Annotated in this window: 40 protein-coding genes, 2 rRNA genes and 3 pseudogenes; 16 read left to right on the top strand and 29 right to left on the bottom strand. The window is 43.7% G+C overall.

Going from position 1 to position 50657, the window contains the following annotated elements; genetic code table 11:
- The 3 genes and pseudogenes from L5M28_RS19645 to L5M28_RS19635 form a co-directional block, all read left to right on the top strand.
- Positions 1-227, top strand: a pseudogene (locus L5M28_RS19645) (ISAs1 family transposase); the annotation flags it as partial.
- A 21-nt stretch (positions 228-248) separates the two neighbouring features.
- A pseudogene (locus tag L5M28_RS19640) lies at positions 249-566 on the top strand (GspH/FimT family protein); the annotation flags it as partial.
- 143 nt (positions 567-709) lie between these two features.
- Entirely contained in the window at positions 710-1204 is a 495-nt protein-coding gene (locus tag L5M28_RS19635; protein WP_028760913.1) for a GspH/FimT family pseudopilin, read from the top strand.
- Between the two features lie 91 nt (positions 1205-1295).
- Here L5M28_RS19635 and L5M28_RS19630 read toward each other — a convergent pair whose 3' ends face one another.
- The 12 genes from L5M28_RS19630 to murJ all read right to left on the bottom strand — a co-directional run bounded on the left by L5M28_RS19630 (position 1296) and on the right by murJ (position 15053).
- Entirely contained in the window at positions 1296-1601 is a 306-nt protein-coding gene (locus L5M28_RS19630; protein WP_263196195.1) for a TapY2 family type IVa secretion system protein, read from the bottom strand.
- On the bottom strand, positions 1598-1990 hold the full coding sequence (locus L5M28_RS19625) for a type IV pilin protein (protein ID WP_263196197.1): 393 nt from the start codon (positions 1988-1990) through the stop codon (positions 1598-1600). The genes L5M28_RS19630 and L5M28_RS19625 overlap by 4 nt, the downstream gene beginning before the upstream one ends.
- A gap of 11 nt (positions 1991-2001) precedes the next feature.
- On the bottom strand, positions 2002-5508 hold the full coding sequence (locus L5M28_RS19620; protein WP_263196199.1) for a pilus assembly protein: 3507 nt from the start codon (positions 5506-5508) through the stop codon (positions 2002-2004).
- 2 nt (positions 5509-5510) lie between these two features.
- Positions 5511-5972 carry a PilX N-terminal domain-containing pilus assembly protein gene (locus tag L5M28_RS19615; protein ID WP_105249936.1) on the bottom strand — a complete coding sequence of 154 codons (462 nt, stop codon included), beginning with the start codon at positions 5970-5972 and terminating at the stop codon, positions 5511-5513.
- 12 nt (positions 5973-5984) lie between these two features.
- Positions 5985-6953, bottom strand: coding sequence for a PilW family protein (locus tag L5M28_RS19610; RefSeq protein ID WP_263196201.1), 969 nt, complete (start codon positions 6951-6953; stop codon positions 5985-5987).
- An 11-nt stretch (positions 6954-6964) separates the two neighbouring features.
- Positions 6965-7552, bottom strand: coding sequence for a type IV pilus modification protein PilV (gene pilV / locus L5M28_RS19605; protein ID WP_049821749.1), 588 nt, complete (start codon positions 7550-7552; stop codon positions 6965-6967).
- 183 nt (positions 7553-7735) lie between these two features.
- The gene (gene ispH, locus L5M28_RS19600) at positions 7736-8692 is read right to left on the bottom strand and encodes a 4-hydroxy-3-methylbut-2-enyl diphosphate reductase (protein WP_028760920.1); all 957 of its coding nucleotides are present in this window, start codon (positions 8690-8692) and stop codon (positions 7736-7738) included.
- A 1-nt stretch (position 8693) separates the two neighbouring features.
- Complete coding sequence (gene fkpB, locus L5M28_RS19595; protein ID WP_028760921.1) at positions 8694-9116, bottom strand: FKBP-type peptidyl-prolyl cis-trans isomerase; 423 nt, start codon at positions 9114-9116, stop codon at positions 8694-8696.
- Positions 9113-9628: a signal peptidase II gene (gene lspA / locus L5M28_RS19590; protein ID WP_131525273.1), complete on the bottom strand. Its 516-nt coding sequence runs from the start codon at positions 9626-9628 to the stop codon at positions 9113-9115. The genes fkpB and lspA overlap by 4 nt, the downstream gene beginning before the upstream one ends.
- Before the next feature lie 9 nt (positions 9629-9637).
- The gene (gene ileS, locus L5M28_RS19585; RefSeq protein ID WP_263196203.1) at positions 9638-12460 is read right to left on the bottom strand and encodes an isoleucine--tRNA ligase; all 2823 of its coding nucleotides are present in this window, start codon (positions 12458-12460) and stop codon (positions 9638-9640) included.
- Positions 12461-12492: 32 nt separating this feature from the next.
- Complete coding sequence (gene ribF, locus L5M28_RS19580) at positions 12493-13428, bottom strand: bifunctional riboflavin kinase/FAD synthetase (protein ID WP_105249940.1); 936 nt, start codon at positions 13426-13428, stop codon at positions 12493-12495.
- A 65-nt stretch (positions 13429-13493) separates the two neighbouring features.
- Positions 13494-15053 (bottom strand): murein biosynthesis integral membrane protein MurJ, encoded by a 1560-nt coding sequence (gene murJ, locus L5M28_RS19575; protein WP_105249941.1) that lies wholly within the window; start codon positions 15051-15053, stop codon positions 13494-13496.
- Between the two features lie 252 nt (positions 15054-15305).
- On the opposite strand from murJ, the gene rpsT reads away from it, so the two are divergent.
- Positions 15306-15572, top strand: coding sequence for a 30S ribosomal protein S20 (rpsT, locus tag L5M28_RS19570; protein WP_011790375.1), 267 nt, complete (start codon positions 15306-15308; stop codon positions 15570-15572).
- A 63-nt stretch (positions 15573-15635) separates the two neighbouring features.
- Here the strand turns inward: rpsT and L5M28_RS19565 are convergent, their stop codons facing one another.
- A complete protein-coding gene (locus tag L5M28_RS19565; RefSeq protein ID WP_006084975.1) occupies positions 15636-15932 on the bottom strand; it encodes an ArsR/SmtB family transcription factor in 297 nt (98 codons plus the stop codon).
- A 136-nt stretch (positions 15933-16068) separates the two neighbouring features.
- Between L5M28_RS19565 and L5M28_RS19560 the strand changes: the two genes are divergently transcribed.
- Positions 16069-17472, top strand: coding sequence for a M28 family metallopeptidase (locus L5M28_RS19560; protein WP_131525271.1), 1404 nt, complete (start codon positions 16069-16071; stop codon positions 17470-17472).
- 65 nt (positions 17473-17537) lie between these two features.
- Here the strand turns inward: L5M28_RS19560 and yaaA are convergent, their stop codons facing one another.
- A complete protein-coding gene (yaaA, locus tag L5M28_RS19555; protein WP_263204220.1) occupies positions 17538-18311 on the bottom strand; it encodes a peroxide stress protein YaaA in 774 nt (257 codons plus the stop codon).
- Positions 18312-18440: 129 nt separating this feature from the next.
- Positions 18441-19883: an alanine/glycine:cation symporter family protein gene (locus L5M28_RS19550; protein ID WP_113941318.1), complete on the bottom strand. Its 1443-nt coding sequence runs from the start codon at positions 19881-19883 to the stop codon at positions 18441-18443.
- Positions 19884-20311: 428 nt separating this feature from the next.
- On the opposite strand from L5M28_RS19550, the gene L5M28_RS19545 reads away from it, so the two are divergent.
- The 5 genes from L5M28_RS19545 to L5M28_RS19525 all read left to right on the top strand — a co-directional run bounded on the left by L5M28_RS19545 (position 20312) and on the right by L5M28_RS19525 (position 27292).
- A complete protein-coding gene (locus L5M28_RS19545; RefSeq protein ID WP_105249944.1) occupies positions 20312-22678 on the top strand; it encodes a phosphoketolase family protein in 2367 nt (788 codons plus the stop codon).
- A 238-nt stretch (positions 22679-22916) separates the two neighbouring features.
- On the top strand, positions 22917-24026 hold the full coding sequence (locus tag L5M28_RS19540; protein ID WP_028760930.1) for an OmpA family protein: 1110 nt from the start codon (positions 22917-22919) through the stop codon (positions 24024-24026).
- 250 nt (positions 24027-24276) lie between these two features.
- Complete coding sequence (gene tal / locus L5M28_RS19535) at positions 24277-25233, top strand: transaldolase (RefSeq protein ID WP_263204219.1); 957 nt, start codon at positions 24277-24279, stop codon at positions 25231-25233.
- A 19-nt stretch (positions 25234-25252) separates the two neighbouring features.
- Positions 25253-26890, top strand: a complete 1638-nt coding sequence (pgi, locus tag L5M28_RS19530; protein WP_219252934.1) for a glucose-6-phosphate isomerase — start codon at positions 25253-25255, stop codon at positions 26888-26890.
- Between the two features lie 216 nt (positions 26891-27106).
- The gene (locus tag L5M28_RS19525; RefSeq protein WP_006080618.1) at positions 27107-27292 is read left to right on the top strand and encodes a DUF3545 family protein; all 186 of its coding nucleotides are present in this window, start codon (positions 27107-27109) and stop codon (positions 27290-27292) included.
- A gap of 311 nt (positions 27293-27603) precedes the next feature.
- Here the strand turns inward: L5M28_RS19525 and L5M28_RS19520 are convergent, their stop codons facing one another.
- The 4 genes from L5M28_RS19520 to L5M28_RS19505 all read right to left on the bottom strand — a co-directional run bounded on the left by L5M28_RS19520 (position 27604) and on the right by L5M28_RS19505 (position 31617).
- Positions 27604-28140, bottom strand: coding sequence for a hemerythrin domain-containing protein (locus L5M28_RS19520; protein ID WP_105249947.1), 537 nt, complete (start codon positions 28138-28140; stop codon positions 27604-27606).
- Positions 28141-28376: 236 nt separating this feature from the next.
- Positions 28377-29108, bottom strand: coding sequence for a hypothetical protein (locus L5M28_RS19515; RefSeq protein WP_263204218.1), 732 nt, complete (start codon positions 29106-29108; stop codon positions 28377-28379).
- Positions 29101-29706, bottom strand: coding sequence for a sigma-70 family RNA polymerase sigma factor (locus tag L5M28_RS19510; RefSeq protein WP_263204217.1), 606 nt, complete (start codon positions 29704-29706; stop codon positions 29101-29103). Before L5M28_RS19510 ends, L5M28_RS19515 begins: the two co-directional genes overlap by 8 nt.
- Before the next feature lie 45 nt (positions 29707-29751).
- A complete protein-coding gene (locus L5M28_RS19505) occupies positions 29752-31617 on the bottom strand; it encodes a vWA domain-containing protein (RefSeq protein ID WP_263204216.1) in 1866 nt (621 codons plus the stop codon).
- 232 nt (positions 31618-31849) lie between these two features.
- Between L5M28_RS19505 and dauA the strand changes: the two genes are divergently transcribed.
- The 4 genes from dauA to L5M28_RS19485 all read left to right on the top strand — a co-directional run bounded on the left by dauA (position 31850) and on the right by L5M28_RS19485 (position 36893).
- Positions 31850-33613: a C4-dicarboxylic acid transporter DauA gene (dauA, locus tag L5M28_RS19500; RefSeq protein ID WP_173496303.1), complete on the top strand. Its 1764-nt coding sequence runs from the start codon at positions 31850-31852 to the stop codon at positions 33611-33613.
- 268 nt (positions 33614-33881) lie between these two features.
- Positions 33882-34373 carry a 5-(carboxyamino)imidazole ribonucleotide mutase gene (gene purE / locus L5M28_RS19495; protein WP_028760937.1) on the top strand — a complete coding sequence of 164 codons (492 nt, stop codon included), beginning with the start codon at positions 33882-33884 and terminating at the stop codon, positions 34371-34373.
- Positions 34373-35476 carry a 5-(carboxyamino)imidazole ribonucleotide synthase gene (purK, locus tag L5M28_RS19490; protein ID WP_263204215.1) on the top strand — a complete coding sequence of 368 codons (1104 nt, stop codon included), beginning with the start codon at positions 34373-34375 and terminating at the stop codon, positions 35474-35476. The genes purE and purK overlap by 1 nt, the downstream gene beginning before the upstream one ends.
- A gap of 163 nt (positions 35477-35639) precedes the next feature.
- Positions 35640-36893 carry a sensor domain-containing diguanylate cyclase gene (locus L5M28_RS19485; RefSeq protein WP_263196213.1) on the top strand — a complete coding sequence of 418 codons (1254 nt, stop codon included), beginning with the start codon at positions 35640-35642 and terminating at the stop codon, positions 36891-36893.
- 271 nt (positions 36894-37164) lie between these two features.
- Here L5M28_RS19485 and L5M28_RS19480 read toward each other — a convergent pair whose 3' ends face one another.
- The 5 genes from L5M28_RS19480 to L5M28_RS19460 all read right to left on the bottom strand — a co-directional run bounded on the left by L5M28_RS19480 (position 37165) and on the right by L5M28_RS19460 (position 43704).
- Positions 37165-37782, bottom strand: a complete 618-nt coding sequence (locus tag L5M28_RS19480; protein WP_306682922.1) for a hypothetical protein — start codon at positions 37780-37782, stop codon at positions 37165-37167.
- 166 nt (positions 37783-37948) lie between these two features.
- Positions 37949-38413, bottom strand: a complete 465-nt coding sequence (locus tag L5M28_RS19475) for a hypothetical protein (protein ID WP_263196217.1) — start codon at positions 38411-38413, stop codon at positions 37949-37951.
- On the bottom strand, positions 38410-40059 hold the full coding sequence (gene gshA / locus L5M28_RS19470; RefSeq protein WP_263185986.1) for a glutamate--cysteine ligase: 1650 nt from the start codon (positions 40057-40059) through the stop codon (positions 38410-38412). Before gshA ends, L5M28_RS19475 begins: the two co-directional genes overlap by 4 nt.
- A 185-nt stretch (positions 40060-40244) precedes the next feature.
- Complete coding sequence (locus L5M28_RS19465) at positions 40245-43097, bottom strand: M16 family metallopeptidase (protein ID WP_263196219.1); 2853 nt, start codon at positions 43095-43097, stop codon at positions 40245-40247.
- A 181-nt stretch (positions 43098-43278) separates the two neighbouring features.
- Positions 43279-43704 carry a YqaA family protein gene (locus L5M28_RS19460; protein WP_105249958.1) on the bottom strand — a complete coding sequence of 142 codons (426 nt, stop codon included), beginning with the start codon at positions 43702-43704 and terminating at the stop codon, positions 43279-43281.
- 291 nt (positions 43705-43995) lie between these two features.
- Between L5M28_RS19460 and L5M28_RS19455 the strand changes: the two genes are divergently transcribed.
- Both L5M28_RS19455 and L5M28_RS19450 read left to right on the top strand, forming a co-directional pair.
- Complete coding sequence (locus tag L5M28_RS19455) at positions 43996-45249, top strand: dicarboxylate/amino acid:cation symporter (protein WP_173246311.1); 1254 nt, start codon at positions 43996-43998, stop codon at positions 45247-45249.
- A 231-nt stretch (positions 45250-45480) separates the two neighbouring features.
- Positions 45481-45648, top strand: a complete 168-nt coding sequence (locus L5M28_RS19450; RefSeq protein WP_263204214.1) for a hypothetical protein — start codon at positions 45481-45483, stop codon at positions 45646-45648.
- A gap of 168 nt (positions 45649-45816) precedes the next feature.
- Here the strand turns inward: L5M28_RS19450 and L5M28_RS19445 are convergent, their stop codons facing one another.
- The 5 genes and pseudogenes from L5M28_RS19445 to L5M28_RS19425 all read right to left on the bottom strand — a co-directional run.
- Entirely contained in the window at positions 45817-46947 is a 1131-nt protein-coding gene (locus L5M28_RS19445; RefSeq protein ID WP_263196222.1) for a sodium ion-translocating decarboxylase subunit beta, read from the bottom strand.
- Between the two features lie 8 nt (positions 46948-46955).
- A pseudogene (gene oadA / locus L5M28_RS19440) lies at positions 46956-48782 on the bottom strand (sodium-extruding oxaloacetate decarboxylase subunit alpha).
- A gap of 11 nt (positions 48783-48793) precedes the next feature.
- Positions 48794-49060 carry an OadG family transporter subunit gene (locus L5M28_RS19435; RefSeq protein ID WP_263196226.1) on the bottom strand — a complete coding sequence of 89 codons (267 nt, stop codon included), beginning with the start codon at positions 49058-49060 and terminating at the stop codon, positions 48794-48796.
- Between the two features lie 1233 nt (positions 49061-50293).
- Positions 50294-50409: ribosomal RNA gene (gene rrf, locus L5M28_RS19430) — 5S ribosomal RNA — on the bottom strand.
- Between the two features lie 139 nt (positions 50410-50548).
- Positions 50549-50657, bottom strand: a 23S ribosomal RNA gene (locus L5M28_RS19425); the annotation flags it as partial.

Below are 50657 nucleotides of genomic sequence, written 5' to 3'. Positions count from 1 at the left end.
AAAACCAGTTGCACTGGGTGCTGGATGTGAGTTTAGGTGAGGATGCGTGCCAGATATACCGTGGTAATGCAGCGACTAATCTTGCCACGATGCGACACTTTGGTTTGAATATGTTACGCGCTGAGAAGCGAAAAATGAGTATCAGAAGAAAGCAGCGTCAGGCATTGATGAATGAGGCTTATTTGGATGCGGTGCTTGAAGCCGGCATGAGTGTGGTTATTAAATGACCACTCGTAATCTCACCCTGCACAGTATGCCCACTCGTAAATGGGAAATGTACTCAAGATTGGCAAAAGGGATTAACAATTTTCATTGATACAGGTGTAGTCGAAAGCTTCGATGCTAACGATAAAATTATTAGGGTCATTGATGAATTCGATTCGAAAGATTTTTTAACATACAATAAAAGTTCGATAAAGTTTCAACCTGATGGGTTAGCTTCTGGAAGTAATGGTACTTTCAAGTATTGCCCACGAACAATTGATAGCAAAAATTCCCGTGCAATCGTTGTTAATCAGGCGGGTAGAGTTCGCCTTTCTACCGCAAAGAATATCAATTGCGATTAAATTTAAATATATACTCCCTATTTAAATTTAATTATATAAAAGCAAGAAAATCAATTTATTGGGTATATTGAAAATATAGAATAGATACTGACCATTAGAGTCTCCTCGCATATACTTAGCTAAGTTTTAACGAGGATAGCTACATGTTAATTATTTCAAGAGGATTTACCTTAGTCGAACTGATGGTCACAATTGCCGTAGCAGCAATCCTACTAGCCATAGGGGTTCCATCACTTACGTCGCTATACGAAGGGACACGCAGCGCTAATGAAATACGAAAAATTAGTGATGTGTTTGCTTTTGCAAGAAACCAAGCTGTCAACTATGGCGCAACAGTAACAGTCTGCCCATACGCGGCATCACCATGCGGCACAGACTGGAATAAAGGATTCAGTGTATATATTGACAATGGAGGTGCCAAGAATGTATTGAAAGTGATCGATAGTTTCAATACACACGATGTAATTTCCCTATCAGGGCCCGCCGATAAAAAAATTGATTTTACACCCGATGGTTTAGTCTCAGTTGAAACATCAATTATCTATTGTTCAAATGGGCAAAGTGACAATTCTAAAAGCATAAACATTAGCACTTCAGGTTTAATAAAAGAGGGCGCAGATGGGAAAAGCTGCACATAAAATATGGGAGACTAAATCTATCGTTCACTACCCTAAAATAATATTATCCTTAAATCGTTCGTTGTTAACATTTAAAAATACATGCTGATGTTTATCTAGGTGTTAACTTATCCAAAACTTGTGCCTTAGTATTAGTAAATTCAGCGTTTAATGCGACACACTCCTCAACACTATAGATGTAATATTTCAATCCATCATTTGATTGGCGAGTAGTACCAACAAGGCTAGCCATTCTCACATTCATTTCACTACTCTTCCAATGATAGAAGGCAATCTCAGCACTTTTCTTTGATGTAATGTAGCATTTGAAGTCTTGTTCGCTGACTGTTGCTCCAGAGTCAGCCCAAACTAAGCTTGGTAAGAAAGCCACCGTTATAAAGAGGTTTATTAATTTCATTTCCAACACTCCGCACTCGGACCTTTTGCCCCAGTATCTGATATTGTTAAAGGAGAGCACGAGGCATCACGGCTAGCCTGACCCCCTTGAGCAACTGCCTTAATCGTAAAGCTTGATGCACCACTTGATGATACAGAGTAATGTTTGTGTTCAGTGATATAAGGGTTGGCCCCTACAAGTTTTGTTAAATCAGTAGCATATTTTTTATTATCGAGATAATACTGTTCCTGCAAGTTTGCTATACGCATCAAAGCAGCTAACCCTTCTGATCTTGCACTCTGAGCAATGTACTGCGTATAAGAAGGGTATGCAATCGATGCCAAAATACCAATGATCACGACGGCGATCATCACCTCTATCAGGGTAAAACCTTTAAGTTGAACCTTCATAAATTAATAACTCATTCATTTATATGATAATAAATTTTATTAACACCTAACCCAGAAGCAACGTTGATTGTACCTGTATAATCCCCATTTTCATTTTTCTCACCTTTACCAACTCCAATAATATAGATATAGGGATCTTTACCGGATTCAGGTGCAGGAATAACAATCTGCGGTGTATCCGGTACACGTTCACCCAGTTCATAATATAATTGAGAAAAGGATCTCGTTCCTTTGTGCAGATCGAACGGATATAATTTGCCAGAACCAGACACCAAACACACGTTATCGGCAACCGAGTCTGCAGGGGGAGAATAAGAAGTGAAATAAACTTTGCCTTGGACAATCAAGGCAGCTGTTAAACTCTTTTCACCTAGACCACTAAAATCATAGAACCAGCCGAGTTTTTTACCGAAACTTATGTTGTCGGCTTCAGACGCAGGTGCATTAGAAGTCACATCATAGAGATCATTGATTGTGATCGCCTCGGGAACATCACCGCCAGTAAAACTCTTAGTCACCACATTACGATCTTGCAATGTAAAAAACATATCATTGATATCAGTAGATGATGGGTGGGGTCGCGTTCCACTTCCAATCACCACCGCATCATAGGGAACATTTTGATAAGTTTTAGTCGTAGTAGTACCACTCTCTGTTGTCACCTTAACTTCGGATAAATTAGTAAACATCGTTTGTGCTACAACAGGTTCTGCATAAAAACGACGATTATTACTATCTGTACCACCTAAAGAAGCAAATTTAAATGCACTCCAACTCGACTTACTTGCACTTGGAAGATCAATGCGCCAGACATTTGCACCGACATCGGAGGCATAAATCCTATCTGTATACCCATCATTATTACTATCAAGTACGGCGACTGAGTTTGGAATGCTATCCTGAATACCAGAAAGTACTGTTGCACCCGATGCAGAGCCACCAAATGAATGAATCAAAGTTCCCTTCTCTGCATCGACAATATAAACCGCACGACCTACCGGAGAAGATGAAGGAGTTGCATCAAAACTAACATCGTAGCCACCACCAAAAATGAGTACAGGCTTTTCATAACCAACGATTTTCGTCACTATAGGCTCAGACCATGTTTGTCCAAGATCAGAAAAACCATCCGTTGATGGATTAATAGTCCACATTAGAGAAGGGCTATCAGGGTTTGTCACATTGAGGGCATAATAAGACGAGCCACCTCGACGCATCCCCATATAGACCCATGCTTTAATCACTTTACCCTCAGCATCAGTTTCTGTGTAAGCAACTGGAGATGAATCCATTCCGTATACTGTGTGTACACCTGAAGGATCATTACTTCTCAGTTCTGTTAAATTAGGCAATAACTCATAGGGAATAAAGCCCCAAGTCTCTGATACAGATTCGCCCGCATCTTTAAACATATGCACAACACCTTGATTAGTGCCAAGCATGATACGAATATCAGTCGCGCTTTTTGTGCCGAAATTGAGTGCAAGTGGCTTAGAATGAAGAGGATCACCCATAACATCATTACGTTTATCTGTCGTACTACCATCTTTATTATCGTCGTCGACATCTATCCCATTAAGCCAATTTAACGTATTAGCAAGCTCATCTACGCTAGTTCTCATATAGCTAGCTAGCGCAGCATCACCGCCTGCTGCAGTTTGTGCATTAGCAAGTGTTAAAGGCGTTAAACTGGAGGACCCATTTAAGTTACTTACAATATTCCTAACTTCTTGCTTTCTGATTTGTGCCGCGACTCCGCCGACTTCAACTTTATTCCCATCCTTTTGCGCAACACAATCCGACCATATAGTACAGGCACCATCTTTAATATTGCCGTTATCTGCTATAGCTGCATTCCCTTTACTATCAACCAATGTTCCATCTGCGGTTACTTTTAATTTTTTTAAATTACCGCTCCAACGAGGTCCTTTGCCTGGAAGAAACATAGCGTAATAAGCGGCATCAAATGTCTGAGTCCTATCAAAATTATTACTAGCAATACTTGGAGATGTAAAACTTGAATCAATATTCAAAATATTTGATAACGCATCATTAAGTGCATTCTGTAGTTCAAGACTGTTTTGAGCAGCAAAATATAAACCACCACCTCTTTTAGCCGTCTCAGCAAGTAAAGGTGCGGCATCTTCTGCACCTTTACTAAAACCAATAGTATAAGTACGAACATTCTGCATTTGTTCAGTATTTGAACTGTCCAACTTGTTAATTAAGTCGTTATTAAACATATAACTAGCTAATGCGGGCAAATAGCTTGCTGTATCTAGATTTTTAGAAAATGAAGAGTAATCCCCTTCTTTACTTCCTGTGGCAGTTAAACTAATAACGTCATTATTCGCATTTTTATCAACTGTTGGAGAGCCATCAGTGACATAGATAACATAAGCAATATCCGTACATACTTTAAATGGACTTGCGTAGTTACCACTCTTCTCCACTAAGCTGTCATACGGTGGTTTATTTCCAACATAAGAGCCATAATCTGTATCACTATGACCATATTTAACGCCCTTACCGGCAAAATAACGGTAAGCTTCATACATAGTCTCACATAGTGGTGTATTTGTTTTTGCCAGCAAATTATCAATAGTAGTTAATAAACTAGCACGCGTACTATCCGTCATCTGAGTAATGCCAGATACAATTCGACCACCGTCTCGATTACCTTCATTTGGATAATTATAATTAAATACAGCAAGTCCAAAATCCACTGTTGGAGTTGAACTAATAATATTAGAAATCGCTTTCTTCGCAATTTCTAGTCTTGAAACTTTTACCGTTGGTAATTTTCCCGCTTTAGATAATCCGTACCATCTTAGGTAATTATCAGTGTACAAGGTAATAGGTTGTCCAACACCAAAGTCAGTATTATTGGCTGCGGCTAAAGCATTGCTCCAAGTTGTTCCTGGTAGTGAGGAAGTAAAATATGGATACGCTTTCTTTTTACTACCTGACCCCGTTGTTACCCCGTTAGCAGGAAATCCATTAGGATATGATGATGAATTACTCGGATTTATTTGAGAAATATCTTCCCAACAATCAATTACTTTTATTGCTGTACCGTTTGTTTCAGGTAGTTCTTTCCAAACACCAGTAGTACCACTTGATGTGAACTCTCTTATATACCCAGTAAAACGACCAAACTCTGCTAATGCAGCTTTGCTTTGACTACATCCATTTAAACTAGCTTTAAAATTACGCTTATCAGAGCTAGTATCAGGGGTGGGTAATCCTCCACCGCCAACAGCATAATAAATAAGAGTATCACTATACCCAGAACCACTTACGGCTGGGTAGTCATAGTTAGGGTCATAATCTACAACCTGAGTAATTTCTTCAGTCGACATACTTCCTGAGTTATCAAATATAACGAGCACTTTAGGTCTTGCGCCCGTTCGAGTTGTTGATTCTTTTACATATAACTCAGTATCGTCACTAAAGGAGAAAGCCGACACAAAAGTCAGCGCAAGTAGTATAGAACAAGCCAGCTTTTTAATAATCATATCTAACTCCCAGTTAAAACTTCTTGCTCCACACCTGCGACAACAGTGAGTTGGCCCAGTTTATCTCTACCAAATTCTGCTGTACTACTAATCTCAACACGCCGACAGCTGATTAAATTACCACTATTTGGCCTTGTACTCCGCTGGCATCCAACATCTTTTGCACTAATGACAACATTACCTGCAGCATCAACTTCATAAGGAATTGGCGTTAACGTTTGGTTAGAACCAAATTCAACCACAGATGAAATCTCAGATAGTTTGGCTAAGCTAGCACCTTTATTGGCTTCGATTGCCGCCTCTAAGCCACCATCAGCAACAGACTTAGCCTCTATACGTTCTGATCCTGCTCCAGACATACGCATAGATTGGGTCGAATTAACAGCCAAAGCGACACCAATAATAGTCATAAGCAACAATATGATAAGTGCAAAAAATAATACAATTCCTTTTTGCTTTTTCATCTTACCAACCTTCTAATTTCTAATTAACACTGGATTTGCAAGCACCATAGTCGTCGAAACTATCTTGCGTCGATAATGATCATTCAAATTTTTAATTTCCTTATCGCCCAGAGTGTAAGTAGTTTCATTGGTGTAACTTTTATCTTCATCAATAGCGCGAACCAACAAGAAAACCCTTAAGGCAACAAGTCTTTGAAATAATTCGTTGTCCCACATTAATGTGGTTACATTTTCTGCTGGCATAAAACTATCGGCGGTATCGTCTCCATTACTATCAAAACCATAAAGAATACGCATATTCTCAATGCCTTCAACTAACTGCTCTTCGTTATTCATGCCATTATTCTTGGTTAATGTTTTTCGGCGTAGAACAGGTACAGAACCATCATTTTTAATAAAATAAATATGATGCTGATATTCCCAAAAACGAGCATTTTCGAGTACTGGATTGGGAGGATTACCGCCTTTAAACATCACAGCTTCACTCGAAGTTGCAGCCATATAAAAACGCTCGCCATTGGGATTAGTCACTGGTGGGCCAACTAATCTTTTAATTTGAATGATATCCGTATTCTGATTCACACCTGATAAGCAACTTAATGTATCCCCACTCTCGCCCTCTTCATATCCCCATAGACGCCTAAAGTGTGCAGGTTCAGCATTAGGTAAAGTACCGTTATTTACACCTGCACCAATACAATCATTTGCAACACCATCCCTCAAGGTCATATTGGTTCCAAGTACAAAATCAGTTCCCGTTATGTCCCCCATAAAACCTAACTGACTAATGTCTCTTTCCATGAGCGACAAAGCTATTCGTCCATTTTCTTGCAATTGGTTAAACTGGCTCGTTGTGATCACATTGGAAGAAGACATACTAAACATGCCAAAAAGCCCAAGAGTGAGAAATAAGCCAATGACCATAGAGACCATTAGCTCAACCAGCGACATCCCTTTCTCACAGTTTTTTAAATTATCCATACATAGTTAACCTAAATAATCATTGTCGAAAGAATAAAAAGCCGCCTACGCGTACCAATATCTTCTCCACATTCACTCCCAGAATAACTTGTACCCGCGCCCTCTCGGATCCCTCTCCACGCAATTGCGACCGTTACAGTTGAACCATCTACATTAATGCAAGCTGTTGGAGAGTCTAACCCACCAACATTCTGGCTATCCATAACTTCGGCAGCCCCCATAAAACTCTGTTCCCACTGGTAAAGATCCCAAGCTTCAGTCTCTTCAGGAGTACATATACTCACTGCGCCAACAGCAACGTCACAAACATTGCCTGGTTTATTAAGAGAGCCAGTATACTCACCAGCGTAATTACCCAGCTGCGCTCTATTCAGCTTCATTCGATTAATTATATCGTTTGCATAATAGGAGGCTTGAGTTTGCTGAAAGGATTCAAAGCTGCCACGCTTTGCAACAATATGCAGATTAAAAATACCAATTAAGCCAATGACTAAGATCACTAACGCAACAAGCACTTCAATTAATGAGAAGCCCCGTTGAAATTCCCTTTGTGTCAACCTTTCGATTTTAGTCATATTTTTGACAAGCTTTTCAGCTATTTACCTTTAAAAATCTTAGTATTACGATAAAAACTACCAACAGTTAATAATAGATGAGTAAAATGTAAGTAGCCAGTAACATTAGCACATAAGCATTGACATAATTATGCTTTGAATGAATTTGAGACAATAAAAAAGAGGCTTATAGCCTCTTTTTTATTGACGATTAAACAGTACACAGATTTAACGTAATTCGGCTGGCACAGCAAAAACAGTGTCTTCTTTACGCCCTTCAACTTCAGTCACAACACTAGGAGCAAGTTTAGCGATTGCTTGAACCACTTGTTGGACTAAAACCTCGGGGGCTGAAGCTCCAGCGGTGACGGCTACACGTGTAACATTATCAAACCAACTAGACTCAACATCATCTGCAGTATCCACTAGATAAGACTGGGTTCCTGTTTTCAATGCTAGCTCGCGTAAACGATTAGAGTTAGAGCTGTTCTTTGAGCCAACAACAATCAACAAATCAACGTCTGCAGATAAATTGCGTACCGCATCTTGACGATTCTGCGTTGCATAACAAATATCGTCTTTTCGCGGACCTTCAATAGAGGGAAACCTTTTTTGTAACGCAACAATAATGTCCAAAGTATCATCTACAGACAAAGTAGTTTGTGTCACGAAGCAAAGATTATTGGGATCGCGCACTTCCAAAGCTTCAACATCTGCAGGCGATTCAATCAGATAAACGCCACCATTAGGATTATCGTATTGACCCATAGTACCCTCGACTTCAGGGTGCCCTTCATGGCCAATCAGGATGCACTCAATACCTTTGCGGCTGGCACGCGTCACCTGAAGATGTACTTTAGTCACTAAAGGACACGTCGCATCAAAGACTCTCAGCCCTCGCGCCTTAGCCTCTTGTCTCACCGCTTGAGATACACCATGGGCACTGAAGATAACAATGTTGTTATCCGGCACTTGATCTAACTCTTCGACAAAAACCGCACCGCGATCCTTCAGATTCTGCACGACATAGCGGTTATGCACGACTTCATGGCGAACATAGATAGGCGGCGAAAATAATTCCAACGCCCGTTCAACAATACTGATAGCACGATCAACACCCGCACAAAAACCGCGCGGGTTAGCGAGCATAATATTTAAACTTGGGCTAGTAGGATCGAGTTTCATCTTAAAATACCTTTACTACGTCCAGTTCAAAAGTGATCTTGTGTCCTGCCAGAGGATGATTAAGATCGACTGTGATGGAATCACCCGCAACATCACGGACAATACCTGGGATCTCACTACCACCAGGGCCAGCAAAACTCACAATCACGCCAGCCTCTAAACTCATGTCAGCCGGAAAACGGCTTCGATCTAGATAATGGATAGCATCAGGATTGGATTCGCCAAAGGCATCAATCGCTTCAAGCGTGAAACTGTGCTTATCACCTTCAGCAAGCGTCACCAGCTGCGCCTCAAATGCAGGACTTAAAGTACCATCACCCACATTTAATCGAGCCGGTTTACCCGAAGCTTTAGTGCTATCGGCAGTTGAGCCATCAGCAAGCACAATGTTCATGTGGCATAATAATGAACGTGTCACAGTCACTTTTTAACCCCTTCAGCGCTATCAGCTTCAGACTTATCGCTTACAAATGCATCCCAAATAATCAGCACTGCACCGATACAAATAGCAGCGTCGGCAATATTGAATGCTGGATAATGGCTCTTATTCCAGAAAAAATCGATAAAATCAACCACGAAACCATGCATCAATCGATCGACTAAATTACCTAAAGCACCACCAATCACTAAGGTGTAAGCTAGATTCAGTTTCCACAAAGAAGACGATTGCTTACGCAACCACACAGTCAATAACGTACTGAATCCAATCGCAACAATCGTAAACAGCCAGCGCTGCCAACCTCCAGCTTCACTTAAAAAACTAAAAGCTGCACCATAGTTACGTACATAAGTGAAATTAAAGAAAGGCAATAATTTCACTGATTCATACAAATCAAAATTGGCTAAGACCCATTGCTTAGATAGCTGATCGGCTAAAAACACCAATACAGCTACCCAATACCAACGTAAGCCACTGTCTTTCCAAGTTAATGGCATACAGATCCTTTACGCAAACTGACGAACTTCGCCGTCACCTTCAATATTGGTTACGCAGCGAGTACAAAGTGTTGGGTGAGCCTCAATAGTGCCAACCTCTTCTCTGTGGTGCCAACAACGCTCACACTTCTCGGCAGTGCTTGAAGCAACCACTAATTTCAGTGATGCCAACTCAGTCTCAACCGCTTCCAATGTCGCATCGGCTAAAGGCAATACTTTGGCTTCAGAGGTCAATAACACAAATCTAAGCTCATCGCCGATATGGGTTAATTGCTCAGTCAAGGTAGCATCCGCAAACAAGGTCACTTCAGCTTCTAATGAGCCACCGATACGTTTGTCGCGGCGAGCTTGTTCAATCACTTTGTTGACTTCATTACGCACGGTTAGCAACTGCTGCCAATAGTCATCGCTCAAATCAGTCGCTAAGGTGACTGATTTCAAGCCTTGATACCATTCTTGGGTAAAGACATAAGCATCACGCTCGCCAGGCAGTAATTGCCATACTTCGTCAGCAGTGAAGCTTAGAATTGGCGCAATCCAACGCACCATGGCCTCAGAGATCAGATACAGCGCCGATTGACAACTACGGCGTGCATGGCCTTCTTGCTTAGCCGTATATTGGCGATCTTTAATGATGTCCAGATAGAAACTGCCTAACTCAACCGAGCAGAACTGCATCAGTTTTTGAGTCACTATATGGAAGTTATATTGATCATAGGCTTCGATGATTTCCTGTTGTAGCGCAGCGGCACGGCGAACAACCCAACGATCTAACGCCACCATATCTTCAACGGCCACTAAATCCTTAGCGGGCTCGAAACCGTTTAAGTTGGCTAATAAGAAACGCGCAGTGTTACGAATACGACGATAGGCATCGGCGCTGCGATTTAAGATTTCGTCAGAAACCGTCATCTCACCGCTGTAATCGGTTGCCGCAACCCATAAACGCAGAATGTCGGCGCCTAATTTGTTGGTTACCGTTTGTGGTGCAATCACGTTACCAATAGATTTTGACATCTTACGGCCTTTACCATCGACGGTAAAACCGTGGGTAAGCACTTGCTTATACGGTGCTTTGCCATTCATTGCGGTTGAAATCATCAAAGATGACATAAACCAACCGCGATGTTGATCGCTACCTTCAAGATACAAGTCAACACCGTGTCCGTGGAATTCAGGACGTGCGGCTACCACTGATGAGAAGGTTGAGCCAGAGTCATACCAAACGTCCAAAGTATCAGTGACTTTACGGTATTGTTCCGCTTCATCACCCAGCAATTCTGCGGCATCAAGGTCCCACCAAGCTTGAATACCCTGCTGTTCGATACGATTCGCCACGCGTTCCATTAACGACACGCTATCAGGGTGTAACTCTTCGGTTTCTCGGTTCACAAACAGCGTGATAGGCACACCCCAAGTACGTTGGCGTGAGATACACCAGTCAGGGCGGTTTTCAACCATTTTTTCGATACGACTTTGGCCCCAATCAGGGATCCATTGAGTCTGCTCGATTTCTTTCAATGCTTGCGTACGTAGACCGTGGTTATCCATAGAGATGAACCACTGCGGTGTCGCGCGGAATATAATTGGTGTTTTGTGGCGCCAGCAATGTGGGTAGCTGTGACGGTAAGCCACGTGATTCAGCAAGGCACCTTTTTCTCTCAGCAAAGCTACGACGTTATCGTTAGCTTTAAAAACATGTTGCCCAGCAAAATACTCAGTATCAGGCTTGTATACACCGTTGTCGCCAACAGGGTTTGCGACTTCTAAGCCGTACTTTTGACCAACAACAAAGTCGTCTTGACCGTGACCAGGGGCAGTATGAACGATACCGGTACCCGCATCAGTAGTGACGTGATCACCTAAAATTGCAGGCACATCAAAATCCAAGAACGGGTGATTAAAGCGGACAAGCTCAAGCGCGGCGCCTTTGGTTGTACCAAGCACAGTATGGCTTTCGATGTTATAGCGAGTCAGGCAAGATTCAACCAAGACTTCAGCTAAAATAAGCGCTTGCGTCACACCGTCTTTTTCGAATTCGACTAAGCTGTAATCCAGCTCAGGACTCAAAGACAAGGCGCGGTTCGCTGGTAGCGTCCATGGCGTGGTCGTCCAAATTACCATAGAGACAGGATGTGAGTAATCGCTTACCCCAAACTTAGCCGCAACGGCTTTACTGTCAGCGGCGACAAACACCACATCGATTGCGGGTGATGTCTTATCTTCATATTCGACTTCGGCTTCGGCTAACGCTGAACCACAGTCGGTACACCAATGCACAGGTTTGACGCCTTTATGCAAGTGACCACTCTCAATCACTTTCGATAAAGAACGAACGATATTAGCTTCCGTCGAAAAATCCATTGTTAAGTACGGATTTTGCCAATCACCCAACACACCTAAACGGATAAAGTCTTCACGTTGGCCGTTAACTTGCTCTGCAGCGTATTTACGGCATTCTTCACGGAATTCTGCTGCAGTGATTTTTTGACCTGGTTTACCCACTTTTTGCTCAACTTTCAGCTCAATAGGCAAACCATGGCAATCCCAACCTGGTACATAAGGTGCGTCAAAACCAGACATAGTTTTTGACTTAACAATAATGTCCTTGAGGATTTTATTAACTGAGTGACCAATATGAATACTGCCATTCGCATACGGTGGGCCGTCATGCAAAATGAAGGGAGTACGGCCAATTCGGCTATCACGGATCTGTTGATACAAACCGTCTTTTGTCCAGCGCTCTAACATCTCTGGCTCGCGATTTGCCAAATTACCACGCATCGGAAACTCTGTTTCCGGCAAATTCAAAGTAAATTTATAGTCGCTCATTGATCCTATACCGTTAATTAAACTGATAAATTTCAGCCTGCATCATTACCAAATAAAGCTCTGGCTTCATTTGCATCATTTAAAATCTGTTTTTTTAGCGCATCCAATGAGTCAAAAGGTTGCTCATCTCGGAGTTTAGCTACCAACTCGACTTCAACATGTTTGCCGTAAATGTCACCTTCAAAATCAAAAAGATGCACCTCAAGCTGACACACTTGACCGTTCACTGTCGGGCGAAACCCAATATTGGCGACGCCCTCATAAATATCGCTGTTATCCCAATAACATTTAACCGCAAACACACCGCGTACCGGCACAACATTGCGCTTTAAGGCGATATTCGCGGTGGGAAAACCAATTGTGCGGCCAATTTTTTGCCCATGCGCTACACGACCACTCAAGGTAAAAGGGTGTCCTAATAGGCGTCTAGCCTGTTCAAGATTGCCCTTCGCCAATTGTTCACGCACAGCAGTCGAGCTCACTCTTTGCGAGCCCAGCATAAAACTTTGAGTGCTGACCACAGTAAATCCATATTGGATACCCGCCTGCACTAGCATTTCAAAATTGCCTTTACGGCCTTGACCAAAACAAAAATCATCACCGACGACGAGGTATTTGACACCCAGTTTGCGGACCAACAATTCTTCAATAAAATGCTCTGCAGGTTGATTAGCAAAAGTGCGATTAAAGTTAACACACACTAACCGCTCAACCCCGAGTTCATCGAGTAAAATGACTTTATCACGTAATAAACTTAAACGAGCCGGCGCGTTGTCGCCGCTAAACAATTCTTGCGGCTGAGGCTCAAACGTCATTAATGTCGATGGCAGCGATAACTGCTTCGCCTTCTGCACTAAATTCGCAATCACTTGTGCATGACCACGATGGACGCCGTCAAAATTACCTATAGTCAATACACACCCGTGGTGGGATGACAAAATGTTATGTATACCGCGGATTAATTCCATAACGTTAGACAACTGCCAAGCGCAAATCGGCTGATTATATAACAGCTAGCGATGAGAATCAGCAATCAAGCTCCCCGTTTAATTGACCAAGGACGAATTCCGAGCAAAAGCAGACACAATAAATAACTGACTGCCCCAACTAAAATTAAGCCTATCAAGGCTTTCGCACGATCGAACAAATGCCAATCTAACCAAATTTGTTGTGAAGGCAAAAAGTAATACAAGACTACCACCATCAAGGCTGTAGAGACCACGGCTTTAGCAAAAAACACCATAGTCGGCCTAGAAACACGATAAACGCCAGCTAAATGCAAGCCTCTGTATAGTAATGTGGCGTTAAGCAAAGCTGACATCGAAGTCGCAATCGCCAGTCCAACATACCCAAAAGGAATAGCAAACAGTAAGTTAAAGCCCATGTTTGTGATCATGGCAATAATGCCATAACGCACAGGTGTTTTGGTATCTTGACGAGAGTAATAGCCAGGAGCAAGCACCTTAATCAGCATAAAGCTAAGCAAACCACTGCCATAAGCCATCAAACTATAGGAAGCCATTTCAACATCATGCAATGAAAAAGCACCGCGCATAAATAATACCATCAACATAGGCTTTGCGAGCACGATCAATCCCATCATAGCCGGTAGACCTAGCAGTAGAATCGCTTTAATCCCCCAATCCATCGTCTTGCCAAAGCCCGCACCTTCGTCATTCACATGGTTTCGTGACAGCGCAGGTAAAATCACAGTAGCAATCGCGATCCCAAACAATCCTAAGGGAAATTCGAGTAAACGGTCGGCATAATAGAGCCAACTTATTGAACCCGTCATCAAAAAACTGGCGATAAATGTATCAAATAGCAGGTTAATCTGTGAGACAGACACGCCAAACAATGCTGGGATCATCAAAGTTCTGATTTTCACCACGCCCGGGTGATGCCATCCCCAAGAAGGCTTGACGAGCGCATTTTCACGCAATAAAAAGGGAATTTGAAATAGGAACTGAATCAAACCACCACAAAAAACGCCCCAAGCCAAGGTAATCTCAGGCTGGGTCGATGTAGGCGCATAGAAAATAGCCGCCGCAATAATTGCCACATTGAGAAAAACGGGTGTAAAAGCCGATACCGCAAAACGGCCTCGGGTATTTAAAATTGAGCCCGCTAATGCCGTAAATGTGATAAACCACAGATAAGGAAAAGTAATTTTAAGCACAACGGTAGCGAGTTCAAATTTAGCACCATCTGGCTCGTTGTTAAGCCAAGCGATGAACCAACCACCACCGAATAAAGCTGACAACACAGGTGATGCAACCACCCCCAAAAGGGTCACTATTGTCACTAGTAAACCTAATGTGCCCGCAACTTTACTCAATAAATCACGAGTCTCTTCTGCGGTATGTTTCTCTTGGTACTCAGTTAAAACAGGTACAAACGCCTGTGCAAAAGCCCCTTCAGCAAACAAACGGCGTAAAAAATTAGGAATTTTATTTGCAAAGAAAAACACATCAGCACTTGTCCCTGCGCCCATCAAATTAGCAACAACCACATCCCTAACTAGACCTAAAACTCGGGATATCAATGTCATAGCACTAACAATCAGGCCAGATTTTAATAATTTTCTACTCAAACGTCCCCCAGACCCATATCGAATTGATTAGGTGATACATCTCAAAAAATCGATTCAGGCTCTGTCACACTGCGGTAATAGCTGCTAGAATTGCGCCACATATTACACGAGTTGGGTCGAAGATAGCCAAGGCAGGTTGGATTAATTTATCTTTATGATGAATATTCAATCATAGTCATTGACAAAGTGACTAAATGCAGGCATATTCCTCGGCCTTTAAAAGTATCAAATCCAGTTTTTAGGAGTTGCACCTTGGCTAATAGCAAGTCTGCAAAGAAGCGCGCGCTTCAATCTGAAAAGCGTCGTCAGCATAACGCCAGCCGTCGCTCAATGTTACGTACATACGTTAAAAAAGTAATCGCTGCAATTAAAGCAGGCGATCACAAAACAGCAACAGAAGCTTTTGCTGTTGCACAACCAATCGTTGACCGTATGGCGACTAAAGGTCTTATTCACAAGAATAAAGCCGCTCGTCAAAAGGCACGTTTGAACGCTAAGATCAAAGCAATCGCTGCTTAATCTATAACATAGCAAATGAAAAAAACCGGCAATTGCCGGTTTTTTTATATCTGAAAAACACTATTAATGACAATAAATGTTGTTCAATAAGTGAATCATCTCCCGTACTTCATCACTCTTGAGTGAATAAAATACCGTTTGCGCTTCTTTGCGTGTGGTTACTAAATTATCTTTGCGTAACCAAGCAAGATGTTGTGATAGTGCCGATTGACTTAAGCCTAATTTTTTATTCATTTCGCCAACGCACATTTCTCCTTCATTCAATAAATAACAAAGAATAAATAAACGGCGTTCGTTCGCGAGTGCCTTTAATAGCACTACGGCATGATCGGCTCGCTCCTGCATTAATTCAATATTCATTACGCACTTTCTCTCCTAAAACTAACCCCTGCGCTAATATAGCGTCGCCTTACGGATATAGTCGGGACATAAAGCACACTTTTTGCTAGATTGTTTTTAAAAATGGGACATGCTTAATAAAAATAAAGGAAATCTAATGAAGCCCTATCAAACTACACTTCTCTCGAGTCTTTTAATCGGGAGTTTAAGTGCGTGCCAAACTCAAGTAGAAACTGCCCCTAGTGAAGTCATTCAATTACAACAGGCAGCATTATCTTCGCAATTAAGCTATGACTTAGTCGAGTCACTCACGGTTGAAGTGGGTCCAAGACTTGCTGGAAGCCCAAAAGATATCCTCGCCGTTAACTGGGCGATAAATAAACTGACCAGCCTTGGTTTTGACCGTGTTTATAAAGAAGCCGTACAAGTGCCAATTTGGGAGCGCGGTGAAGCCAAAGCCAAAATCACCGTCCCTGTAGAACAGCCGTTGGTCATTACTGCGCTTGGTGGCAGTATTGCGACTCCTGCTGGAGGTATACAAGCTAAAATCGCGCGCTTTGATAGCCTAGAGGCATTACAACAAGCCAAGCCTGAAGAGGTGCAAGGTAAGATTGTTTTTATTGACCAAAAAACAGAGCGCCATATCACTGGTGAAGGTTATGGTAAAAGCGTTGGTGGCCGCTCGAAAGGGGCAGTCGCTGCAGCACAAAAAGGCGCAGTTGCTATCGTGATCCGCTCTATTGGCACAGATCATGACCGCATGGCCCATACTGGCATCATGCGCTACCAAGATGGCGTGCCTAAGATCCCCGCGGCTGCCATGTCAAATCCCGATGCAGATTTGGTTGGTGCATTGCTAAAACGCGATCCTAATGCCCTGCTCGAATTGCATATGTCGCCAAAAAACTTAGGTTTTAATACTTCCTACAATGTCATTGCCGAAGTAACGGGCAGTAGTAAGCCCAATGAAATAGTGCTCATTGGTGCTCATTTAGATTCCTGGGATGAGGGTACTGGCGCGATTGATGATGGCGCTGGTGTCGCCATTGTGACGGCTGCAGCCAAGCATATTCAAGATCTCCCCATAAAACCCGCTCGCACTGTTAGAGTCGTGCTATATGCCGCTGAAGAAGTTGGGCTCGTTGGTGGTAAAGCGTATGCAGAGGCTCATAAAGCTGAATTACCGCTGCACTACATAGCTGCAGAGTCTGATTTTGGGGCCGGTAGAATTTATCAAATCGATACTAAAGTGAATGAGAACATATTCACCGAAGTACAGCAGGCGCTCAGCCCTATGTCATTCAATGGCGTTGCACTGGGCAATAACCAAGCTTCTGGTGGGCCAGACGTATCTATGCTCCCCGCATTAGGTGTTCCAGTTGCATCTCTGAGGCAAGATGGCCACGATTATTTCGATTACCATCACACACCGAATGATACTTTAGATAAAATCGACCCTGCCGCATTGGCTCAAAACGTCGCCGCCTACGCACAATTTGCTTATATCATGGCAAATTCAACGGTGACATTAACGCCTTTAGTCACCCAATCTGAAAAATAGGCCATCAATGATATAGAGAACAGCATTAGCTGTTCTCTATCAATTAACATCTTATCGATATTTCGCTATTGCTCTTCACGTAAAAACGTTGGATTTGTTAGGGAACTCTGCTCTTCACTATAATAATAACCAGCAACATTAAATGCTTTTAATTCATCTAAAGTGTTAATTTGATGCGTAATGAGATATCTCGCCATCATGCCTCTAGCACGCTTAGCAAAAAAACTGATCACTTTATATTGGCCATTTTTACAATCTTTAAATATGGGTGAAATTAATTGCCCTTGAAGTTTTTTAGGCTTTATTGCTTTAAAATATTCATTAGATGCAAGATTGACAATAATATCACTACTCGTTTCAGCAAGCGTTTCATTTACCGCTTGAGTTAACGTCTCTCCCCAAAACTCATATAGGTTTTTACCTTTAGGATTAGAAAGTGCCGTGCCCATTTCTAAACGATAAGGCATAATTAAATCCAGCGGTCTGAGCAAACCGTAAAGTCCAGATAAAATACGTAGTTGTGACTGAGTTCGAGCAATTTCATCTTCAGACAATGTATCAGCATCAAAGCCAGTATACACATCGCCTCTAAAAGCAAAAATGGCCTGTTTTGCATTATCTAAACTAAAATCTGGCCGCCACTCCCCAAAACGTGCCGCATTTAAACCCGCAATTTTATCACTCACTTTCATTAAAGTGGCGATGTCTGTAGGGGGCAATTGCCGACACACTTGGATCAACTCCTGACTATAAGTTAAAAAATCAGGTTGTGAATACACCTGCGTCAGTGGCGGCTGTTCAAAATCTAAGGTCTTCGCCGGCGAAACCAATATCAACATCAAAAACTCCCAACAGAAACAAAAATATATGCCTATGATACTGAACGAGCATAAAAAAACCACGCTTTAACAGCGTGGTCTTTTCGATTACAACAATCAGTAATGCCTATTGTCGATGCGCTAGGCTAATTAAAGCTTTTTAGCCGGCACAAGACTGGTATCTTGCCAAATATCATCATCAAGCTGATCCATCAACTCAGGAAATTTACTACGATCGAATTCTGGAGTCTTACCCGCGTTGATCTGTTCGCGATAATCATTAATAACGCGAATTGCCAGACCCGATAATAGTAATAGAGCAACAATGTTTACCGTCGCCATCAACCCCATCGAAACGTCAGCCAAGTTCCACACTAAACTTATCTTAGCGACGGCACCAAACATGACCATGCCAAGCACACACAAACGGAATAAGGGCAGTGCTTTGGTACTATTTCCCATTAAATACATCACATTTGTTTCAGCGTATGAGTAATTGGCTATGATGGATGTAAAGCAGAATAAGAAAATAGCCACCGCAATAAATGCGCCACCCCAGTCGCCAACATGTGCAGACATGGCATTAATGGTTAATCGAATCCCATCATCACTCGAGCCAATATCCCCTGATAGCAGGATTATCGCAGCCGTTGCAGTACAGATAACGATAGTATCCGCAAACACGCCCATCATCTGCACAAAACCTTGGGATGCTGGATGATTAGGGTTAGGCGATGCACTTGCCGCGACATTCGCCGCACTGCCCATACCCGCTTCATTCGAGAAAAGTCCACGAGCAATACCCGCTTGCATTGCCTGCGCGACAGTATAAGCCACGCCGCCAGCGGCAGCCTCTTGCCAACCAAAAGCACTTTTCACAATTAAGCTAATAATCGCAGGTAATTGTTCTAGGTTGAAAATAACGATAATGAAGGCTACAAGAATGTAGGCTAAGGCCATAATGGGGACAAGAAATTCAGATACTCGCGCGACTTTACGTAGACCACCGACAATCACAAATCCACTGGCAATAACTAGCCCAATCCCTACATAGGTTGGATTAAAACCAAATACTCGCTCCATGGCACCGGTAATAGTGTTAGCTTGTACTGCATTGAATACTAAACCAAAAGCAATGATCAAAAAGACAGCAAATAAAATGCCCATCCATTTCTGACCCAATCCTTTTTCCATGTAGTAGGAAGGACCACCGCGGAACTGGCCATTATGATCTCGGACTTTATAAACCTGCGCTAAGGTTGATTCAACCATAGCAGTCGCCATACCTAAAATAGCGATAAGCCACATCCAAAATACTGCACCTGGACCCGCAGCACCAATAGCAACAGCGACACCGGCCATATTACCAGCACCGACACGGGCTGCCATACTCGTACAAAAGACTTGAAATGAAGAAAGACCGCTATCGCAACCTTGCCGACTCATGGTCATAACTTTGATGGAATGTTTAAAGTGGGTTAACTGAATAAAGGCAAGTCTAATGGTGAAATAGAGACCAGCTCCTACTAGTCCATATACTAACAACTTACCCCAAAGTAGCGCATTCAAAAAATTAACTATGGTTTCTAACATATTATTTTACTTCTTCCCGTAGCAAATGCTCCTCTAATTGTAATTAAAGGTACAACATCTGTGGTGAATGAATCCTTCCAAGTTAAAGGTAAGAATTTCGGTAGATTTATTTTTTCAAATTATCCTTCCGTGAATTTACAACATCACGGCTACCGAATTCAACGCAGCAAAATAGCACAGTATTCGAAATTGCTCATGTGATCAAGCTCGCGTTTGCACAGTTAAACGTCATTGACATCACGTCTTACAACACTAGCTAAGCTACTGTTAAAGCTAGATTAACAAAAGGCCTAAGTTGCGCTATTATTTTTAACAGCAAAAACAACTTTTAAAATTTGGATGTAGGGCACATTTTTGTAATAAAACTACAAATATAGTAACCCCATAGAAACTTCAATCATCTCTTGTTTGTTTTAGTGAGGCTTAACATGACACAAATACATGAAATCAATGCTCTGAAAAAGTATGTCAGAGCGACAAACTTTCTTGCGACCTCGCAAATTTACCTCAAACAAAACGTCTTACATAAACGTCCACTTGCCCATACTGATATCAAGCCACGTTTACTTGGCCATTGGGGTACCTGCCCAGGTATTAACTTTGTCTATGCCAACATTAACCGCTTGATAGTGAAGCATAACCGCTCTTTTATCTATTTAGTCGGTCCAGGCCATGGTTTTCCCGCTGTACAAGCAAACTTATTCATTGAAGGCTCTTTAAGTCATTTCTATCCAGAAACTATTCCCTACAATGAAACTGGCATCGAAGATATTTGTAAGAAGTTTTCTGCCGCTTATGGTTATCCTTCACATGCAAACCCTGAAGCACCAGGACAAATTCTTGAAGGTGGCGAATTAGGCTACTCACTCTCAGTAGGCTGGGGGGCAGTATTAGATAATCCAGATCTGATCGCAACCGTCTTAATTGGTGACGGCGAAGCAGAAACGGGACCATTAGCCGCATCTTGGTATGCAAACCGCTTAGTTTCACCAGCGACCAGCGGTGCAGTATTGCCAATTGTGCATATTAACGGCTATAAGATTTCCGGTCCTACCCGCATGGGACGTATGAGCCATGAAGAACTGGATCTTGAATTCCGTGGTCTTGGCTATTTCCCCATCATAGTTGATAACGAATTAGAAGAAGATATCTATGTGCAGATGACAAATGCCATGGATACCGCTTATACCATGATCAATGACATTCAACGTCGAGCACGCAGTGGCGAAGATGTAGTTAAACCAAAATGGCCAGTCATTTTAATGCGTACAGCCAAAGGTTGGACTGGTGTCAGTGAATATAAAGGTAAGAAATTAGAAGGTAACTGCGAATCGCATCAAGTAATCGTCAATAAATGTGCCACTGATAAGGGTCATTTAGATGCGCTGGATAATTGGCTTGCCAGTTACGACTTCCAAGAACTCTACCAAATGAATGAAAAAGGCGAACTGATTTTTGATGCCGACATTTGTTCATTAATCCCACCTAAACAACTTGCCTGTGGCCGTCAACATTTAACCTATGGCGGAGAAGTTGTTAGAGCATTAACCAATCCAGATCTTGAAAAACTCAGCTATGGCCCAGAAGTACCACGTGGTCAACGTGGCTATTCAATGTTAAAAATGGGCGAATGGATGCGCGATGCATTCAAGTTAAACCGCGACCAACGTAATCTACGTATTTTTAGTCCTGACGAAACCTATTCAAATCAATTACAAGCAGTATTTGAAGAAACCGATCGTGCATGGCAGTGGCCAATTGAGAGTTGGGATGAAGATATGTCCCGTGAAGGTCGAGTCATTGAACTGCTTTCTGAAAACTTACTTTTTGGCATGCTACATGGTTACACAGTAACAGGCCGCCACGGCATGCTACCCACCTACGAAGCATTCTCACAAGTTATCTCATCGATGGCCGATCAGTACTGTAAATATGTCTACGCCAGCCAAGGTGTACATTTCCGTAAGCCACTGCCAGCCTGTAATGTCGTATTATCTTCATTACTTGAGCGCCAAGATCATAATGGCTATTCACATCAAAACCCATCTTTCCTTGGGGCTATGCTGGAGAAACATCCAAAAATAATCTCGGCTTACTTACCCGCAGATGCCAACAGCACATTAGTTTATACAGAGCGAGCCTTCGCAGACCGTGACAAACTCAATATTCTGGTTGCAGGTAAAAAAGAGTTACCACAATGGCTAAGCTTGGAAGAAGCGCGTAAACAAACAAAAGACGGCGTAATGGTGTGGGATTTTGCCTCAGATGAGAATCCCGATATTGTGCTGGCAGGTTGTGGTGATTATGTCACTCAAGAATGTATGGCTTCTCTAGTATTAATCAGAGAACTCCTTCCAAGAGTGAAAATCCGCTTCGTTAGTGTCACTGAATTAAGCAGTGATGGCTTAGGTAGCCGTAAATTTAAAGAAAAACCTTGGTTAATGGACGAAATATTTACTCAAGATAAAGGCGTGGTATTCAACTACCATGGTTACCCAAATACAATCAAAAAGTTAATTTTTGATTACAAAGGCAGCCGTCGCTTCAGAATTAAAGGCTACGAAGAAGAAGGTTCAACAACAACGCCATTTGATATGGGTGTTCGTAACGGTACATCACGCTATCACCTTGTAATTGATATGGCTTACAAGCTGTTCCAACAGGGTGTTATTGATGAAACTATGCACGTCTCTATTACCACTGATATGCTGCAAAGATTAGTTGACCACCGCAACTATATTAAAGCGAATGGTGTAGACCCAGTGGAAATCGAAAATTGGGTATGGACACGCTAATAGAAACATCTAATTAACATTAGATTGTAATTTAAAGGCATTCTTCGGAGTGCCTTTTTTGCATTAAAAATACCAGTTACAGAATGACAACCTTTAAAAGGTTGATCTTAATACTGGAAAAAGTTAACAAACCAAGTGATAATTAACCGCTGGCTAAAATATCAAAGGATCCCCACACTAAGTGCTAGCAATGTTTTGCACAAAACCAGCAAAGCATATTGGTGGAGAATCATAATCAATGGACGTAAATAAAATGATGAAGAACACATTAAAAGTAGTATTACTGACATCTCTGCTTCCACTCGCAGCCAGCGCATCTCAGGAACTTACACCTTGGTATGTTGGTGCCGGTTTAGGCGTTAATAACTATGAGCACGTTGCCACTCAGAACGGTGAAGACAGTCCATACGCTTGGGATGTTTTCGCAGGCTACATGTTCAACGATTACTTCGGTGCTGAAATCGGCTTCCGTGATTTAGGTAATGCAGATTGGAACGCAGCGGGTATCAGCAATGATGCAAGCGTAAAAGGTTCTACACTTGGTCTAGTTGGTATTTGGCCACTAGCTAACCGCTGGAGCCTATCAGCTGAAGCTGGTGCAATGTACTATTCACTCGAAAACAGCCAAAACAATGGTGTAACGTCGAGCAAATACAGTACAAATGATTTTGCTCCATATTTAGGTGCTGGTGTTGGTTATAACTTCACTGACAACTTAAAATTACAAGCTAAATATCGTCGTTATGAAAACTTAAATGATGATTACAATATTGTTGAAGCTGATAGCAACTACTGGGGTCTAGAACTGAGCTACCGTTTCGGAACTCCAGTTGCAGCAGCTCCAGTTGCCGCAGCAGTCGTTGCAGCAGCACCGGTTGATTCTGACAACGATGGCGTTTACGACGACAAAGATCAATGTCCAGCAACACCAGCAACTCACAAAGTTGACTCTGTTGGCTGTACTATCTATGAAAACGTGAAGAACAAAGAAGACGTAGGTTCAATCCAGTTTGCTAACGATTCTGCTGTAGTTAAAAATGTTTACTACAAAGACATCGAAAGATTAGCTAACTATTTGAACAAAAACCCAGCTTTCACTGTTGAAATCGCAGGTCACGCCTCAAATGTAGGTAAACCAGAATACAACATGGAATTGTCTGACAAACGTGCTGACGCCGTTGCCAAGATTCTTGTAGAGAAATATGGTATCAGCGGAAGCCGCGTAACTTCTAACGGTTACGGTGTTACTCAGCCATTGGTTGCTGGTGATTCAAAAGAAGCTCACGCTGCGAACCGTCGCATCGAAGCTATCGTGACTACCACAACAAAACAACCTGTTCTGAAGTAATAGTACTTACTGAAGTAAAAAAGTCGCTGCTTGCAGCGACTTTTTGTTTTTGTGGGGTATACACTAGGACAAGCGACGCCCTCTACTGCAGCCAAGATGATAGCCCGTAGCTCGAGCCATACCTTAATAGACATAAAATTGTCATTTTTGTAATTTTTTTACATTCAAGGTTGGAAAAGTTGGCAAAATCGCTTCTAATAGTCATCAGTGAATTCCGAGTTAAAACTGCTACCTGAGAAGGATGTTTTTCATGGCCAATACATTAGAGCAACTCAAGTTATATACCACTATCGTCGCTGACACAGGCGACATCGAAGCGATTAAACGCTACCAACCTGAAGATGCGACCACTAATCCATCACTCATCTTGAAAGCGGCTCAAATTCCTGAATATGAATCCCTTATAGATAACGCTATCGACTGGGCAAAATCACAAAGTACCGATCTCGTGCAGCAACTTGATGATGCCAGCGACAAACTCGCGGTCAATATCGGCGTAGAAATACTGAAACTCGTTCCTGGCCGTATTTCAACTGAAGTTGATGCCCGTTTATCATTCGATAAAGAAAAATCAATCGCTAAAGCCCATAAATTGGTTCGCCTATATAAAGAAGCGGGTGTAGATAAATCACGCATTCTGATCAAACTCGCTTCAACTTGGGAAGGCATTTGTGCCGCTAAAGAACTAGAGCAAGAAGGCATCAACTGCAACTTAACCCTACTATTTAGCTTTGCTCAAGCGCGTGCGTGTGCCGAAGCGGGTGCTTATCTCATTTCTCCTTTTGTAGGCCGCATACTTGATTGGTACAAAAAAGATACGGGTAAAAATTACAATGCCGTAAATGACCCTGGTGTCATTTCAGTGACTGAAATTTATAATTACTACAAACAACACGGTTTTGGCACTGTTGTTATGGGTGCAAGTTTCCGTAATATCGGTGAAATTATTGAGCTAGCAGGTTGCGATCGTCTGACCATTGGCCCTTCTCTATTAGAAGAACTGGCTAATTCGCAAGTTGACATCACACCTAAACTGGTTGCAGCAACGACCACTGTCGCTGCAGAACCCCCATTGACTGAAGCACAATTCCGTTGGGACTTTAACCAAGATCCAATGGCGGTTGATAAGCTTGCCGAAGGCATTCGAAACTTTGCGATAGACCAAGGTAAGCTCGAAGTCATGCTCACGGCTAAGCTCGCGAACTAAGCACTCTGGAGACGGTGAAATGACACTCTTGACCCAAAGCTCAACATGGCAAGCTTTATCAGCACACAGTAAAAATGTTCCGCATATGCGGGAATTGTTTGCAACTGACGCGGCACGTTTCAATAAAATGTCGCTATCAGCCTGTGGTTTATTACTGGATTACTCTAAAAACAGAGCAACAGCGGAAACGCTGGATCTGTTATTTGCGTTGGCAAGCAATAGCCAACTTGAAGCAAAAATCAAAGCGATGTTTGCAGGTGAAATCATTAACACCACAGAGAAGCGCGCCGTACTGCACACAGCGCTTCGCAGTACTGCAGAACAATCGATTATTGCTGAGGGTCAAGACATAGTTCCTGAAGTTCAACAAACTCTAGATAAGATGCAAGGGTTTGTGAACTCAGTGACGTCAGGTCAATGGAAAGGTTACACAGGTAAAGCGATAACCGATATTGTAAGTATTGGTATTGGCGGCTCTTTCCTAGGCCCCAAAATCGTCTCTCAAGCGTTGCGCCCTTATTGGAACCCCGAATTAAATTGTCACTTTGTGGCAAACGTCGACGGGACTTCTATTAGTGAGAAGCTGAAGTTACTGGATCCTGAAACGACCTTGTTCATCATGTCATCCAAATCTTTCGGGACACAGGAAACCTTAACTAATACCCTCACCGCAAGAGACTGGTTCCTAGCGAAAGGCGGTTTGCAGTCTGATGTGGCAAAACACTTTGTCGCAGTCACTTCAAACGTGGCAAAAGCGACAGATTTTGGTATTGATGCAAACAATATTTTCCCTATGTGGGATTGGGTTGGTGGCCGTTACTCTCTCTGGTCAGCGATTGGCTTGCCGATTGCACTTTTGATCGGTATGGATAACTTCAGAGCTCTACTCACGGGTGCGCATCAAATGGATGAGCACTTTGCTACAGCGCCACTGACTGAGAATATGCCAGTTATCATGGGATTACTCTCTCTATGGTACGGAAACTTCTTTAATGCTCAGTCCCATGTAGTATTAACCTACGATCATTATCTGCGAGGCCTACCCGCTTACTTCCAGCAGCTCGACATGGAAAGTAACGGTAAGTCAGTCACCTTAAATGGTACTGATGTTGACTACAGCACAGGTCCCGTCATTTGGGGGGGCGAAGGCACTAATGGCCAACATGCCTACCACCAGCTATTACATCAAGGTACCGCACTGATCCCTGCCGATTTCATTATGCCGCTGCAAAGCCATAATCCTATCGGTGAGCACCATGACCAATTAGCGTCAAACTGCTTCGGTCAAACCCAGGCCTTAATGCAAGGTCGTACTTTTGATGAAGCTTTAGCCGAACTTGCTAATAGCGCATTATCCGCCACAGAGAAGCAGCTGATCGCTCAACATAAAGTCATGCCTGGTAACAAGCCGAGCAATACCTTACTTATGGATAAGCTCACACCAAGTACCCTAGGCGCTTTAATTGCCTTGTATGAACATAGAACATTCGTTCAAGGTGCTATTTGGGATATCAACTCCTTCGATCAATGGGGTGTAGAACTCGGTAAGAATCTCGGTAACGATGTGTTAGCACGCATTGGCGCAGAGCAAGATTCCGATGCTTTAGATGCCTCAAGCAACGCATTGATTAACCTTTATCGACAAGGCAAAATCTAATCGAACAAAAAGCCAGCAATTGCTGGCTTTTTAATTCTACCCCGTTCTTTTTATTAAATTTTCCTACTTAACTCCGCTCTACTTCTGCATATAACATCAATGACATGTCACTCAAAGTTCATTTCAACTTAACACAAATGAAACATAATTCTTGCACCCTGTTTTAAAAATATGTTATTTAATCGCTGACAAAACATACAACAACAGGAGGTTGCCATGGATCGTTTAGATTATGGTTGTGCGCTAGATGAAGTCGTTGAAAGACCCGATCGTTCGCGAGGCTCCAATAAAAAGCGTAAATGGCGTGAGATCGAAGCGTTAAAAGATAAGCATCGTTTGCTCAAAGAACTCCAAGAAATCGATAATAACTTTAACTACGATATTGATGCTATCCAGTTGTAATTACATGTTTATATGAGCTAGTTATCATTTCAAACATGAATAGAAAAGCGCCCTTCGGCGCTTTTTTTATTTACAACTATTGGAGCAAACAGAATATAAGCGGGATATAGTCTTACGGGCAGGAATTTTAAAAAATAAATCAACAACAGTAGCTTACGATGGCACCGAACATCATCGACTCCGATAATACTTTACAAATTCCAACCAACTTTGGCTCACGAGACATCGCCACCAGAATCAAAAATGTGCTCCTCAGCCGTATAAAAACACCAGCTTAAGCCGACAACATGGGCCCAATAAACTAAAGAGTATTAGTCAGACGCTGTGAGATAAACCCGTAAATCTTCAAATTCTTTCTGCTCTCGGTCAAGAAACAAAGGATCATCGATCAGCGATTTCTGACACTCTAACTCAATAACTTGCCAATCTTGCTCAGTTAAACTTTTGGCTAACAAAGGAAATATTTCCCGTTCCTCCATCTGCATATGTCGCTCTTGCAATGCGACATACTCTGCAAAATCAACAATCAGTTTCTCGCGGGCAACCACAATATCACTGAGGATCAAGTTTAAAGTCGCCATCAAGGTGGCCGAGGATTGAATCACCGACTCATGTTCGGCACTCAATTTATCGATAGTATCGTTCGTTTTATGGGCTAGGTAGTAGGCATAAATAATGTCTTCAATGGGATGATGGCAACGTTCAGCATATCCTTGCATATATTCAACAATATCGCGCACGACGCTGAAGTTGATTGACTCACCTTCGGATAGTTTCATCTGCTTGTTTTTTAAAACATTTAGCAATACAGCTATATGTTTATGATCATGCATGAGTCTTTTAAGCATAATGCCTCCTGAATATGGGTCTGACTATTGATACTAGCCAAGTCGTGAACTAACACCAATATAACAGGCTAAAACCTGTTCACTTTATGACGTTGATCAAGTAAATCACATACCAAACAGTAAACAGACCACAAACATTAGCACGTCTCGGCATATTTCAGGGAAATTTAGCTGTTTATCTCACCACTTTGCGATTTCTAATCACTTTTTTATTCGTAAATACCACAACCACATAGTTATTTGGCAAGCTGATGTAATTGCTGTTGTAGCTTTTTAAACTCAACTCTTAATACTTGCTGCGATTCGATTAACTGTGCTTCATCGACATCCTTAACTGCAAGATACGGGTAATCCTTGAGCAGTTTTTGTTCAAGCACAAATGCTTGCTCAGTCTCCTTCGCTTCGATAAGGACTTGTAACCGATGTAAATACTCAGTCAATGACACTTGGTTGATTTCAGCAGGCTCAGATAATCTTGGTGCATTCATAGACCTTGCAGCGATAGCGGGGCTAATTGCATCCTGCTGCTCAGTTGCTCCCAATGCGTCTTTAGCTTGCTGCATTTCCGTCTGTCTTTTATGTTCAGCTACAGCTTCTGTTTGCATGTTTAAAGATTGCATCGCTTCAGTATCAGCCATTCTTGCCATCGTTTGTGGCGCGGGGGCACTCATCACCATAGGGCTTGGAACAAGTGTATATTCGACTTGAGGTCGATTCAGCACCAGCAGACCAACAACAAGCACTAACGATGCCGCGCTCGATAACGCCCAAGGATGGCGTCGCCAGACAGAACTTGGCGCTTCAACGGCGGTTATTTTACTTTGATGCATTTCAGCTAAGTGAGTTTGCGCCAGCTGCAAGATATCTTGATCGAGTTGCTGCGGTGGAACCTCTAAGGCCTGTTGGCGATACCAAGCCAGCACTTCCTGTTGTAATGCGCGCTCATCAGCACTTGAAGAATTACTCATGACCCGCCTCCTGCCATTTCGCGCTGACACAATCTTTTAGGCTTTGGTAAGCATAACGAATACGGCTTTTAGTCGCTTCTAAGGTCACGCCCGCAATGTCGCTAATGATGGCAGCCGTAAAACCCATTTCAATATTCAGGATAAATGCCTCTTTCTGAACTTGGGGTAACAGTGCGATACAGGTCTTTAGCAATAAGCTCTTTTGCGCTTCTTGCCACTGCACATCGGGTTTATCTTGCTCACCCGCCACAAAAGTATCGAGTCCTACATCATCTTCATCAGTAGCGACAAAATCCACGGGCTTAACCGCCCGAACATGATCAATCAATAAGTTATGAGCGATACGATATAGCCAAGTAGTAAACTTAGCATTGGCTTCATAGTTAGCCGCAGCGCGGATCACCCGCCCCCAGGTTTCTTGATACAAATCTTCAGCTAACTGCTTATCACCTAACTGGCGTACAAAATAGCGATAGAGTGCACCTTTGTGCTTCAGGTATAACTGTTCAAATGCTTTTGAATCGCCCTTGGCATAGCACAACATCAATTGCTCATCTGAGTGCTCATGGTTTGATAATTGCGCTATTGCTAATGCCACGGGAAATTCCTCATCATTGGGGTTAGCCCCACGAATTTACTTTTACTATTGTAATCTCTCATTGCGCGTATTGCTCTTGTCTCTCACTGGCTCGCCATGAAGCTTATCTTGGGGAGGAAAAGGTTTATCCGTACCATCGAATACCTTCTTAATCGGCACATGATTAGATTGCTCTATGGCCGCGGCGGTTTCCATTAATTGCACAAACTCATGGCGATAGCCAAAGGGATCGTCCCCTAATGCAGAACGTGCTAACTGGCTTAACTTAGTATAATCAAATTGATGTAGATAATGGCTGCCATTCAGTAATTGCCCTAATCCTGCAACCGCTGCTGCAAATCTAAAATCATCACTCGCTTGTTCTAACTGCTTAACATTTTGGTCTAACCTGATGGGATAACTCAGTAACTGACTCTGTGTTTGCTCTGGCAGCTTATATCTCAGTTTAAGGAAAGCGATTTCTTCACGGCTGTATTTTTCTTGCCCCGTTTGAGCATCAATGCCATATCTGAGTTTATCATTCGCCATCTGCCCTGCTTCAACATATCTTAATTCATATAAGGCAGTCACTGTATGACCCGCGCCAATTTCGCCCGCATCCACCTTATCGTTGTTGAAATCCTCCCGTGCTAAAGCACGATTCTCATAACCGATTAGACGATACTCAGACACTAAGGCCGGATTAAACTCCACTTGCACTTTGACGTCTTTAGCAATAGTGAACAAGCTTGAACTTAACTCGTCCACCAGCACTTTTCGCGCTTCATTCAGGGTATCGATATAGGCATAGTTACCATTGCCCTTATCCGCTAATTGCTCCATGAGTTGATCGTTGTAATTCCCCAAACCGAACCCTAAGGTTGTCAGGCCAATACCATGATCTTTTTCCTTCTCAATCAAGGCAATCAAATCATCAAAATCTGTCATACCAACGTTGAAATCACCATCAGTCGCGAGGATGACTCGATTAATACCATGGGGGATAAAATGCTTTTTCGCCAATTGATAGGCTTGTGTGATTCCTTGCCCACCATTGGTTGAACCACCTGCGCTCAATTGCTCTAACGCATAGGTTAAAGTTTGAGTGTCATTCCCCGACGCGCCATCGAGGACGATACCGGACGCTCCAGCATAAACCACAATAGAAACTTTATCCTGCGCGCTTAACTGCGCTGTTAGCAGCTTTAACGCTGTTTGCAGTAAAGGCAATTTATCGGCAGATGCCATAGAACCTGACACATCGAGCAAAAAGACTAAGTTACTGGCGCCTAACTGAGATTTAGGTAAGTCATACCCTTTAAGACCAATCCGTAACAGCATCATGTCATCGTTATAAGGGGATGGAGCAAGCTCTGTCGTAACGCTAAACGGCGCGGCATTTTTAGCAGGTAAGGGATAATCGTAGGAAAAATAATTGAGCATTTCCTCGACTCTGACTGTACCTTTCTCGGGCAAGCGCCCTTCCCTCAGCATCCGCCTTAAGGTGGCATAACTGCCAGTATCGACATCGATGGAAAACGTCGATACTGGGATTTCTCCTGCCACCATGATGCCATTTTGCACCAGCGGCTCGAATTTATTTTGTGCTAACGGAATCGCAGCATAGTCTGACGGCATTGGAGCTATGTTCATTCCCATCACTGCACCATGGGTAGACATTTGCATCGGTGCCGCGACTCTGGCCATCTTAGCAGCATCACGCATTTCAGCACGGCGCAGTGACACTTCTTTATGACTCTGCTCGGCTTGCAGCTCCGCTTGTCGTTGTTGAGCCTCAGAGCCTTTACCGCCACAGGCCGTTAAACTCAGCATGACTAAGAATAAAGCTGCGCTATTGCTCGCCGATATGCTGACGCTTCCCCAAGATAATAAGGAATGTGCAATGGTTTTCTGGGAGTATATTGTTTTCATGTTGAATGCCTTTGATGTTGACCTAAGGCTGTAAACGGCGCAAATGACTAAAAGGGTTAAAGTATCAAAATATTTTACAAACCACTCTTAAATGAGAATCAAACAGCCTCCAAGCACACTATTTATACAAAACAAAGTATTTTCAATCGTTTTTGCAATCAAGCTCACACTGCGCCTTGTATCAGGTCACTAAAATAGAAGCTTGTTACTCGCCTCGCTATGGGACCCACTCGTGTCACACTCAGCTCATTTGTTTTCCCTAAGAATCGCCCACGCACTCACAGAAGCTTGCGTGAAGGATAAGTATTCGTTTAAACGTTTTGGGCAAGATCTTCTTGCAGGTCTCACTGTCGGCATTATTGCCATTCCGTTAGCAATGGCATTAGCCATTGCCAGTGGAGTTGCACCTCAATACGGTTTATACACTGCGATTGTCGGCGGTTTTATTATCGCCATATCTGGCGGCTCACGTTATAGCGTGTCAGGCCCGACAGCGGCATTCGTAGTATTGCTCTATCCGATAGCCCAACAGTTTGGTTTAGCAGGATTATTAATCGCGACTGTGATGTCCGGAATGATACTCGTCGGCATGGCAATGCTGCGACTTGGCCGATTAATTTTGTATATCCCTGAATCCGTCACCTTAGGCTTTACCGCGGGGATAGGTGTCGTCATCGCTACCTTGCAGCTCAAAGATTTTTTCGGACTCGAGATAGCCCAGATGCCAGAGCAATATCTGGCTAAGTTGATGACATTAGCTCAAGCGCTACCCTCGGTGCATTTACCTAGCCTACTGGTAGCATCCGCGACCTTAGCGACTATGCTACTTTGGCCAAAACTCAAAACACCCGTGCCAGCACACCTTCCGGCAATCATACTCGGCACTATGTTCGCCTTGGTTCTCAATGCCATGGGTGCAGATATAGAAACCATAGGAACCCGTTTTCACTATCAACTGAGTGATGGCACCACAGGCATGGGAATTCCTGCCGTATTACCCAGTTTCGAATGGCCTTGGCTGCAAGCTGGCGCGAATGGCCAAGCCTTTCAGTTTAATCTCGCGACCTTTCAAGCCTTATTACCTGCCGCCTTTGCCATTGCCATGTTAGGCGCAATTGAATCACTACTTTGTGCAGTGGTACTCGATGGCATGACAGGTAAACGTCACAGTGCCAACAGTGAATTACTAGGGCAAGGTATAGGTAATATCATCACGCCGTTTTTTGGTGGTATTCCGGCCACTGCAGCAATTGCCCGTAGCGCAGCAAACGTCAAAGCGGGCGCTCAGAGCCCGATAGCGGCCATGATCCACGCCATAGTAGTCTTAATTGGTTTAGTCGCCTTAGCGGGCGTATTAGCTTATTTGCCCATGTCAGCCATGGCAGCCCTGCTACTTGTTGTGGCTTGGAACATGAGTGAAGCCCACAAAGCGCTGCATTTAATTAAAACTGCGCCCACCAGCGATATCATGGTTTTTGTCAGTTGCTTTTCATTAACGGTTATTTTCGACATGGTGATCGCCATCAGTGTGGGAATTATCCTTGCTGCCTTGCTGTTTATGAAAGAAATTGCCGAGATGACAAAGCTTTACGATATCAGCACCAACAAGCGTTATGTGGATCAAGAGCTACCTGCCGATTGGGCTGTCCTCAAAATTAACGGGCCGCTATTCTTCGCTGCTGCTGACCGCATTTTCTCCGAAATCGCGAGTCTCACCGAAGATAAACAAGTGATAGTGCTTTATCTCGATGGAGTATCTATTCTGGATGCGGGAGGATTAGCCGCACTGACGAAACTGATTGAAAAATGCAAAGCGAATAAAACTAAGCTCATTATCGCCGATCTGCAGTTCCAGCCCATCCGAACGCTGGCGAGAGCGAAGATCCAGCCAATTGAAGGTGTATTGAAGTTTTACTCGACCCTACGTGAGGCAATGACAGAAGCGCCAGTTATCACTCAGCAAACTGAAATCACTGCGGATAAGCAGACACAGTAAACCAGTAGCACGATCTCAGGGCTTAATGTTGCTGACTTATCTCAAAGGCCAACCTCAGTGTTGGTCTTTTTTATTGCTCCATCACCTCACCTATTCATCGCCGCGAAAGACGTTTTTTCACACGCAAAAACGGGCAGAAATCGCTAGGATCATGGTATTATTCAGCGCCATGATGCTAGCTACCGATGACGGCGAGACAAGCATCAACTGTACCTAGACCTGAAACAAGGTCAAAATATAATTAAAATTAGTGAGTTAAGGAGTTATCATGCAAGCCCTTGTTGCTGTTGTTATGGGTTCTAAAAGTGATTGGCCCACGATGGAAGCTGCCGCTGAGATAATGGATAAACTGCAAGTGCCTTATCATGTTGAAGTGGTTTCCGCCCATAGAACGCCAGATAAACTCATGGAGTTTGCAGCCTCTGCCGCCGAACGTGGTTTTAAAATCATCATTGGTGGCGCCGGTGGTGCAGCGCACTTACCCGGTATGATTGCCTCTAAAACTCGCTTACCCGTATTAGGTGTACCAGTCCAAAGTAAAGCCCTATCCGGCATGGATAGCTTATTGTCCATCGTTCAAATGCCAAAAGGCATCGCAGTCGGCACCTTAGCCATAGGTACAGCGGGCGCATTCAATGCGGGATTATTGGCCTGCCAAATCCTTGCGAATAACGATGCAGAATTAGCGGCTCGTGTTGACGCTTTCAGAGAAGAACAGACCCGTGCGGTACTGGACAATCCAGACCCGAGGGAAGTCTAATGACCCAGACAAACACTAAACCTAAGGTTTGGGTATTAGGTAATGGTCAGCTGGGCGCCATGTTGACCCACGCTGGTGAGCCATTAGCGATTGAAGTTAACGCCGTCGATATCATGACACCTACGGATGACATTCTGCCACTCGCGCCCCACGACATTATTACCGCCGAGCGCGAACAGTGGCCAGAGTCCGCCCTGAGTTTACAACTCAGCTCACACCCCCATTTTGTTAATGGTCCGGTATTTAGCCGTTTAGCCGACCGTTTTAGCCAAAAGAGTCTACTCGACCAGCTCAGCGTTCCCACGGCGCCTTGGACCTTAGTCGACGATAACACCCAAGTCGATACCCTGTATCAACATTATGGTCCTAGAGTCTTGATGAAACGCCGTACCGGTGGTTATGACGGTAAAGGTCAACATTGGCTTAAACAAGCCGAAGTGGGCGATATTCCAAACGATTGGCGTAACCTTGCAATTGCTGAGCAAGCGATTAATTTTAATGAAGAAGTATCATTGGTTGGCGTGCGTACTCGCGAAGGCGAATGCGTGTTTTATCCGCTGACGCTGAACTTGCATCAGGACGGTATTTTAATGGCGTCGATTTCGCCACTGGCACGCTTAACCCCCTTGCAAGCCCAAGCCGAAACTATGCTCAGCGCCATTATGCACGAGCTTGAATACGTTGGTGTAATGGCGATGGAATGCTTCCGTGTTGGTGATGAGTTATTGGTGAATGAGCTGGCACCGCGAGTGCACAACTCTGGCCATTGGACCCAAGCCGGAACCCATATGGATCAATTCCAGCTGCATCTTAGAGCACTTTGCGGAATTGCGATCCCACAGCCACAAGTGAATTTTCAGTGTGTTATGGTCAACCTTATTGGTATCGATAATGACCCTCGCTGGTTAAGTTTGCCCAATGCTGAGTTGTACTGGTACAACAAAGAAGTTCGCCCGGGTCGTAAAGTCGGACATTTAAACCTATCAGTGCCAAATCAAACTGTGCTCAACCAGAGCATAGCCGCACTGCAAACTTGGATGCCAATCCAATACCAAGCACCATTAGCTTGGATATTGGCCGAATACGCAGAAAATTCGCGTTAATTCAGTATTTAGTACCAAAATCACTGATATGAAATTGTTCACAGTTTCATATCAGTTTATATTTCAATTTTCGTTATATACTTAACTGAACTCAGTGTGAATACGTTAGTGATGTATAGCATTCAATGATTACTAGCAATGACACAGATAAAGGAATAGTCGAGTGAAATTAAGGGATAATTTCAAACGTAAGACCATAGATCGCTTAGATTATCGCTATCATCTGCTACTGCTTATAGTGCCGATATGTCTATTCATCCTGCTGTTTATCTTTAATGCACCCACAGAAAATTGGACTATCCTGCCCTTACTGTTTGTTTGCATCATTTATATTTTTGCCTACAGCCTAATTTACTATTTGCATCAGGGTCGTTTAACTCGACTATGGCAGCATTTAGAGCAAGTCGTCACCATCAACGATGCCATCTATGAACTCGCCCATCTCTCGAGTCATTATAAAAATGAGCATGCCTTTCTGGACGCCTTACTCAATAAAGCCGTGTACGTGATTAATGGTGCCGAAATGGGCAGCATCATTAAAATCAACGAGGTGAATAATAAACTGTATTTTGAATCTGTCGTGGGGCTCGATTTAGCAAAGCTCAGACAACTGGATTTTACCTTAGAGCAAACTTTTGAATATCGACTCACTGAAGGGAGATGCGATCAAGTGGTGGTCATCAATGATATGAAGAATATCAATGCGGCTAGCACTTTAACGGAAGATGATCAAAAAGTGTTACTCTCAGTGTCAAAGCAGCCGATACGCTCAACCCTGTCTAGCCCTATTCGTATTGATGGCAAACTGTATGCCATGCTCAATCTCGATAGCAGTAGCATTGGCGCCTTTAGCGATTACGACCGCAATCTTGTCTCTATCCTAACTCACGAAGCTAGCAATGCCATTGCGCTCTATCAGAAGTCACTGCAGATTACTAAACTAGCCAATTTTGATCCATTAACAGGACTTTATAATCGAAAGAATTTTGAAGATGAACTGCACCACTGGCAGCCCAAGCCTCACTTAGGCAGTTTTTTAATTATTATCGATATGGACAATCTCAAGTCCATTAATGATGCCTATGGGCACCAGATGGGTGATGTTGCCATCAAGCGAACAGCCACCGCCATGCTCGCCTATTGGCAAAATAAAGGCATTATTTCCCGTTTTGGTGGCGATGAGTTTGTCGCTTTATGCCATGGGCCGTTAGCTCAAATTGAACAGGACTTAGATGATATGCGCAAAACCTTGAATCAAGGTTCAGAGCTTAGCCTAGGTTTTAGTTTTGGTATTGCCCCCTTCGAAGCCGATTGGTATCAATCCTTTAAGACTGCAGATCATGCTATGTATGAGCAAAAGCGTGCGAAGAAAAAAGCCATTCAGGCATTAGAAACCTTCGCAGTGAAAGCGCAATAAATCAATTGAAGTCAGGTGCTACAGCCGATGTCAAAAGGCTAATATCAACAATCAGTAAGCGTCGAAGTTGAAGATTTGAGTTTACTATCTCGATTAGCTATCTCAATTAGCTATCTCAATTAGCTATCTCAATTAGCTATCTCAATTAGCTATCTCAATTAGCTATCTCAATTAGCTATCTCAATTAGCTATCTCGATTAAATATCTAAATTGAACACCGACAGTCAGCCATTCTCACTTAAGTGGCTGACAATGATATAAAAACGTAATCTTAACCAAAAAATAAACGCCACAGCCAAGATGAATCTAAATCTTCTTGGCAGGTTTTATATTGAGCCGCGTAGCGTTTCGACCTCGCATCCACCTTGTTCGCCACTTTCACTAACCACGCCTTAGATTTGTAACTACCACGGCGATAACCGCCCCAGCCCTCGTGATAATTAAGATACTGCGCCCGCGCATCCCATTTAGATACGCCATTTATCTTATGGGTTTTGCTAATAAACCAGCCCATAAAATCCAAGGCATCATCGAAATCACTGCGGCTCGACCAACTGTTTCCCGTCTCACGCACATAATCATCCCACGTCATGGTCTTAGCCTGCGCATATCCATAGGCATCACTAGCACGGCCAATAGGGATAAAACCTAAAAAGTATTCCATCGGTGGCGCGGCATTGTGCTTGAATGAGCTCTCTTGATACATCATAGCTAACGGCACATGCACTGGCACACCCCATTTATCACGGACATCTTTAGCGGCATCGTACCAATCTCGGTGTTCTTGAAATATCTCACACAAATTTTCGGGAGACTTAGGCGGAGATGTCGCACAACCTGACAAGATGCCGAGACTTGCGCAGAGTAAGATAGCGGAGAACTTATTCATTAATATCATGTTCTTTGGAAAGTTAGCTCGCGCCATGATGTCATAGACTCAGGCTGAGGCAAGCATAAAAAGCCTTTTTGCGCTTAGAAGATCTCAGCGCTAGGGGCTAAATCAATATGACTTAAATCGAATGTAGCAGGCTTACCACTTGAGCTTAACACTTTAGCTATTTCGTTTCGGGACTCAACTCAAACTGACACTCATGATCTTCTTGCTGCCACACGCCGGGTTCCCAATACGCAGTGTCTTTACCCATATAACGCTTATCGGTGTGAAATAACGCACCGATATGATAACGCTGATGACTTTCGACATTGAGCTTGAATACTTTGGGTGTCCGCGCGGCAAGCGTGACTGACAAACTTGGATCATCGATCAGCTCCGCAACGGTAAATTCATATTCGCCAGGCGCTAACTGATAATTAGGCTTAGAAACGACTGCCTGCCCGTTTAAATGGGTCACCACCACTCGATACCAGTGAGTACTGGCATCGGGCTGCAAATAACCAGACACAGTACCACAGCCCAGAGGATCTTCAGGTGACGCGGCGCAGCCAGATAACAAGGCACTGAACACAATCAAAGCTGCGCGGGCACGTAGGCCAGTGAAAGAGAATACCCCCTCTTTCACAGCTTCACTCCAAAGTAATCTTCCAGATAATCATCAAATGAAACTGCACTCTGCGCCGCCTCTAGTTCAGCTTGCTTGTTAAGCGAACTGGATGCTTCAGCTTGATACTGCGCTATGGTCTCGCTCGACAAGGGATAATCGATAAAGTATTGATAGTATTGCTGCGCTAACGTCATCACCCACTGACCATGATCTTGGCCCTTGTTGATCACGTTTTGCAGTACTTGTCCCGACAGGGTTAAATTCGGATCTTCAGCCGCTTTACGCCAATGGGCCAAAGCCACTTGATAATCCGTCCCCTCACCATCAAGCAATACTGCCAAAGGTTGCAAGGCATCAAACAACTCTTCTAACCAAGATTTAAGCGAACGTGAACCGTCTGCGGTTAATAACTCAAGCCCAGGTTTACGGCCTTCAAGCACCACAGCTTTAAGATTCGCGCTTAATCTCGCCTCTTCGCTCGCCTCTGACTTAGGCGACTGCGTTAATAAACAATAGAGTAGGAATAAATCAAGGAAACGCACTTGTGTCGCCTCAATGCCAACTGGGCTAAATGGATTAACATCCAACGCTCTCACTTCAATGTATTCCACCCCAGCACGGGCCAGAGCTTCAGACGGTTTCTCGCCACTACGCGTGACCCGTTTCGCACGGATTGGCGAGTAGAACTCGTTTTCAATCTGCAATACATTGGCATTAAGTTGACGATACTCACCATCGACTTTAACGCCGATATTAGCAAAGTTTGCTGAAGGCATTTTAGTGGCGGCATTCACGCCAGCCAGATACTCAGGCAAAGAGTTATAGCTGATATTTAGATCTTCTTGCTCTTTGTTGGTGTAGCCTAAATCACTCATACGCAACGAAGTGGCATAGGGCAGATACAGAGTACCGTGGCCCGTTTTTTCAAACTTGAGGTCGGTTTTTTGATCTTTAATAAAGGAGCTACATAACGCTGGCGAGGCACCAAATAAATAAGGAAGTACCCACACTAAACGGCGATAGTTACGGATCAAGCCGAAATAGGATTCTGAAATAAAATCATCGTAAGTTAACTGTTTATCACTTAACTCATACAGGCTTTGCCATAATTCTTGCGATACCGAAAAGTTAAAATGCACCCCAGAGATGATCTGCATCAGGGCGCCATAACGATAGGTTAACCCCTTACGATACAAGGTTTTCATCATGCCAGTATTCGATGAGCCATAGCGGGCAACGGGGATCTGTTGCTCATCTTTCACATAGCAAGGCATGCTCACGGGCCACAAACGCTGACCATTTAAGTGGCGCACGCTGAAGGCATGAGTCTCAGTTAACCCAGTGAGAAGTTGCTCAACATTGTGATTTACTGGCGTAATAAACTCGAGTAAGGCTTCACTGTAATCCGTCGTAATACGTGAATGCATTAACGCCGAGCCTAAGGCTTCGGGATGCGAGTCTGTAGCGAGATAACCAAACTCATCAATCCGCAACGCCTCACGTTCTATGCCACGTAACATACCCAAGAGTGCTGTGCGCCCATTGGCGTCCGAGAGATGTTGTACTAATTCATTGAATGACTTCAATTTGCGCTTCTCTAATTGGTGATTCGCTATCGCGACAAGGTTAACAGTCAGACCTTTATTTTGAGGCTTATCTTGCAAAATATGCCTCAAAATAAATCTAAACCTGTCTGTGGGGCAAGCCAAATTCACACCTTGTATGATTAAAAGCAGACGGTGACAGCTAATGCTGTCACCGTCTTTCGATGTAAATCCGGTAAATATAGGGCAAATAGTCGTTAACTAATACACCTGTCTATCTACCTATATAAGGGCGAAATACTAATTTACAATACTAAAGTTTCAATTGGATAGCCCAATACCGCTAAATCAGCTTCAATTGTCGCTTTATCTCCCACCACCAGAATCACCATTTTATTGATATCTAGCTCGGAAGCCGCGAGGGCATTGAGTTCATATTTTGTTACAGTATTAATGATCTTGTCCTGTTGAGTCGTAAAATCTTGACTCAATTGGTAACGTTGGATCATCCGCATAAAGCCCGCTTTTTGATACGGTGTTTCATAATCAAGGGCTTGCCCTTGTGAGACTGAATTACGCATAAAGGCAAGTTCAGCATCTGTCATGCCCTGCTGCTGATAAGCACTGATTTCTTTTACAAACTCAATGAGTGCTTTCGCCGTCACGTCACTGCGAACGTTACTTGATGCGACAAAATCGCCCACTTCAGCACCGCCAGTAAAACGAGTGCGAGCACCATAGGTATAACCTTTATCCTCACGTAAATTCAGGTTGATACGGCTATTGAATGCGCCGCCTAACGGATAATTCATCAGATAGGATTTAAAATAATCGCCTGTGGCATCGTAGGGTAATGCGCGCTTGGCAATATTGATTACCGATTGAGCCGCACCAGGTTTATCAATCAGATAAATTGTGCAGCCTTTTAATGCAGGGAGTGGCTTAAGTGGCGGTACCACAGCTGCTTCTCCTTTCCACTGGTTTAATCCCGCTAGTTTAGGCAGCAATGCAGATTCAGATAAATTAGCAACAGTGACAATTTTAGCGTTGCCGCCTTGATACTGCTGGGCATAAAACGCTTTTACATCGGCTAACGTAAGCGCCGCGACTGAATCGAGCGTACCAAGATCATTCACACCTAACGCATTGTCTTTACCGTATAACAAAGACGACAACGCCGTATCAGCCAGATAGCTAGGATCGGACTGCATATGCTGGATCTGTTGTAATTGCTGCTGTTTCACTCGCGCAAAGTCAGCTTCGCTGAACGCTGGTTGAAACAGCTTTTCTTCCATAATCGCCAGCGTCTCATCTAAATGTGCTGTCAGAGCCGATACTTTGATCGAACTTTGATATTCAGACGCACTAAAATCGACACTACTACCTAGCATTTCTAAGGCTTGTGATAGTCCTTCACTGCTGCGCTTCTGACTCGATTCATTAAGCATTTCCGCAGTCAGCGTTGCTAAGCCTGCTTTTTCGACGGGTATGAGTCTGTGGCCACCATTGAGATAAACAATTAACTCAACTGTTGGTGTTTCAGTACTTTGAGTGCCCATGACTTCGATGCCATTGGCTAAGGTTTTTGTCCAAATTTTAGGTACTTTGAGCATAGGTGCAACGCCAGATGCAGGCATCTTAGTCCGATCAAAACTTGAAACAAGTTCAGGCTTGGGCAAATCCCCCTCTACCGCAGTGTGTGCAATCGGCAACGTTGCAGGCGTGAAGTTATCCGCATGGGCAATAAGTGACGTCATTCCCTGCGGCACCACACTCATAACCACCATAGGTTTATCTTTAATGTATTGCTTAAACACGCGCATCACATCGTCTTTGGTCACATTGGCATAACGATTCAGATCTGAGGCAATCATGTTCGGATTGCCCGACAGAGTTTGGTTCATCGCTAAGGTCGACACTTTGCCAGAAACACTCTGCAGGCTATAAATGGTATCAGCCTCAAACTGCACTTTGACTTTTTGCAGATCGTCATCGGTAACGCCACGTTGCTCAAACTCCTTAATCGAGTCGAGGATACGTTGCTCCAGATCCGCCAATTTGCCGCCCTTTTCAGGATTGGCTAAAGCATAAATCGACATCTGACACGCAAGCTCTTGACAAGGATGACTCACATTAGCCTGCACGGCATAACCGTCCTTAACCAAGTTTTTATATAATAAGGATGTTTTACCACCACCTAAAATATTGGCCAACAGATCGAGCGCGGCCTCATCTGAATGTCTAGCGTATACGGTAGGAAAACCAATACGGATCAAAGGCAAGTGCACTTGATCTTCCATGGAGATGTAACGTGTCTTGTCTAAGTTAACCAGCGCCTTTTGCTCTAACGAGACTTCAGGACCACGGGGGATTTCACCAAAATATTTATTGACCCAGGCTAAGGTTTGCATTTCATCGAAATCGCCACCTATGGTCAAGGTCGCATTATTAGGGCCATACCAACGTTGGAAAAAGTGTTTAACATCGTCAACCGTGGCGCGATTAAGATCGTCCGGCCAGCCAATTACAGGCCAAGAATAAGGATGACCGACAGGGTACATAGCTTGGCTAAAACGCTCACTCATGCGGCCATAGGGTTGATTATCGATACGTTGTGCGCGCTCGTTTTTGACGGTTTCGCGCTGCACTTCGAATTTTTCACTAGTGAGTGCGGGCAACAAAAAGCCCATACGGTCCGACTCAAGCCACAACATTTTTTCTAATTGATTGTTGGGTACTGTCTCAAAGTAATTGGTTCTGTCGGTATTGGTCGTGCCATTTAGGGTACCACCAGCTTCGGTAACCACTTCAAAATGCTGTTCATCGGCAACATGCTGTGAGCCTTGGAACATCATGTGTTCAAATAAATGCGCAAATCCCGAACGCCCAGCTAATTCGCGAGCTGAGCCCACATGATAAGTGACGTCGACATGCACTAAGGGATCTGAATCATCTTGATGTAAAATAACAGTTAACCCATTGGCTAATTGGTACTTTTTGTAGGGGATCCCTACTTGCGAATCGGCCAATTGCACATTTTCGATCAGTTTAACGCCTGCGGGCAAGTTCACCGTAGTCGTTTCAGATGCACAACCCGCAAGTGCGGCAGAAATTGCGACCGCTAATATCCATTTCTTCAAAACATTCCCCTCATACATCAATGGGCCAAAAATACAGCTTCATAATCATAGTGCTGCGTTTAGTCATAGTGCGCTTAAATGATTAAGCATTGGGATTTATGACTCGCAAAATTGACACTAAGTTCCTATCTATACAGTAAATTCAGTCTAAACGGAAAAACACTCCCCGCCCTTGACCATTAAATGCATCCTAGCGCCATCATGCCATCCATTGCAGCACGGCAGCGGCAACAATTAAGTAACGAATTGTTTTACCGATTAAAATCATCACCAAAGAAGGTATTAGCGGTAGCCTCAACCAACCCGCCAATAAACAAAGAATATCGCCGATAATCGGTGCCCATGAGAGTAACAACGCCCACACGCCGTAGCGTTCAATCAAGGCGAGCCCCTTTGCGTGTTTACCTGTCGCTAACGCTTCTGGTGATTTTGCGAGGCGACCTAAGCAGCCTAAATAGAAACTGGTCATCGCGCCCAACGTGTTGCCAATGCTAGCCACCACGACCAGCGCAACCCAAGCCTCTGGAGTTTTGTTTAATAACGCCACGAGTAAGACTTCAGATCCCCCCGGTAACAAAGTCGCCGCTAAAAAAGCGCCAGAGAACATAATGCCTAACTCAGTCATAATGGCTTACTCAATGATAAATCTCTCTTTTTGTATTCAATGCGATAAGGTTTGTCATGGGTTAATTGAATGTTTCACTTAATCTTTTTACAACAAACTCACTTATCACAATAAGTTATAAGAAAAACGGTTTGTTATAACCCTAGCTCTGTCGATACAATGGTTAACTATGGCAGGCAATAACCATGCGCATGACTGAGAGCGCGTTAACATCACGCTCATCTCGTTAAATACGAATCCTATCATCGCAGGTCTATTGGCTCACTCTTAATTTATTTTTCTGGAATATGCATGATCCTTCAAACCATTAGCCGCATTCCGTTTTGGCAAAAAGTCTTAGCAGGCTTTATCTTAGGTGCGCTCGTTGGCGTTATTTTAGGTGAAAGCGCCACAGTGCTAAAACCATTAGGTGATCTGTTCATTGGGGCCATTAAGATGTTGGTCGCGCCTTTGGTATTTTGTGCCATTGTCGTGAGTATCACATCGCTCAACTCGCAAACCAGTCTGAAACGCCTGAGCTTGAAAACTTTGGGTATGTTCATGCTGACAGGCACAATCGCCTCTCTGATAGGCTTAGCTGTGGGCTCAATGATCGACATGGGTGGCACCATGCAACTCACAACGACTGAAGTGCGCGAGCGTAATATTCCCGGTTTTGCACAAGTGCTGCTCGACATGATCCCAGTCAATCCTTTCGCCTCACTGGCTGAAGGCAAGGTACTGCAAATTATCGTGTTTGCCGCGTTAGTGGGTATCGCTATCAACAAAGTTGGCGAGAAAGCAGAGCCATTAAAACGCACCATTGAAGCAGGTGCTGAAGTCATGTTCCAACTGACTCGCATGGTCTTAAAACTCACTCCTATCGGTGTGTTTGGTTTAATGGCATGGGTTGTGGGTGAATATGGTTTATCAACCTTATTGCCTTTAGGTAAGTTTATCGGGGCTATCTACATTGCCGCTTTTATCCACATCATCTTCGTTTATGGCGGGTTAGTGAAGTTTGTTGGTGGTTTAAGCCCACTGCAATTTTTCCGCAAAGCTATGCCAGCGCAGTTAGTCGCCTTTAGTACTTCTTCAAGTTTCGGTACTTTACCTGCGAGTACTCGCGCAGTCGAAACCATGGGCGTATCAAAGCGTTATAGTGCCTTTGTGATGCCATTAGGTGCGACCATGAACATGGACGGCTGTGGGGGTATTTACCCTGCGATAGCCGCTATCTTCATCGCTCAAATTTACAATATTCCGCTCGACACACTGGACTATGTGATGATCGCCGTGACTGCGACAGTGGCTTCTGTTGGTACCGCTGGCGTACCAGGAAGTGCGATGGTGATGTTAACTGTCACCTTAGGTGTGATTGGTCTGCCACTTGAAGGCATTGCCTTTATCGCCGCAATTGACCGTATTATCGATATGATCCGCACAGCAACTAACGTAACGGGCGATATGATGACTGCTGTTGTGATTGGTAAATCCGAAAATGAACTCGATGAAGCACAGTTCTATTCGAACGACAATCAAGACGTTACACCAGTGAGTTCGTAGCAATAACAATACTGTATAAAAAGTATTAAGCTAAATCATCAGTACCATTGACCACAGTAAGAGACCGCTTCGGCGGTCTCTTTTATTATCCTGCAAACAGTCTTTGATCTATTGGCTTTAGAGACCACAATCGACTTCGACAGTCTCTATTAACTGCAAAATAGGTTACTCAAATAAGATCAAGCTGTTAGACTCTAAAACCACTCTAACTCACACTTTAGCAGAACAGACATGACGAGACTCTTCCTTATCCCGCTGATCCTATGTTTGTTTTGGGCGTTATTTTTAAAAGCCAACAAACTCACGCTAAAACAAGGCGGGCGAGGTTTTATCTACATTATCGGTATAGGTGGCGGGCTAATTTTAATCCTTATGGGATTACTCTGGTTAACGGCTTAGGTTAATACCAAGGATTCATACTATAAATTAGTAACTTAACAAAAAAGGCCAACTCAGTACTGAGTTGGCCTTAGCGCTAAAACAGCGTTAACAACTAGAATAAATTCGAAGATAAACCCGCTTAATTTACCCACTCAGTCAAGCCCAATCAGTTAACCCACTCTGTCATCAACCCAGCACGGCAAGTAAAATCCCCGCAGCCACAGCAGAACCTAGCACTCCCGCCACATTGGGCCCCATGGCGTGCATTAACAAGAAGTTGTGTTGGTTGGCCTCTAATCCAACTTTGTTCACGACTCGCGCTGCCATAGGTACAGCCGACACCCCTGCGGCACCAATCAACGGATTAATCTTACCACCCGACAACTTACACATCAGTTTTGCCATCAATACACCTGCAGCAGTACCAATGCCAAATGCTAAAGCTCCCAATACCAAAATTCCTAAGGTTTCCAGTCGCAGGAATTGATCGGCTGATAATTTAGAACCGACAGCTAGACCTAAGAAAATCGTAACAATATTGATAAGCTCGTTCTGCGCCGTTTTCGATAATCTATCCACCACGCCCGATTCACGCATCAAGTTACCAAGACAAAACATACCCACTAACGGCGTGGCCGCAGGTAGGAAGAGAATCGTTAATCCCAGTACCATCAAAGGGAAAATGATCTTTTCCTTTTTACTGACTTCGCGCAGCTGCTCCATTTTAATTTCGCGCTCAGCTTGGGTTGTCAGTAAGCGCATGATCGGCGGTTGAATAATCGGGACTAACGCCATATAGGAATAAGCCGCGACCGCAATTGCCCCTAATAACTCAGGTGCCAGTTTGGAGGCGAGGAAAATCGCCGTAGGTCCATCAGCACCGCCAATAATCGCAATGGCCGCCGCGTCCTTCATGGTGAACTCAAAGCCCGGAACTAAGTTCAGCGCTATCGCACCAATCAATGTCGCGAAAATCCCAAACTGCGCCGCAGCTCCTAACAACAGGGTTTTAGGATTGGCAATCAAGGCACTAAAGTCGGTCAGCGCACCAACACCCATAAAGATCAATAGCGGAAACACCCCAGTCTCAATCCCCACATAATAGGCGTAATACAGGATGCCACCTTCTTCGGTAAATCCCGCATGGGGAATGTTCGCCAGCACTGCACCAAAACCAATGGGCAACAATAGCAAAGGCTCAAAACCACGTACGATGGCGAGATACAAGAGCAAAGCGCCCACTGCCATCATCAACACTTGCCCGCCAGTAAAGTGAGCGATACCTGTCTCGGCCCAAAAAGCCATTAAACCTTCCATAATGACTCCTACGCCAAGGCCAGTAATTGAGAACCCACAGACACTGAGTCACCTTCTTTCACCCAGATCTTAGCGATAATACCATCGCCCTGTGCACGAATTTCGGTTTCCATCTTCATCGCCTCAAGGATGATCACGACATCGCCTTCACACACTCTATCGCCTGGAGAAACATGCACTTTGAAGATGTTGCCCGACAAAGGCGCGCTCATTTCAAGCCTGATTTCACCATGGCTTGTTGATGGCGTTGTACTCTCAGTCACAGCTTGCACAGCATGAACACTTTGTCCCTGTGGCTGGATTTGCGAGATCTCACCGCCTGCGGCGACTTCAACTACGTACTCTTGCCCTTCGACAGTTACCGTGTAGGTTTCAGGGCCACAATCCGTAACATTAGAAGCAGCAAGTACCGAAGTCAGCTCAGGCTTAGGCTCAAAGGCGCTCGGATCATCACGATTCTTTAAGAACTGCAATCCTATTTGTGGGAAGAGTGCATAGGTCAGCACATCATCGTCATGCTCTGAAGATAGACGAATGCCTTGTTCCTACGCTTTGTCTGCCAACTCTAGCCGTAATTTAGCCAGCTCTGGCGTTAATAGGTCTGCAGGACGACATGTAATGGCTTCAGCACCTTGCAAGACTCTGGCTTGCAATACAGCATCCACAGGCGCAGGCGTCGCGCCATATTCGCCCTTAAGCACGCCTTCAGTCTCTTTAGTCAGTGACTTATAACGCTCCCCCATCAACACATTAATGACCGCCTGCGAGCCAACAATCTGCGATGTAGGCGTCACTAAGGGCAAAAAACCTAAATCAGCACGCACGCGGGGAATTTCCTCCAAGACCAAGTCCATCTTATCGGCCGCACCCTGTTCCTTAAGTTGGCTCTCCATATTGGTCAGCATGCCACCAGGTACTTGGGCGCGTAAAATACGCGAATCTATGCCTTTCAGCGCACCTTCAAACTTAGCGTACTTCTTACGCACGTCACGGAAGTAAGCAGCAATTTCCTCAAGCAACACCATGTCGTAACCAGTCGCACGCTCAGTATCTTCCACCATAGCGATAACGGTTTCAGTAGCAGTATGTCCATAGGTTTGGCTCATCGACGAAATTGCCGTATCGAGCACATCGATACCCGCTTCAATGGCTTTCTGATAAGTGGCGGTACTTAATCCTGTCGTCGCATGACAGTGCATAGATAACACGAGTTGCGTTTGGGATTTTAGTCGACTGATAAGCTCAAACGCTTCCATAGGCTTAAGTAGTCCCGCCATATCTTTGATACACAAAGAATCACATCCCATATCTTCGAGACGTTTTGCCATATCAATCCAAGTCTCTATGGTATGCACTGGACTTGTGGTGTATGAGATCGTCCCCTGCGCATGGCCACCAACTTGGCGCACCGCTTTCACCGCAGTCTCAAGGTTTCGAACATCGTTCATCGCATCGAAAATACGAAATACATCAACGCCATTAGTGTGGGCGCGCTCAACAAAACGCGTGACTAAATCATCGGCATAATGGCGATAACCTAAGAGGTTTTGACCACGCAGCAACATTTGCTGTGGCGTATTGGGCATGGCCTTTTTCAGCTCACGAATCCGATCCCAAGGATCTTCACCAAGATAACGAATACAGGCATCAAACGTCGCCCCACCCCAAGATTCCAGTGACCAGAAACCGATCTTATCGAGTAATGGCGCAATCGGTAACATGTCATCAATGCGTAAGCGCGTCGCTAAAATAGATTGATGTGCGTCCCGCAAAACGACATCAGTTAAAAATAATGGCTTAGCCACTGCCGCCGTAGAATTAGATACAAAAGTCATACTGCTCCCCATTACTTAATCTGTGAACGATACTGCTTTACCGCTAGTGAAATCGCAGCGACCACATTTGGGTCTAAAGGCTTAACATCTGATTGCGCTACTCTCTGCTGGCTTTTAGCATGATTTGTAGCAAAACGTGCAGATGCAGCATCCACCGCACACCAACGCGCAACCAAATGAATCCCAAGGATTAGTACACTTAAAAATAAATAAACTAAGCCCATCCCAAAAAACATAATGCCAACGGCATCCAATAAAGATTGCGTTACATCCTCCATAGCTCCCCTACCCCTTACTCTCTAGATCCCTATCAACAGCGCGATTGCCCCAAAATCATCGCTATTGCATTACAAGTTCAAAATTCATCAAATGAACTGCTCACAAACTATGGTTCTTCCGTAAACAGATACATAGCAATCACCAATTAGAAAAAAATCGAATAAAAAATCACATTTTAAAGCTAACTAATCGCACAACAAGAAAACCTGCTGAACTCAACCTGCTACGAACATAACCAATTGATAACAAAAAAACCATATCAGTGTAAATTGGTCTTACCAATATTAAGTAAATCTACAGGCTACAAGTTATTAATCCTCATAAATCGAGCGATTAATTCAATATTCCATAATGAAACAAACATAATGTTGGATTTAAGCTGAAGTGATGTCTTAGGCTAAAAAATGATTCCTAAATTGAAAACAACGAGCATAGGAATAAACCAAGTGAAAAAATATGCAAATTTAACAATCCAAGCTACTGCCATCTGACTAAGTGGCAAAATAAAAATGAATATTGTTCTGAAGACATTGTTTGAAGAAGAGGAATGGGTTCAATTCAGCAAATTAAATCAACTTAAATGCCCCCTAGATACCAACACAGAGCAGCGCCTAGCAATACGGTTGGTGTGTGGAACGGCTATCTTAAAAGATAAGCAACAGTGCTACCTGAGCTAGAGCTCAAGCGTTTAGTTATGCGCAGGATTAAGCAATAGGACGAGAACGAAATAGGAAATCCTAGGACCGACAAAGAACTCAGTAATTGAAATGGCTAGTGAGTTGGTGAGTTGGTGAGTTGGTGAGTTGGTGAGTTGGTGAGTTGGTGAGTTGGTGAGTTGGTGAGTTGGTGAGTTGGTGAGTAAAAATAGCGGAGAAACATGCAAGCTGAAAGAAAAACGGACTAATTTCTACAAATTGCGAATGCAAAAAAGCCAGCTTATTCAGCTGGCTTGGTTACATCTCAATGAGATAATTAGGCGCTTGGCGATGACCTACTCTCACATGAGGGTGAAATCATAGCACTATAAATACGGAGTATTTAGCCATGATTGAACGCGAAGAAGCTTGTCTTCGTAGCTGGGGAGTCCGCTTAGCGGCGGGCGACCGCCATGGATGGTGGAAGTGTCAATATTGGAGGAACATTTATTGACCGACATCGAGATAAGTTTTCGCAAAGCGTATAAACACAAAAGCCCTAGCGGTTTAGGCTAGGGCTTTGGTGTTTATTTTGATGCTTGGCGATGACCTACTCTCACATGGGGAGACCCCACACTACCATCGGCGCGTTTGCGTTTCACTTCTGAGTTCGGGATGGGATCAGGTGGTTCCACAAGGCTATTGTCACCAAGCAAATTCTGTTTATTACCGTGTCCATCTCTGGMYCACGTTAATAATAATTCGGAAAGCTGATTTGCTTTGTTTGAGTTCAAACTTTATCAAGTGTCGATATTCTGTCTAAGGCTTCTTTGTAAAACCCATCTGGGTTGTATGGTTAAGCCTCTCGAGTCATTAGTACATGTTAGCTCAACGCCTCACAACGCTTACACACCATGCCTATCAACGTCCTAGTCTCGAACGGCTCTTTAGAGGAATTAAA

Origin of the sequence: Shewanella sp. SW32 (assembly GCF_025653365.1) — a bacterium.
In the GTDB taxonomy this organism is placed as follows: domain Bacteria; phylum Pseudomonadota; class Gammaproteobacteria; order Enterobacterales; family Shewanellaceae; genus Shewanella; species Shewanella oncorhynchi.
Note: the sequence above shows the minus strand (reverse complement) of the source record. Positions and strands in the feature narration are given on the sequence as shown.

What these genes read in the sequence shown, in the direction of transcription:
- purE (WP_028760937.1), top strand. Translation starts at nt 33,882, where the DNA reads ATGCAAGCCCTTGTTGCTGTTGTTATGGGTTCTAAAAGTGATTGGCCC.
- L5M28_RS19545 (WP_105249944.1), top strand. Translation starts at nt 20,312, where the DNA reads ATGACACAAATACATGAAATCAATGCTCTGAAAAAGTATGTCAGAGCG.
- L5M28_RS19625 (WP_263196197.1), bottom strand. Translation starts at nt 1,990, where the DNA reads ATGAAGGTTCAACTTAAAGGTTTTACCCTGATAGAGGTGATGATCGCC.
- L5M28_RS19465 (WP_263196219.1), bottom strand. Translation starts at nt 43,097, where the DNA reads ATGTATGAGGGGAATGTTTTGAAGAAATGGATATTAGCGGTCGCAATT.
- L5M28_RS19615 (WP_105249936.1), bottom strand. Translation starts at nt 5,972, where the DNA reads ATGAAAAAGCAAAAAGGAATTGTATTATTTTTTGCACTTATCATATTG.
- L5M28_RS19565 (WP_006084975.1), bottom strand. Translation starts at nt 15,932, where the DNA reads ATGAATATTGAATTAATGCAGGAGCGAGCCGATCATGCCGTAGTGCTA.
- L5M28_RS19525 (WP_006080618.1), top strand. Translation starts at nt 27,107, where the DNA reads ATGGATCGTTTAGATTATGGTTGTGCGCTAGATGAAGTCGTTGAAAGA.
- L5M28_RS19460 (WP_105249958.1), bottom strand. Translation starts at nt 43,704, where the DNA reads ATGACTGAGTTAGGCATTATGTTCTCTGGCGCTTTTTTAGCGGCGACT.
- L5M28_RS19505 (WP_263204216.1), bottom strand. Translation starts at nt 31,617, where the DNA reads ATGAAAACAATATACTCCCAGAAAACCATTGCACATTCCTTATTATCT.
- L5M28_RS19610 (WP_263196201.1), bottom strand. Translation starts at nt 6,953, where the DNA reads ATGGATAATTTAAAAAACTGTGAGAAAGGGATGTCGCTGGTTGAGCTA.
- tal (WP_263204219.1), top strand. Translation starts at nt 24,277, where the DNA reads ATGGCCAATACATTAGAGCAACTCAAGTTATATACCACTATCGTCGCT.
- L5M28_RS19550 (WP_113941318.1), bottom strand. Translation starts at nt 19,883, where the DNA reads ATGTTAGAAACCATAGTTAATTTTTTGAATGCGCTACTTTGGGGTAAG.
- yaaA (WP_263204220.1), bottom strand. Translation starts at nt 18,311, where the DNA reads ATGTTGATATTGGTTTCGCCGGCGAAGACCTTAGATTTTGAACAGCCG.
- L5M28_RS19635 (WP_028760913.1), top strand. Translation starts at nt 710, where the DNA reads ATGTTAATTATTTCAAGAGGATTTACCTTAGTCGAACTGATGGTCACA.
- L5M28_RS19540 (WP_028760930.1), top strand. Translation starts at nt 22,917, where the DNA reads ATGGACGTAAATAAAATGATGAAGAACACATTAAAAGTAGTATTACTG.
- L5M28_RS19620 (WP_263196199.1), bottom strand. Translation starts at nt 5,508, where the DNA reads ATGATTATTAAAAAGCTGGCTTGTTCTATACTACTTGCGCTGACTTTT.
- L5M28_RS19515 (WP_263204218.1), bottom strand. Translation starts at nt 29,108, where the DNA reads ATGAGTAATTCTTCAAGTGCTGATGAGCGCGCATTACAACAGGAAGTG.
- L5M28_RS19630 (WP_263196195.1), bottom strand. Translation starts at nt 1,601, where the DNA reads ATGAAATTAATAAACCTCTTTATAACGGTGGCTTTCTTACCAAGCTTA.
- ileS (WP_263196203.1), bottom strand. Translation starts at nt 12,460, where the DNA reads ATGAGCGACTATAAATTTACTTTGAATTTGCCGGAAACAGAGTTTCCG.
- L5M28_RS19480 (WP_306682922.1), bottom strand. Translation starts at nt 37,782, where the DNA reads ATGAATAAGTTCTCCGCTATCTTACTCTGCGCAAGTCTCGGCATCTTG.
- purK (WP_263204215.1), top strand. Translation starts at nt 34,373, where the DNA reads ATGACCCAGACAAACACTAAACCTAAGGTTTGGGTATTAGGTAATGGT.
- lspA (WP_131525273.1), bottom strand. Translation starts at nt 9,628, where the DNA reads ATGCCATTAACTTGGAAAGACAGTGGCTTACGTTGGTATTGGGTAGCT.
- pgi (WP_219252934.1), top strand. Translation starts at nt 25,253, where the DNA reads ATGACACTCTTGACCCAAAGCTCAACATGGCAAGCTTTATCAGCACAC.
- ribF (WP_105249940.1), bottom strand. Translation starts at nt 13,428, where the DNA reads ATGGAATTAATCCGCGGTATACATAACATTTTGTCATCCCACCACGGG.
- L5M28_RS19455 (WP_173246311.1), top strand. Translation starts at nt 43,996, where the DNA reads ATGATCCTTCAAACCATTAGCCGCATTCCGTTTTGGCAAAAAGTCTTA.
- L5M28_RS19445 (WP_263196222.1), bottom strand. Translation starts at nt 46,947, where the DNA reads ATGGAAGGTTTAATGGCTTTTTGGGCCGAGACAGGTATCGCTCACTTT.
- ispH (WP_028760920.1), bottom strand. Translation starts at nt 8,692, where the DNA reads ATGAAACTCGATCCTACTAGCCCAAGTTTAAATATTATGCTCGCTAAC.
- L5M28_RS19450 (WP_263204214.1), top strand. Translation starts at nt 45,481, where the DNA reads ATGACGAGACTCTTCCTTATCCCGCTGATCCTATGTTTGTTTTGGGCG.
- L5M28_RS19560 (WP_131525271.1), top strand. Translation starts at nt 16,069, where the DNA reads ATGAAGCCCTATCAAACTACACTTCTCTCGAGTCTTTTAATCGGGAGT.
- L5M28_RS19520 (WP_105249947.1), bottom strand. Translation starts at nt 28,140, where the DNA reads ATGCTTAAAAGACTCATGCATGATCATAAACATATAGCTGTATTGCTA.
- L5M28_RS19435 (WP_263196226.1), bottom strand. Translation starts at nt 49,060, where the DNA reads ATGGAGGATGTAACGCAATCTTTATTGGATGCCGTTGGCATTATGTTT.